This window comes from Curtobacterium sp. 1310 (assembly GCF_017834105.1).
Taxonomy (GTDB): Bacteria; Actinomycetota; Actinomycetes; order Actinomycetales; family Microbacteriaceae; genus Curtobacterium.
The window spans coordinates 288358-346028 of sequence record NZ_JAFICY010000001.1 but is presented as its reverse complement, the minus strand read 5'-3'; the positions used below and the strand labels follow the sequence as shown (position 1 = coordinate 346028).

Below are 57671 nucleotides of genomic sequence, written 5' to 3'. Positions count from 1 at the left end.
ACCCCGGACCGCAACGCGGGCTTCTCGACCGCCGACCCGGGCAAGCTGTACCTGCCGGTCGTGCAGTCGCTCGTCTACAACTACGCGCAGGTCAACGTCGAGGCGCAGCTCGCCCAGTCCCGCTCCCTGCTGCACTGGGTCCGCAACGTCATCCACGTCCGCAAGGCGCACCCGGTCTTCGGCCTGGGCTCGCTGCACGTGCAGGACACCACCAACGACTCGGTGCTCGCGTTCGTCCGGTCGTGGGAGGGGTCCGGGCAGCAGTTCGGCCCGTCCGCCGAGGACGTCCTCTGCGTGTTCTCCTTCGCCACCAACCCGACGTCGGTGACGATCTCGGCGCCGGAGTTCGCCGGACGGCCGCTGTACGACCTGTTCGGCGGCGGGTCGTTCCCCGCGTTCGACGAGGACGGCAACGTCACCCTCACCATGGGGACGCAGTCGTTCTACTGGCTGCACGTGGGCGCGCCGGTCGGCGTGTAGCGAGCGTCGGCCGGCGGCCTCCGTCCGCCGGGTGGTCGCTGTCGGCCTGGAGGCGCGGCTCACCCCGCGCTCGTCGCGTCGCCGTCGCGTGTCGTCGCGCTCCGCCAGGCGGGTCGCCTGGAGCGTGTCGTGGCGCCCCGGCAGGCGGGTCGCGTGGAGCGTGTCGGACCGTGCCGTTAGCCTCGTGCCGTGACGTACTCCCCAGCAGCGCTCGACACGCCCGCACCCGCCGCCCCGGCCGTGCAGGACCTGAGCGGTCGTCCCTGGTGGCACGCGCTCGGCGTGTTCGACCTCGAGACCACCGGCGTCGACGTCGAGACCGCCCGCATCGTCACGGCGCACGTCGGCCTGATCGACATGACCGGACGCTCCATCGCGGAGGGTGCCTGGATCGCCGATCCCGGGATCGCGATCCCCGAGGGCGCTGCCGCCGTGCACGGCTACACGACCGAGCGCGCCCAGGCCGAGGGGCGCCCGGCCGACGAGGTCGTCGCCGAGATCGTGGCAGCGGTCGAGGCCGTGTTCGCGCGCGGCATCCCGCTCGTGATCTACAACGCTCCGTACGACCTGACGGTGCTCGACCGCGAGGCCCGACGGCACGGCATCGCCTCCCCCGTCATCGGCAACGTCGTCGACCCGCTCGTGATGGACAAGGCGCTCGACACCTACCGCAAGGGCAAGCGCACGCTCGAGGCAGCGTCCGAGCTCTACGGCGTGACGTTGTCCGACGCCCACGACGCCGCCGCGGACGCGATCGCTGCCGGGCGTGTCGCGCAGGCCATCGCGGCGAAGTACCCGGAGGAGCTCGGTGTCTCCGCCGAGGAGCTGCACCGCAAGCAGGTCGGCTGGTGTGCCGAGCAGGCCACCTCGTTCCAGGACTACATGCGGAAGAAGCGCGACCCCTCGTTCACCGCCGACGGTCGCTGGCCGCACCGCAACGGCTCGTAGCGTCGCGGTCGCCGCGGCGCCGTCTCCGCGCCGCCACTGAGCCGCTGTCGCCGCGCCGCCACTGGGCCGCTGAGCCGGTGTTGCCGCGCCGGCGCTGAGCGGCCGCTGTCGCCGCGCGCCGCAGCTGGGCCGCCCTGCGAGCGGTGCCGCGCATCGGAGCTCCCGGCCAGCGCCGGGCGCCGGCGTCCGGCACCCGCTGCGGTCCCGCAGAACCGGGAGCACGTCGCGCCGTGGGATCACGTGGTGCGACGTGCTCTCCGTGGTACGCGAGCATCGCGCACCACGGCCCGCGCACCGCGGCCTGCGCACCACGGTCTGCGCACCTCGCAGCCCGTGCACCACGGTCTGCGCACCTCACAGCCCGCGCACCACGGCCCGCGCACCGCGCACCACGGCCCGCGCATCACGCACCACGGCCGGTACCCCGCGCACCACGGCCCGTGCACCGCGGACCGCGCACCGAGGCTGCGCCGCACGGTGCGCTGCCGGGCCGTCGGGCGGCGCGACGCTGGCACCTCGACCGGCGAGCGTTCCCGGCGGTCCCACACCGAGCCTCCTTGCCGTGACCGCGGCTCGCGCCCGCAGTACGTGCACAGTCGAACGCACCTCGAACCACGTGAACGCCTGGCGCGACGTGCTCCAGGTTGCGCGCGAGCACCACGCGCCACGGCGCGACAGCACGACGACGCCGTGCGCGCATGCTGGACGCCGCGCCCGCGCCCGCGCCCGCGCCGCGCTCGCGCCGCCCGTGCGCTGTTGCGCCCCGTTCCGGACCCTGCGCCCCGGTGTGCCGGGGCACAGCATCCGCAGCAGGGCGCGTCTCGCGTTCTCACCGACCACAGCGCGCCGTACCCGGACCCGGCGCCCCACCCCGGCACCACCACCCGGGCAACGCAGAACGGGCGGCCCTCCCGAAGGAGGGCCGCCCGTCCGAGCGCGAACGCGGACTTACTTGCTGAAGCCCTTGAAGCGCTGGTTGAACTTCTCGACGCGACCGGCCGAGTCGAGGATGCGCTGCTTGCCCGTGTAGAACGGGTGCGACGCCGACGAGATCTCGACGTCGATGACCGGGTAGGTCGCACCGTCGAGCTCGATGGTCTTGTCGCTGGTCGCGGTCGAACGCGTCAGGAACGTCTCACCGGAGGCCAGGTCGCGGAAGACGATGGCGTTGTACTCGGGGTGGGTGTCGGTCTTCATGGAGATTCCTCGGTTGGAGATTGTGGGAGATGCGCGGACGGCCGGTTCGAGCGGACTCGATCGGGACCCCCGCGCGGGAAGTCTGCGGCGTGCGCCAGCCGTCCACGTTACCAGACGACGGGCAGGATCGGGAGCGTCAGGCCGCGCGCGCCGTGTACCGACCGGCGTCCTTCGAGACGGTCAGCTCCACGCCGAAGGCCTGGGACAGCGTGGGAGCCGTCAGGACCTCGTCGATGGGGCCGGCGGCCTGGATCCCACCGTCGGCGAGCACGAGGGCGTGCGTGAAGCCCTCGGGGATCTCCTCCACGTGGTGGGTGACGATGACGATCGCCGGCGAGTCGCTGCTCTGCGCGTAGCCGCCGAGCGTGCGCACCAAGCTCTCGCGCGCACCGAGGTCGAGCGAGGCAGCCGGCTCGTCGAGGAACAGCACCTCGGGATCGGTCATCACGGCGCGCGCGATCTGCACGCGCTTCTGCTCGCCGTCGCTCAGCTCACCGAACGTGCGGTCGGTGAAGTCACCGAGGCCCCACTCGTCGAGCACCCGCTGGGCGCGGCGGACGTCGAGCTCCTCGTACTCCTCGTTCCAGCGACCGGTGACCGAGTACGCGGCGGTGAGCACGACGTCGACGACCTTCTCGGTGACCGGGATCCGGCGGGCGAGGGCGGTCGACGCGAAGCCGATGCGCGGACGCAGCTCGAACAGGTCCGCGCCGCCGAGCTCGGTGCCGAGCACCTCGACACTGCCCGACGTCGGGAACGTCTGGGCACCGGCCACCTGCAGCAGCGTGGTCTTGCCGGCGCCGTTGGCACCGAGCACCACCCAGCGTTCGTCGTCCTGCACCTCCCACGAGATCCCGTCGAGGATGGTGGCCCCGTTGCGGACCACGGAGACGTCTGACAAGCGCACGACCGAGGGCATGGCTCCAGCCTACGGCTTCCGGGCGAGCACCTCGTCGTAGACCTGCCGCGTGCGGTGCGCGATCGCGTCCCACGTGAACTCGCTCTCGACGCGGAGGCGTCCTGCGCGTCCCATGAGCTTGGCGAGCCCCTCGTCGGCCAGGACCTCGTCCAGCGTCCGGGCGAGGTCGGCCACGAAGCGGTCCGGGTCGTTCGGCGTGCCGGTGCCGTCCTGTGCCTGGTCGATCGGGACGATGCGCCCGGTCAGCCCGTCGGCGACGACCTCGGGGATGCCGCCCGTGCGCGTGCCGACCACGGGGATGCCACAGGCCATGGCCTCGAGGTTGACGATGCCGAGCGGCTCGTAGATCGACGGGCAGACGAACACGGTCCCCGACGACAGGACGTTCACGACCTCCTGGTGGGAGAGCATCCGGTCGATCCAGACCACACCGTCGCGCTCCGCGCGCAGGGACTCGACGAGTCCGGTCACCTCGGCCATGATCTCCGGCGTGTCCGGAGCGCCCGCGCACAGCACGATCTGCACGTCCGACGGCAGCGACGCCACCGCGCGGAGCAGGTACGGCAGGCCCTTCTGCCGGGTGATCCGGCCGACGAACACGACCGAGCGGCGCGACGGGTCGATGCCGAGCGCGCGCACGGCGTCCTCGTCGACGGTCGGCTTCCACTCGTCGATGTCGATGCCGTTGTAGACGACGTGGACCTTCGCCGGGTCGATGGACGGGTAGGAGCGCAGGATGTCCGCCCGCATGGCCTTCGAGACCGCGATCACGCCGTCGGCCTGCTCGAACGCCTCACGTTCCATCCAGCTCGACAGGCGGTAGCCGCCCCCGAGCTGCTCGGCCTTCCACGGGCGCAGTGGCTCGAGGCTGTGGGCCGTGACCACGTGCGGGATGCCGTGGGTGAGCTGCGCGATGCGCCCCGCGGCGTTGGCGTACCAGGTGTGGGAGTGCACCAGGTCGGCGCCCGCGACGTCGGCGGCGATGCGGACGTCGGTACCAAGCGCCTGGAGCGCGCCGTTCGCGTCCTCGAGGCCCTCGGGCGTGCGGTACGCCCACACGCCCTCCTCGTCACGGAACGCCCCGAAGGCGCGCACCCGGACGTCCGTGTCCGTCCCCGACCGCAGCGCAGCCGTGAGCTCGGCCACGTGGACACCCGCTCCGCCGTAGACCTCCGGCGGATACTCCCTGGTCAGTAGATCGACTCGCACGGACTCAACGTAACGGGTTCGCCGTCCGGACGCCTACTGTGAACCACATGGCACCAAAGAAGGTATTCGGCATCGTCCTCGCCGGCGGCGAGGGCAAGCGGCTCATGCCGCTCACGGCCGATCGCGCGAAGCCCGCCGTCCCGTTCGGCGGCAACTTCCGTCTCATCGACTTCGCGCTCTCCAACCTCGTGAACTCCGGGTTGCAGAAGATCGTCGTCCTGACCCAGTACAAGTCGCACAGCCTCGACCGTCACGTGGCCGAGACCTGGCGCATGGAGGGGCTCCTCGGGTCCTACGTCGCGTCGGTGCCGGCGCAGCAGCGACTCGGCAAGCGGTGGTTCGCCGGTTCGGCGGACGCGATCCTGCAGTCCCTCAACCTGCTCCGCGACGAGCGCCCGGACATCGTGGTCGTGGTCGGTGCGGACCACGTCTACCGGATGGACTTCCACCAGATGATCGAGGCGCACATCGCCTCCGGCCGCAGTGCCACGGTCGCGGCGATCCGGCAGCCGATCGGCCTCGCGGACCAGTTCGGCGTCATCCAGGTGGACCAGGACGACCCGACCAGGATCGACGCGTTCCTCGAGAAGCCGAAGGACGCCGTCGGCCTGGCCGACTCGCCGGACGAGATCCTCGCGTCGATGGGCAACTACGTGTTCAACGCCGACGCCCTCGTCGACGCGGTGCTCCGCGACGGCCAGATCGAGTCGAGCAAGCACGACATGGGCGGCGACATCGTCCCCGACTTCGTGGCCCGCGGCGACGCCGGCGTCTACGACCTGCAGCGCAACGACGTGCCCGGCTCGAACGACCGCGACCGGTACTACTGGCGCGACGTGGGGACGATCGACTCGTTCTTCGACGCCCACATGGACCTCATCGCGCCGGTCCCGGTCTTCAACCTGTACAACCAGGACTGGCCGATCTTCAACCAGCAGACGAACCTGCCGCCGGCGAAGTTCGTCCGCGACGCGAACGGCAACACCGGCTCGACGGTCGACTCGATCGTCGCGCTCGGGTGCCTGCTCTCCGGCGCCCAGGTGGAGCGCAGCGTCATCGGTCCGTGGTGCGGGATCGACTCGGGCGCGAAGGTCCTCGACTCCATCGTGTTCGAACGGGCGTCCATCGGCGCCGGGTCGGTCGTGAACCGCGCGATCCTCGACAAGGACGTGGTCATCGCGCCCGGTGCGCAGGTCGGCGTCGACCGCGAGACCGACGAGGCCCGCGGCTTCACCGTCACGGAGTCCGGCATCACGGTCGTCGGCAAGGGCGTCCGCGTCGAGGCCTAGTCCGGGACGGTCGCCGAGTCCGGGCTGCACCTACCGACGTCGGCAAGGGCGTCCGCGTCGAGGCCTGACCGCACCCACCACCCGGCCAGGAGGCGCGGCTGACGTCACAGACGTCGGCCGCGCCTCCAGCTGTCGGTACCGTTGGTCCGTGCCACGCTTCCTCGTCGTCCTCGATGCCGACTCCACGCTGCTCGAGGACGAGGTCATCGAACTGCTCGCCGACCACGCCGGGACCCGGCCACAGGTGCAGGCGGTGACGGAGCGCGCCATGCGCGGCGAGATCGACTTCGCCGAGAGCCTGCGGGAGCGGGTCGCGACCCTGGCGGGCCTCCAGGCCGACGTCTGCACGCGCGCACAGCAGGCGGTCCGCGTCACGCGCGGAGCCGAGGAGCTCGTCCGGGGCGTCCACGCCGCAGGCGGCACGGTCGGCGTCGTGTCCGGCGGCTTCCACGAGGTGCTCGACCCCTTCGCCGCGCGCCTCGGCCTCGACCACTGCCGGGCGAACCGTCTCGAGGTGGTCGACGGCGTGCTCTCCGGTCGGGTGCTCGGTGACGTCGTCGACGCCGAGGCGAAGGCCGAGACCCTGCGTGCGTGGGCCGGGGCGGACGACGTCCCGCTGTCGCGCACGGTCGCGGTCGGCGACGGCGCCAACGACCTGGTCATGATGGGTGTCGCCGCCCTGGGCGTGGCCTTCGACGCGAAGCCGCTGGTGCGCGAGCGGGCGGACGTGGCGGTCGTCGACCGCGACCTGTCCGCGGTGCTCGCGACGCTGGGCCTGCGGGGCTGAGCCGCACGCGCCACGGAGCCGGGTCTCGCCTCCGCGGACACGTTCGCGGACTCCACGTCGCGAACGTGTCCGCCCAGCCGAGTCTCGAGGACGGTCCGAGCGGGCCGCCGGTCGGTGTCCGGGGCTAGTGCCCCATCCCGAGACCGCCGTCGACCGGGATCACCGCACCCGAGACGTACCCGGCACCGTCGCTCGCCAGGAAGAGCGTGGCGTCGGCGACGTCGTCGACCGTGCCGTAGCGCGCCGCCGGGATCTGCTTCTTGAACTCGGCCTGCAGCTCCTCGGGCAGGGCTGCGGTCATGTCGGTCTGGATGAACCCCGGCGCGACGACGTTGGCCGTGATGCCGCGCGACCCGAGCTCGCGCGTGATCGAGCGGGCCATGCCGACCAGGGCAGCCTTGGACGAGGCGTAGTTGACCTGACCGACCTGTCCGTAGGCGCCCACGACGCTCGACATGAGCACGATGCGGCCGAACTTCGCCTTCATCATCCCCTTGGTCGCGCGCTTGACGACCCGGAACGTGCCGGTCAGGTTCGTGTCGACGACGCTCGTGAAGTCCTCCTCGGACATGCGGAGCAGGAGCTGGTCGTTCGTGATGCCCGCGTTGGCGACGAGGACCTCGATCGGCCCGAGCTCGGCCTCGACCTGCGTGAAGGCCGCGTCGACCGAGGCGGAGTCGGTGATGTCCGCGGCGACGGTGAGCGCCCCCTCGGGTCCGCCCTGGCCGCTGCGGGAGGTCACGGCGACCCGGTGCCCGGCGGCGACGAAACGCGCTGCGAGGGCGTGCCCGATGCCGCGGTTGCCGCCGGTGATGAGGACGGTACGGGGGGTGGTCATGATCGCTCCGTTCGAGTGGTGGTGACGCGGTGTCCGCCGACCTGACGGCCGAGCCGTGGGCCGCTGGACACGCCCGGACGAGCGTACCGGAGCCGTTCCCCGCAGCTGTCCCCCGCGCGGCGGGGCAACTGTCGGTGGTCCGGGCTTAGGCTTGACCCTGGCGAATGGAAGAACACCGTATGAAGTCGACGCAGCGCCGGTTCCACGCGACGCACACCCACACCGGGTCCACGCAGAGCATCACGTCCCTGCCGGACTCCCCCGAGCTGGACCGGGCGCACCGCCTGTCCAAGTACGTCTGGCAGATGGCCGTGCGCGTGGTGTGCTTCATCGGCGCCGTCCTCGTGTGGACGACCTGGCACACCTGGCTCGCGGTCATCCCGATCGTCCTCGCCGCGGTCATCCCGTGGGTCGCGGTCATCCTCGCAAACGCCGGCAACCACGCCGAGAGCGACATCGTCGCCCCGGCCGGAGCCATCGAGCTCTACGACGCCGTCGACCCCCGCCTCCGCGAGCAGCAGGAGGACGCCCGGGCCGAGGCCTACCGTGCCGAGCAGGAACGCCTCCGCGAGCAGGCCCAGCACGCGCAGGAGGAGTGGCAGCGGAACGGCGACCGCTCCCGTGTGTGGTCCGCGAAGTCCCGGATGCGCCGCTGATGGGGGCGACGTTCGACCTCTTCACGGAGCCCGGCGCGACACCGGTCTGCTCCCGGGCCGGCTGCACGAACACCGCCGAGTGGCGGATCAACTGGCGGAACCCGCGCATCCACGCCGTCGACCGCGTGAAGATCTGGGCGGCCTGCGAGGAGCACTGCGACTTCCTCGCCGACTACCTGCGCTCCCGCTCGTTCCCGGTCCGGGTGACCGGGATGCACGAGGACGTCGACAGCCTCGACGACGTCCGTGCGCGGGAGGACGCCCCGAAGAACGACGTCGGGGTGCGCTCCAGCGGCACCGGACGATGACGGACGAGTTCGACCCCAGCGCCCGCTACGGCCGGAAGCACGCGGCGAAGCTCCAGCGCGACGCCGCTCCCGGGTCCGTCCACGCGGACACCACCGACGGCCCGACGGTCGGCTGGCGGTTCGTCCGGAGCCGCCGCTGGCTCGGGTACTTCGCGATCGCCGTGGCCTTCGCGATCATCTGCACGCTCTTCGGGATGTGGCAGTGGGACCGGCGCAACGAGGCCGTCCAGCAGAACGAGCAGATCGCGCAGAACTACGACCACACGCCCGTGCCGCTCGACCAGGCGCTCCCCCGGGCCTCGTCGTGGACCGACGACCAACAGTGGCTCCGGGTCGAGGTCACCGGCCGGTACGACGTCGACGACCAGCTCCTCGTCCGCAACCGCGTGCACAACGGCCAGCCCGGGTTCGAGGTCCTCACGCCGCTCGTCACCGCCGACGGTCGCGCGTTCGTCGTCGACCGGGGGTGGGTGCCGACCGGCAACCGGCAGGACGCGCCGGACGGCGTCCCCGCTCCGCCGAACGGACAGGTGACGGTGATCGCGCGCCTGCAGCAGAGCGAGCCGCGCATCCCCGGCCGCACCGACCCCTCGCACACCGACCAGGTGCAGTCGGTGACGCTCGCCGACGTCGCGGGCAAGGTCGACGCCCCGATCTGGACGGGCGCGTACGGCCAGCTCGCCTCCGAGTCCCCCGCTCCTGCGGAGGCCCGGCCCCTCGGGTGGGACCGTCCGTCCGCGGACACCGGTCTGCACCTCAGCTACTTCATCCAGTGGTTCCTCTTCGCCGCCGGAGGCTTCGGCTTCCTGGCCTACGTGATGGTGCAGGAGTACCGGAACCTCAACCAGGACGACCCCGAGGAGCGCGAGCGCGCCCTCGAACGGCAGCGGCGGAAGGACGCCAAGCCGAGGTCCGACGACGAGGTCGAAGACGAGCTGCTCGGCGCGCACCGCTGACGGATCGCGACCCCGGGACGGACGGGAGGCGCGGTGCCGGCCGGCACCGTCCTCCCTCGCAGGCTCGGTCGGCGCGCCCCGCGCAACGCTCCGCGTTGCCGTCGAGCGGTGCGCGCCCGTCCGTCAGGGGGTCGCTACGCCAGCTCGATGAGCTCCGCGTAGTCCTTGTTCCAGTGGTCCTCGGTGCCGTCCGGCAGCAGCAGCACCCGCTCGGGGTTGAGCGCGTCGACCGCGCCGGCGTCGTGCGACACGAGCACCACGGCGCCCTCGAAGCCGGCCAGCGCGTTGAGGATCTCCTCGCGCGACGCCGGATCGAGGTTGTTCGTGGGCTCGTCGAGCAGCAGCACGTTCGCGCCCGACACGACGATCATCGCGAGCGACAGCCGGGTCTTCTCACCACCGGACAGGACGCCGGCCTTCTTGTAGCCGTCGTCACCGGTGAACAGGAACGAACCGAGCACACGACGGGCCTCGGTCTCGTTGAGGTCCGTCGACGCCGACACCATGTTCTCGATCACCGTGCGGTTCACGTCGATGTTCTCGTGCTCCTGCGCGTAGTACCCGATCCGCAGGCCGTGCCCGGGCAGGATCTCGCCCGTGTCCGGTCGGTCCGCACCCGCCAGGATCCGGAGCAGCGTCGTCTTGCCCGCACCGTTGAACCCGAGGATGACCACGCGCGACCCACGGTCGATCGCCAGGTCCACCCCGGCGAAGATCTCGAGCGAGCCGTACGACTTCGACAGCCCCTCGGCCATCAGCGGAGTGCGACCGCACGGTGCCGGCGTGGGGAAGCGGATCTTCGCGACGCGGTCGGCGACGCGCTCGTCCTCCAGTCCGGCGAGCAGCTTGTCCGCGCGCGCGACCATCTGGTGCGCAGCGGCAGCCTTCGATGCCTTCGCGCCGAAGCGGGCGGCCTGGTCCTTCAGGGTCGCGGCCTTCTTCTCGGCGCCGGCACGCTCCTTGCGGCGGCGCTCCTCGTCGGCCACGCGCTGCCGCTGGTAGAGCTTCCACCCCATGTTGTAAACGTCGATGGTCTGACGGTTCGCGTCGAGGTAGAAGACGCGGTTGACGACCTCGTCCACCAGCTCCACGTCGTGGGAGATGATGATGACGCCGCCGGGGTAGGTCTTCAGGTGCTCGCGGAGCCACACCACGGAGTCGGCGTCGAGGTGGTTCGTCGGCTCGTCGAGGATCATCGTCTCGGCGTCCGAGAACAGGATGCGGGCGAGTTCGATGCGCCGGCGCTGGCCACCCGACAGGGTCTTCAGCTGCTGGTCGAGAATGCGGTCCGGCAGCTTGAGGTTCGATGCGATCGACGCAGCTTCGGCCTCGGCAGCGTACCCGCCGAGCGCGTTGAACTGGTCGTCGAGCCGGCTGTACCGGCGCATCGCCTTCTCGGCCACGTCGGCGTCGTCGCTCGCCATGTCGAGCGTCGCCTGGCGGATGCCCTCGACGAGCTCGCCGAGACCACGGGCGTCGAGGATGCGCTTGCGCGCGGTGTCCTCGGGGTTGCCCGAGCGCGGGTCCTGCGGCAGGTAGCCGATCTCCCCCGAGCGCTCGATCTTGCCGTCGGTCGGCTGCGACTCGCCGGCGAGGGCCTTCGTCATCGTGGTCTTGCCGGCGCCGTTGCGCCCGACGAGCCCGATCTTGTCACCCTTCTCGACGCGGAAGGACACGTGCTCCATGAGGAGGCGAGCGCCTACGCGGATCTCGAGGTCGTGCACGGCAAGCACAGGAGGACGTCCAATCAGTTGGTGATGTGCACAACGACGTGTGCGGGAGGTGCACCGCTACGCTGACGGGACCGATGGTCCTCGAACGGGACCAGCAGTCCATTCTAGGAGAATCCATGACGAACGCCACCGGGTTCGCTCGCCGCGCAGTCCTCGCCGACCGTCTTCGCACCTCGGGGCTCGCCACCGACGCCGCCCTGGTCGCCGGCGGCGCGCTGTTCACCGCCGCGATGGCACAGCTCCAGGTGCCGATGTGGCCGGTCCCGATCACCGGGCAGACCCTGGCCGTCGTGCTCGTCGGCGCCACGCTCGGCGCCCGACGCGGCATGCTGTCGCTGCTCGTCTACGCCGTCGCGGGCCTCGCGGGCGCACCGTTCTTCGCCGAGTTCTCCGGTGGCCTCGCAGCCCTGGCCTCGCCGAGCTTCGGCTACGTCATCGGCTTCGTGCCGGCCGCCGGCCTGGTCGGCTGGCTCGCCCGCCGGAACTGGGACCGGAAGGTCGGGCGTGCCACGGTCGCGATGCTCCTGGCGACCGCCGTCCCCTTCGTCACGGGCCTGCCCTGGCTCGCGGTGGTGCTCGGTCAGCTCGGCGCGCCGAACGACACCCAGTCGGTGCTCGCCGCCGGCCTCTACCCGTTCATCGTCGGTGGAGTCGCCAAGGCCCTCATCGCCGCCGGTGTCCTGCCCCTGGCGTGGAAGCTGGTCGGCCGCCGCTGACGCACCCGCACGACGACGGGCCCCGCACCTGCTGGTGCGGGGCCCGTCGCTGTTCCGACCCGGGCTGCTGTCTCCCGCCGCGAGCGAGCACGACACGCCGCGCGACGATCGCCGGGCGGGCGATGGGCGTCGCGGGGACCGGTCGAGCGTGACGGATCGTGCGTACTCGGCATGGCGAGCGCGCCGTACCGACGACGGACGGGAGGCGCGGTGCCGGCTGGCACCGCGCCTCCCGTCCGTCGGTCGGATGCTGCTAGATCGAGAAACCGAGCGCGCGCATCATCTCGCGTCCGTCGTCGGTGATCCGCTCCGGACCCCACGGCGGCATCCACACCCAGTTGATGCGGAAGGCGTCGACGATGCCGTCGAGCGCGTTGGCGGTGTCGCCCTCGATGACGTCGGTCAGGGGGCAGCCCGCGCTCGTCAGCGTCATGCTGATCACGAGGGCGTTCGCCTCGTCGTCCATCGCGAGGTCGTAGATGAGGCCGAGGTCGACGATGTTGACGCCGAGCTCCGGGTCCTGGACCTCCTTGAGGCCCTCGACGACCTCGTCGAACTTCTCCGGGGAGAGTGCGGTGATCATCAGTTGCCCGCCGCTGCGGCCTGCACGTAGCGGTCGTAGCCCTCGTTCTCGAGGCGCTCGGCCAGCTCCGGACCACCCTGCTCGGCGACCTTGCCCGCGACGAACACGTGGACGAAGTCCGGCTTGATGTAGCGGAGGATGCGCGTGTAGTGCGTGATCAGCAGGACGCCGAGGCCGGTCGCTGCCTTCGCGCGGTTGACACCCTCGGACACGATCTTCAGCGCGTCGACGTCGAGGCCGGAGTCGGTCTCGTCGAGCACGGCGAACTTCGGCTTGAGGAGCTCGAGCTGCATGATCTCGTGGCGCTTCTTCTCGCCGCCGGAGAAGCCCTCGTTGACGTTGCGCTCGGCGAACGACGAGTCCATCTTGAGGTCGGCCATCGACTGGCGCAGGTCCTTGACCCACCCGCGGAGTGCGGGGGCCTCGCCGTCGATCGCGGTCTTCGCGGTACGGAGGAAGTTCGACACCGTGACGCCGGGGATCTCGACCGGGTACTGCATCGCGAGGAACATGCCGGCGCGGGCGCGCTCGTCGACGCTCATCGCGAGGACGTCCTCGCCGTCGAGCGTGATCGAGCCGCCGGTGACGTTGTAGCGCGGGTGACCGGCGATCGTGTAGGCCAGGGTGGACTTGCCGGAGCCGTTCGGCCCCATGATCGCGTGGATCTCGCCCTCGTTGATGGTGAGGTCGACGCCCTTCAGGATCTCCTTGGTGCCCTGGTCGGTGTCGATCGAGACCTGCAGGTCACGGATTTCGAGAGTGGACATTGCGTTCCTTCGGTTACAGCTGCTGTGCGGCGTCAGCCGCGCGGGAAGAGTGGTGGTGTCGCTCAGTCGACGGGGACCGGGTCGTGCACGTCGACGTAGACGTCGCCGTCGCGGACCTCGACCCGGAAGACCGGCACCGGCTCGTACGCCGGGAAGTTCTGCGGCTTGCCGGTGGCCAGCGAGAAGCGGGACCCGTGGGCCCAGCACTCGAGCGTGTCGCCCTCGACGAAGCCCTCGGCCAGGGAGATGTCCCCGTGCGTGCAGGTGTCACCGATCGCGTGCACGGCCCCGGCCGAGTCCTTCACGATCGCCACGGCGGTGCCGTCCACGACGACGCGCATCGGGCTGTCGACGGCGATCTCCGACTCAGCGCAGACCTTCTCGGCCATCAGGCGTCCGCCTGCTCGGCCTCGGGCTCCGCAGCGGCGACCGCGGTCCGGCCGTCGGCGAGCTCCTGCTCGACCGCGGCGATCAGGCGCTCCTCGAGCTCGGGCGCGCCGATCTTCTGGATGACCTCGACCAGGAAGCCGAGCACGACGAGGCGCCGGGCTTCCTCCTCGGGGATGCCACGGGCCTGCAGGTAGAAGAGCTGCTCGTCGTCGAAGCGACCGGTCGCACTGGCGTGCCCGGCCCCCTCGATGTTGCCCGTCTCGATCTCGAGGTTCGGGATGCTGTCCGCGCGCGTGCCGTCGGTGAGCACCAGGTTGCGGTTCTGCTCGTACGAGTCGGTGCCGTCGCCGGCGCGCCCGATCAGCACGTCGCCGATCCAGACCGTGTGCGCACCCTCGCCCTGCAGTGCGCCCTTGTAGTTGACGCGGCCACGGGTGTTCGGGGCGTCGTGGTTCACGTACACCTGCTGCTCGATGTACTGGCCGGCGTCGGCGAAGTACACGCCGTACATCTCGGTGTCCGCACCCTGCGCCCCGAGGTGCGTCGAGGGGTTCACGCGGACGACGTCGCCGCCGAGCGAGACCACGACGTGCTTGAGGAAGGCGTCGCGACCGACCTCGGCGAACTGCGTCGACACGTGCACCGCGTCGTCGTCCCAGTCCTGCAGGCTGACCACCGTGAGCCGTGCGCCGTCACGGACGACGATCTCGACGTTCTCGCTGAGGAGCGCCGACCCGCGGTTGTCGATGACGACGATGCCCTGGGCGTGCTGCTCGGCCGTGATGACCGTGTGCGCCGCGCGGGCCTGCGTGCCGAAGTCCGAGCGGGTGATCGAGATCGACTCGTGCGCCTCGGTCGCCTTGACGGTGACCTTCAGCACCGCGTCGCGGGCGGTCCAGGCCGCCGCGGCCGCGCGGTCCTCGGGCAGGCCGGCGGTGCCGACGACCGGGTCGTCGCTGCGACCCCACTCGACGTCGGCCCCCTCGGTCTGGCGGGCCAGGAACGGGTAGGCGGAGCCGTCGAGGCCACCCTCGAGCAACGGCTGGAGCTTCGCGAGCGGCGCGAACTTCCAGTTGACCTCGCGGCCGGTCACCGGCGGGAACGCGTCGAGGTCACCGGACTGCGGCCGCTCGGACCGGGTCTGGACCGGGACCTTCGCGTCCCAGCCGCCGTCGGAGTGCGCGCGGGCACCGTGCTGGTCGGTGCCCTGCGTGCTGCGTGCGGACGGAGCCTGCTGGCCCTGTGCGACGGCCGAGGGCTCGACCGGCTGGTCGATGCGCGGTGCGGGGGTGGCCCCGTCGGTGGGTGTCGGGTTGGTGCTGGTGTTCGACATCTAGCCGACGGATCCTTCCATGCTCATCTCGATGAGCTTGTTGAGTTCGAGCGCGTACTCCATCGGGAGCTCGCGGGCGATGGGCTCGATGAACCCGCGGACGATCATGGCCATGGCCTCGTCCTCCGGCATGCCGCGCGACATGAGGTAGAACAGCTGCTCCTCGCTCACGCGGGAGACCGTGGCCTCGTGGCCGAGCTGGACGTCGTCGACGCGGATGTCGATCGCCGGGTACGTGTCGCTGCGGCTCACCGTGTCGACGAGCAGCGCGTCACAGCGGACCGTGTTCGCGGCGTGGTGCGCGGCCGGGTCGACGCGGACCTCACCGCGGTAGCCGGCGCGGCCGCCGCCACGGGCGATCGACTTCGAGACGATCGACGACGTCGTGTACGGCGCCATGTGGATCATCTTCGCGCCGGCGTCCTGGTGCTGGCCCGGACCGGCGAACGCGACGGACAGGGTCTCGCCCTTGGCGTGCTCACCGGCGAGGTAGATCGACGGGTACTTCATCGTGACCTTCGACCCGATGTTGCCGTCGATCCACTCCATCGTCGCGCCCTCGTGCGCGATCGCGCGCTTGGTGACGAGGTTGTAGACGTTGCTCGACCAGTTCTGGATCGTCGTGTAGCGCACGCGGGCGTTCTTCTTCACGATGATCTCGACCACGGCGGAGTGCAGCGAGTCCGACTTGTAGATCGGCGCCGTGCAGCCCTCGATGTAGTGGACGTAGGAGTCCTCGTCCGCGATGATCAGCGTCCGCTCGAACTGGCCCATGTTCTCGGTGTTGATCCGGAAGTAGGCCTGCAGCGGGATCTCGACGTGCACGCCCTTCGGGACGTAGACGAACGAGCCGCCGGACCACACGGCGGTGTTCAGCGCGGCGAACTTGTTGTCGCCGGCCGGGATCACCGAGCCGAAGTACTCCTCGAAGAACTCCGGGTGCTCGCGGAGCGCCGTGTCGGTGTCCATGAAGATGACGCCCTGCTGCTCCAGGTCCTCGCGGATCTGGTGGTAGACGACCTCGGACTCGTACTGGGCGGCGACACCGGCGACGAGGCGCTGGCGCTCCGCCTCGGGGATGCCGAGGCGCTCGTAGGTGTTGCGGATGTCCTCCGGCAGCTCTTCCCAGGTCTGGGCCTGCTTCTCGGTGGACTTCACGAAGTACTTGATGTTGTCGAAGTCGATGTCCGACAGGTCGGCACCCCACGACGGCATGGGCTTGCGGTCGAACAGCGTCAGCGCCTTGAGGCGGAGCTTGTGCATCCACTCGGGCTCGTTCTTCCGGGCGGAGATGTCGCTGACCACCTCGTCCGACAGACCACGGCGCGCGGACGCGCCGGCCGTGTCGGAGTCGGACCAGCCGAACTCGTACTGGCCGAGCCCTTCGAGTTCTGGACGGTCGATGAGCACGTCGGACATGGTCTCCTCGTTTCCTTCTCGCGGCAGCGTCTGTCGGGACAACCCGTGACGTCCGGACGCCATTCCACCGCGGACCTCCGACAGGAGTCCCACGGCGTTGCTGCCTCGCAACGTCGATGGTCCCACGCAGTCGTCCGACCGATCGGCGATCACGGCCCATTCGGAGCCGGCGCCTGCCTAGACTTGACTGCTGCTGAACCCTCGAATCCTACAGGTTCACCGCACGGAACAACAGGAAGGCACCACCCTCGTGACTCGCGTCGGACCCACCGTCGAGCAGGGCGTCCGCCCCGGCACCCGCACGCCGCGGTGGTGGTCCCTCCCCCGCGCCGTCGACCCCCGCGTGATCTGGCTCGCCTGGGCGTCCTTCGTCGTCGAGGTGGTGCTGATCGGCACCGGCGGCCTCGTCCGCCTGACGGCGTCCGGGCTCGGCTGCCCGACGTGGCCGAAGTGCACCGCCGAGTCGCTCGTGTCGACCCCGGAGATGGGGATCCACGGCGTGATCGAGTTCGGGAACCGTCTGCTCACCTTCGTGCTGGTGGTGGTCGCGGTCGCGATGTTCCTCGCCGTCGTCCGCATGCGCCGCACGCGCCCCGAGCTCTTCTGGCTCGCCTTCGCCCAGGGCATCGCGATCCCCGTGCAGGCGGTGATCGGCGGCCTCAGCGTCCTCACGAACCTCAACCCGTTCGTCGTCGGGCTGCACTTCGTGGTGTCGACGACGCTCGTCACGGTGACGGCGACGCTCGTGTACCGCTCGATGAACGGTCCGCGCACCGCGGTGCGGCTCGTCCCGGGCTGGTACACCGGCCTGGTCCGCGGCACCGTCGTCGCGGTGGTCGTCACCGTCCTGGTCGGCATCCTGACCACGGGCTCCGGGCCGCACGCGGGTGCGAGCGAGGCGGTCGACGGGGGCCGTCTGCACCGCACCGGGTTCGACCCGCAGCTGATGGAGCACCTGCACGCGATCCCGGCCTACGCGCTGTTCGCGCTGACGCTGGCGCTCGTCGTCGGCGCGGTCGTCCTCCGGCTGTCGAGCCGCTGGGCCCTCGTCCTGCTCGTCGTCGAGTTCGTGCAGATCGCCGTCGGCCTGACCCAGGCGCGCACGGGCCTGCCGGTCGGCCTGGTGGGGACCCACATGGTGCTCGCCGGACTCCTCGTCGGTGCGGTCACCGTCGTCGTGCTCAGCACGCGCGGCAGCGCCGGTCGCCAGGCCGCGCGGGAGCGCATCACCGCCTGACGCGGTCGTCCGCCGCCCTCCGACGTCCCACGCGTCGCCTCCGTCCCGAGCGCCGACGCGTGGGACGTCGTCGTCCGCACGGCTCCGGCCCCGTGACCACGCACAGGACGCCGGCGTCGGCGCAGGACGCCTCCGACCACCCGGGACGCCTCCGGATCCGGCACCGTCTCGCGCAGGTGCGACCGTCTCGTGCGGACGCCGCCGTCCCGCACCTCGGCACCGGACCGGCCACGATGCGGACGGGAGGCGCAGCACCCCCCGCCCCGCGCCTCGGCACCGGACCGGCCACGGTGCGGACGGGAGGCGCAGCACCGCCCGCCCCGCGCCTCCCGTCCGACGCCCGGTCGCGGCCGCGCGTCTGCTGCGACATCCCCGTCGTCGTACGACAGCGGCATCGTCGCTGGGCGCACTCGCCTCGCGCAGCCCGCGTCACGCGCAGGCTCCCGCGACATCCCCGTCGTCGTACGACAGCGGCGTCGTCGCGTCAACCGACGCCACCCGGGTCGACCCGGGCACGCACCCCGCGCGCCCGTGTCCGAGCCGCGCCCACCCGACCCGCGAACGCCCGACCCGGGACCGCCCGCGCTGCGCCCCGACGCACGGAGCGCCGCCGGCAGACCGGCGGCGCTCCGTGCGCGGGCGACGAACCCTGGCTAGATCGTGAAGGTGAAGACCTGCGGCAGCAGCGGGTCGATGCCCACCGCGATGAACAGCAGCGTCAGGTACGTGATCGAGCTGTGGAACACCCGCATCGGCTGGACCTGCTCCACGTGCTGGATCGCCCGCGAGTACAGCCGGTGCGACTCGACGACGAACCAGATGCCCCCGGCCAGGGCGACGACCGTGTACAGCGGCCCCATGTGCGCGACCGGGATGAGCAGCAGCGAGCAGACGAGCGTCGCCCAGGCGTAGAGCACGACCTGCAGCCCGACGACCGTGCGGCCGCGCACGACCGCGAGCATCGGCACGTCGGCGGCGTCGTAGTCGTCGCGGTACTTCATCGACAGCGGCCAGTAGTGCGGCGGCGTCCAGAGGAAGATCACCATGAAGAGGATGATCGGCGCCCAGGTCAGCGACCCGGTGACACCGGCCCAGCCGATGAGCACCGGCATGCACCCGGCGGATCCGCCCCAGACGATGTTCTGCGGGGTGCGGCGCTTGAGCCAGAGCGTGTAGACGCAGACGTAGATCAGGATCGCGACGACGCTGAGCGCGGCGGCCAGCCAGTTCACCAGGAAGCCGAGGACGGCGGTCGACAGGACGGCGAGCGTCCACGAGAACACCAGTGCCTCCTTGTCGGAGAGCTCACCGGTGACCAGGGGGCGCTGGCTGGTGCGCTTCATCAGCCGGTCGATGTCGCGGTCGATGTAGCAGTTGAACGCCGAGGCCGACCCTGCCGACATCGCGCCGCCGAGCATCGTCCAGAACACGAGCCAGAGGTCCGGGACCCCGCGCTCCGCCAGGAACATCGTCGGAGCGGTCGTGACGAGGAGCAGCTCCATGACCCGGGGCTTCGTCAGCGAGACGTACGCGCGGACCTTGCGGGACAGCGTCGAGCGGGGTCGATCGGTGTCGGGCCGGGTCGCGGTGGCAGTCAACAGGGGAACCTCAGTCCGTTCGCGTCAGCTCGCACGCTCGGTGGGCGGCTCCGTCACCGTCGGGGCGTGCGTCGACCCGGAATGCACACGGGTCGACACCAGTTTAGGCCATCGAGGCGCCGCGAGGATGCCCCGCCTCGCCGACCGGGCCGGCTGCCCGACACGGCACCGTCGTCACCTGGACACCTTCTGAGTGCGTGGTCACTATGCTGGACACGCCCTCCCGCATCGTGTGCCCCGAAGACGTCGGCCGCGAAGAGCCGGTCGGCCGCCGCTCGACGGCGACACGACACACGGCCCCGGGACGGCGATCATGTCCGTGCGATGGCACGAGCCCTCGCACATGTCGCAACAACGAAGGGTCAACATCCAAGTGGCTGAATTCACCTGGGACGCCATCGACCGGAAGGCCGTCGACACGGCACGCGTCCTCGCCGCCGACGCGGTCGAGGCCGCCGGCAACGGTCACCCCGGCACCGCGATGAGCCTCGCGCCGGTCGCCCACCTGCTCTTCCAGAAGGTGATGCGTCGCGACCCCAGCGACTCCACCTGGATCGGTCGCGACCGCTTCATCCTCTCCGCCGGTCACGCCTCGATCCTGCAGTACGTGCAGTTCTACCTGCACGGCTACGGCCTCGAGCTCGAGGACCTGCAGCACCTGCGCAAGTGGGGCTCGAAGACCCCGGGTCACCCGGAGTACGGCCACACCGACGGTGTCGAGATCACCACCGGCCCGCTCGGCCAGGGCCTCGCCTCGGCGGTCGGCTTCGGCTACGCGCAGCGCTTCGAGCGCGGCCTGTTCGACCCGGAGACCGCCGACGGCGAGTCGCCCTTCGACCACTTCACCTACGTGATCGCCGGTGACGGTGACATGCAGGAGGGCGTCACCAACGAGGCCGCGAGCCTCGCGGGCCGTCAGCAGCTCGGTCGCCTGGTCGTCTTCTACGACTCGAACCAGATCTCGATCGAGGACGACACCGACATCGCGTTCTCCGAGGACGTCGCGGCCCGCTACGAGGCCCTCGGCTGGCACGTCCAGCACGTCGACTGGAAGAAGACCGGCGAGTACTCCGAGGACGTCGAGGAGCTCCACCGCGCCGTCGAGGCCGCCAAGGCCGAGACGACCAAGCCGTCGCTCATCGTCCTCAAGACGATCATCGGTTGGCCGTCGCCGACCAAGCAGAACTCCGGCAAGATCCACGGTTCGGCGCTCGGTGCCGACGAGCTCAAGGGCCTCAAGGAGGTCCTCGGCTTCGACGCGGACAAGACCTTCCACGTCGACCCGGAGGTGCTCGAGTACACCCGCGGTGCGATCACCAAGGGCCAGGCCGAGCACGCCGAGTGGACGAAGACCTTCGACGCGTGGGCTGCGGCCAACCCGGAGAAGAAGGCCATGCTCGACCGCATCAACGCGGGCGAGCTCCCCGAGGGCCTCGAGGAGGCGCTGCCGGTCTTCTCCACCGAGAAGGCCGTCTCGACCCGCGCCGCCTCCGGCAAGGTCATCAACGCCATCGCGCCGCTCATGCCCGAGTTCTGGGGCGGTTCGGCGGACCTCGCCGAGTCGAACCTGACCACGATCGAGGGCGCGAAGTCCTTCGGTCCGGCCGAGGCGTCGACGAAGACCTGGAGCACCGACCCGTACGGCCGCGTGCTGCACTTCGGCATCCGCGAGCACGCGATGGGCTCGATCCTGTCCGGCATCGTCCTGCACGGGAACACCCGCCCCTTCGGCGGCACGTTCCTCATCTTCAGCGACTACATGCGTCCGGCGGTCCGTCTCGCCGCGCTCATGAAGGCGCCGGCGATCTACGTCTGGACCCACGACTCCATCGCCCTGGGCGAGGACGGCCCGACGCACCAGCCGATCGAGCAGATCACCGCGCTCCGTGCGATCCCGGGTCTCGACGTCGTCCGTCCGGCCGACGCCAACGAGGTGTCGTACGCGTGGCTCGAGATGCTCAAGCACAAGGACCGTCCGGCCGGCATCGCGCTGAGCCGTCAGAACCTCCCCGTCTTCGAGCGTGGCGAGGGCGACGCCTCCGGCGAGACGCTCGCCTCGGCGAAGAACGTCGCGAAGGGCGCGTACGTCCTGGCCGAGGCGCCGAACGGCACCCCGGACGTGATCCTCATCGCGACCGGTTCCGAGGTCCAGATCGCGGTCGACGCGCGTGAGCAGCTCAAGGGCGAGGGCATCAACGCCCGCGTCGTGAGCGCCCCCTCGCTCGAGTGGTTCTTCGAGCAGTCGGAGTCCTACCGCGAGCAGGTCCTGCCGAAGGCCGTCACCGCGCGCGTCTCGGTCGAGGCCGGCATCGCGATGAGCTGGCGCGACATCGTCGGCGACAAGGGCCGCAGCGTGTCGATCGAGCACTTCGGTGCATCGGCCGACTACCAGCGCCTGTTCGCCGAGTTCGGTTTCACCACCGAGCACGTCGTCGCCGCCGCCAAGGAATCGATCGCAGCGTCCTGACCCACGAGGGGCCGGATCCGGTACGCCGGGTCCGGCCCCTCTGCCGGGAGGCACGCGGCGGCCCCGCCACCGCGCCTCCCGGCCCACAGACCACGACACACACGGCCCTGGTCGCCTCCGCGCACCGGGCCGGTCGACGAAAGAAGAAGAGAAACCATGGCTGAGAACACCCCCACCGCCGCCCTCTCCGAGGTCGGCGTCAGCATCTGGCTCGACGACCTGTCGCGCGAGCTGCTCGAGACCGGCAAGCTGACCGAGCTGATCGAGCAGAAGAACGTCGTCGGCGTCACCACGAACCCGACGATCTTCGCGTCGGCCCTCGCCAAGGGCGAGCGCTACGACTCGCAGGTCAAGGAGCTCGCGGCGAAGGGCACCGACGTCACCGAGGCGATCTTCGAGATCACCACGCAGGACGTCGCGAACGCGTCCGACGTCTTCAAGCCGATCTACGACGAGACCAAGGGCTTCGACGGCCGTGTCTCGATCGAGGTCGAGCCGGGCCTCGCCCACGACACCCAGAAGACCATCGAGCAGGCCAAGTTCCTGTTCGAGAAGGTCGGTCGCGAGAACGTCCTCATCAAGATCCCCGCGACGCTCGAGGGCCTCGAGGCCATCACCGAGGTCATCGGTGCCGGCATCTCGGTCAACGTCACCCTGATCTTCTCGCTCGAGCGCTACCGCGCCGTCATCGACGCCTACCTCGGTGGCCTCGAGAAGGCCAAGGCCGCGGGCCACGACCTCTCGAAGATCCACTCGGTCGCCTCGTTCTTCGTGTCACGTGTCGACTCCGAGATCGACAAGCGCCTCGACGCCGCGGGCACCGACGAGGCGAAGGCCCTCAAGTCGAAGGCCGGCATCGCCAACGCGCAGCTCGCGTACCAGGTCTGGACCGAGCAGTTCGCCACCGAGCGTGCCCTCGGCCTGCTCGAGTCCGGTGCCAACACGCAGCGCCCGCTGTGGGCCTCGACCGGTGTCAAGGACCCGTCGCTGCCCGACACGCTCTACGTGACCGAGCTCGCCGCGCCGAACACGGTCAACACCATGCCGGGCAAGACGCTCGACGCGACGTTCGACCACGGCGAGATCCACGGTGACGCCATCGCCGGCTCGTTCGACGACGCGCAGCAGGTCATGGACCAGATCGCTGCCGCCGGTGTCGACTACGACGACGTCGTCGCGCTGCTCGAGAAGGAGGGCGTCGACAAGTTCAACGTCTCCTGGGGCGAGCTCGTCGACACGGTGAAGACCGCGCTCGAGAACAGCAAGTAAGCACGACCGGAGCCTGCGTCCGGAGGACGGGACCGCCGTCCCCCGGACGCAGGCACCCCCGGTCAGGACCCGACCGCCGGAGCCGCGACGCGCCTCCCGGCCGGACCTGACCACCACGACGGCGGAGTCGCCGCTGCCCCCGCAGCGCAGCGCTCCGCCGTCTCCGTTCGACCCACAAGGAGTCCACACTCATGTCACCGGTGGCGATCACCCCGGAGCACAACCCGCTCCGGTTGCCGACCGACCGACGTCTGAACCGGATCGCGGGGCCCAGCACCCTCATCATCTTCGGCGTGACGGGCGACCTGTCCCGCAAGAAGCTGATGCCCGCGGTCTACGACCTGGCGAACCGAGGGCTCCTGCCCCCGGGCTTCGCACTCGTCGGGTTCGCCCGGCGCGACTGGGAGGACCAGGACTTCTCCCAGCTCGTGCACGACGCGGTCCGGGACCACTCCCGCACCCCCTTCGACGAGGCCGTCTGGAAGCAGCTCGAGCAGGGCATCCGCTTCGTGCAGGGCTCGTTCGACGACCCCGAGGCCTTCCTCGAGCTGAAGCGCACCGTCGACGAGCTCGACGCGGAGCGCGGCACGCTCGGCAACCACGCCTTCTACCTCTCCATCCCGCCGAAGATGTTCCCGGTGGTGACCGAGCAGCTCAAGGTCTCCGGACTGACCGAGAAGCGCGAGGGCTCCTGGAGCCGCGTGGTCGTCGAGAAGCCGTTCGGCTCCGACCTCCGCACCGCGCGCGAGCTGAACGCGATCGTCGAGAGCGTCTTCGCGCCCGACGACGTGTTCCGTATCGACCACTACCTCGGCAAGGAGACCGTCCAGAACCTGCTGACGCTCCGGTTCGCGAACCAGATGTACGAACCCATCTGGAACTCGAACTACGTCGACCACGTGCAGATCACGATGGCCGAGGACATCGGCGTCGCCGGTCGGGCCGCGTACTACGACGGCATCGGCGCAGCGCGCGACGTCATCCAGAACCACCTGCTGCAGCTCCTCGCGCTCACCGCGATGGAGGAACCCGTCTCGTTCAAGGCCGCTGACCTGCGCGCCGAGAAGGAGAAGGTGCTCTCCGCCGTGCGCCTGCCCGAGGACCTCGCCACGGCGACGGCACGCGGCCAGTACGACGGTGGCTGGCAGGGCGGCGAGAAGGTCCTGGGCTTCCTCGAGGAAGCGGGGATGGACCCCGAGTCCACGACCGAGACCTACGCGGCGATCAAGCTCGACATCGCGACCCGCCGCTGGCAGGGCGTCCCGTTCTACCTGCGGGCAGGCAAGCGCCTCGGCCGTCGCGTGACCGAGATCGCGATCGTCTTCAAGCGCGTCCCCGAGGACGTCTACGGCAACACGCAGGCACCCCTCGGGCAGAACGCGCTCGTCATCCGTGTCCAGCCGGACGAGGGCGTCACGCTCCGCTTCGGCTCGAAGGTCCCGGGCGTCGGCACGCAGGTGCGCGACGTGACGATGGACTTCGGCTACGGACACGCGTTCACCGAGGCCTCGCCGGAGGCGTACGAGCGACTCATCCTCGACGTGCTCCTCGGCGACCCTCCCCTGTTCCCCCGTCACCAAGAGGTGGAACTGTCGTGGAAGATCCTCGACCCGATCGAGGAGTTCTGGGCCACGCAGGGCCAGCCCGAGCAGTACCGTCCCGGCACGTGGGGTCCGGCGTCCGCCGATGCCCTGCTCGCCCGCGACGGCCGGACCTGGAGGCGTCCATGAAGATCGACCTGCCGAACACCACGGTCTCGAAGATCCAGAAGAAGCTCGTCCACATCCGCGAGGAGGGTGGCGCCGTCGCCCTCGGCCGCGTGCTGACGCTCATCATCTCGACCGCCCTCGGGCACGAGGAAGAGGCGATCTCGGCCGCGAACCAGGCGTCGCGCGAGCACCCGATGCGGGTGATCATCGTGTCGAAGAACGACGGCGACACGAAGTCCCCCGGTCGGCTCGACGCCCAGATCCGCGTCGGCAGCGATGCGGGCGCGAGCGAGGTCATCGTCCTCCGTGCGTACGGCGAGACCGCGACGGACGAGGAGAGCCTGGTCACCGGTCTCCTCCTGTCCGACGCCCCCGTCGTCGCATGGTGGCCGCAGGCCGCTCCGGAGCAGCCGGCAGCGTCCGCGCTGGGCCGGATCGCGCAGCGTCGCATCACCGATGCCGCCGCGCAGAAGGACCCGAACAGCGCGATCGAGGCGCTCGGGAAGTCCTACGTGCCGGGTGACACCGACTTCGCGTGGACCCGTCTGACGCTCTGGCGGAACCAGCTCGCCGCGGCGCTCGACCAGCCGCCGTACGAGCCCGTCACCGGTGTCGAGGTGTCCGGTGCGAGCGACAGCCCGTCCACGATCCTGCTCGCCGCGTGGCTCCAGCTGCAGCTGCAGGTGCCGGTGTCCGTCGTCACCTCGCCGCGGGCCACCGGGTCGAGCGGCATCCACGGGGTCAAGCTCGAGCGTGCCTCGGGCACGATCGACCTCGAGCGCTCGCTCGTCGACGTCGCGACCCTGTCGATGCCCGGGCAGCCGACGCACGACCTGTCGCTGCCCCGACGGAACCTGCGCGACTGCCTCGCAGAGGAACTCCGTAGACTCGACGCGGACGTCCTCTTCGGAGACGTCGTCAAGCACGGGGTGCCCCAGCTGCGCGAGTCCATCGCCGGCTGAGCACCGCACACGGCCGGGGTCCGGGCGGCGGTCGACACGACCGCCGCCCGCCCCGGTCGGACCGAAGGCGGTCGCACCGGTCGGCCGCCACGAACACGGGAGACACGTGACCAACGAACGACGGGTGCTGGTGCACCCGGACAAGCAGTCCCTCGGCGCGTCGGTCGCCGCTCGCTTCCTCACGAAGATCATCGACGTGCTGGACGAGCAGGAGCGCGCGGACATCGCGATCAGCGGCGGCTCGGTGTCGACCCTGGTCCTCGCGGCGATCGGGCAGTCGCCTGCGCGTGAGAGCGTGGACTGGTCGAAGGTGCACGTGTGGTGGGTCGACGAGCGCTGGGTCGCCGAGGGCGATGCGGACCGCAACGTCACCGGCACGCAGACGGACTTCTTCGAGCACGTGGACATCCCGCAGGCGAACATCCACCCGATGGCACCGTCCGACGCCGGGCTGTCCATCGACGAGGCCGCCGCACAGTACGAGCGCGAGCTCCAGGAGGCAGCACCCGTGGGTGCGGTCGCGCCGCGCTTCGACATCACGCTGCTCGGGGTCGGCCCCGACGGCCACACGGCGTCGCTCTTCCCCGAGTTCCCGCAGCTCGCGGTGACCGACCGTGCCGTGCTGACGGTCGACGACTCCCCCAAGCCGCCGGCGCAGCGCCTGACGCTGTCCTTCCCGGTGATCAACGCCTCGCAGCGCGTGTGGGTCATCCTGTCCGGCGCCGAGAAGGCGTCGGTGCTCGGCCTCGCACTGGCCGGTGCCGCGGTGGACGAGGTCCCCGTCGGCGGCGTGCAGGGCCGCAAGCGCACCGTGTTCTTCGTGGACCAGGACGCCGCGCGCGAGGTCCCCGAGAACCTCATCGCGTCGACCTACTAGACGCGACCCCCAGACGGACGGGAGGCGCGGTGCCGGCTGGCACCGCGCCTCCCGTCCGTCGTCGGTGCCGGCCCGCGCAACTGCCGTGCGGACGTCGCCTGCCCGCTTCCGGTCGCACGACTTGCCGCTCACCTCCGACCCCGACGGCATGTCGTGCGACCCGAACGACCGCGCGCGGCACGTCCTGCGACCGGAACAGCCAGGACCGGAGGACCGAGGGGCACCGACTACACGTCCCGCGGACGACGAAGGCCCCCGCACCGGATCGGTGCGGGGGCCTTCTGACGTCGGGTGCTACTTCGCGGTACCGCGGCGCTGCCGGAGCTGCTGCAGCGCGTCCTCGAGGAGCTGCGCTGCCTCTTCCTCGGTGCGGCGCTCCTTCACGTACGCGAGGTGCGTCTTGTAGGGCTCGGTCTTCGCGACGACGGGAGGGTTCTCCTTGTCGCGGCCGGCCGGCAGACCCGTCGACGGCGAGTCCACCGTCTCCGGGATCTCGTCGTCCGGCAGGGTCGCCGAGAAGTACCGCACGACCTCGTTGCCGAGGGCGTCCCAGTACGAGACGGCCACGCGCTCGGCCTGGACGCCGCGGTCCTGCTCCCCCATCGGACCCGCGCCGACGCGGGACCCTCGGATTGCACTGCCTCCGGTTGCCATGGCTCAGCTCCCTGCCGTGAACTTGTTGATGAGACCGAGCACGATGATCGAGACGATCCAGACCAGACCGAGGATCACCGTGATGCGGTTGAGGTTGCGCTCGGCGACGCCGGACGCCCCGAGGTTGCTCGTCACGCCGCCGCCGAACATGTCGGAGAGACCGCCACCGCGGCCCTTGTGCAGGAGGATGAGGAGCGTGAGCAGGAGGCTCGTGATCGCGAGCAGGACCTGCAGCACGACGGAGAGTATCGCCACGACGTACCTTTCGTGTGAAGTCAGCCCTGCAAGTGTAGCGGGCCGCGTGAGCAGCCCCGACACCGGCACGGGCGTGGCTCAGGCCGGCCACGCGGACGTGGCCGGCCTGAGCAGGATGGATCAGAGTCCGACGTGCTGCCGGAAGCGCGCGATCGCCGCGAACTCCTGCACGTCGAGCGAGGCCCCACCGACGAGCGCGCCGTCGATGTCGGGCTCGCGCAGGAAGCCGGCGATGTTGCCCGACTTCACAGAACCGCCGTAGAGCACGCGCGTGCTGGCGGCGAGGTCGTCGCCCCAGGCCTCGGCGATCCCGCGACGCAGCGCGGCGCAGTCCTCCTGGGCCTGTTCCGCAGTCGCGGCCTGACCGGAACCGATCGCCCAGACCGGTTCGTACGCGACGACGATCTCGGACGGCTTCACGGCCTCGAGGACGACCTTGAGCTGTTCGACCGGGACGACACCGGCGCCGCGCTGCTCGCGCTCCTCGCCGGTCTCACCGACACAGACCACCGGCACGAGGCCGTGCTTGACTGCAGCGGCGGTCTTCGCGGCGACGACCTCGTCGGTCTCGCCGTGCAGCGTGCGCCGCTCGGAGTGTCCGACGATGACGTACTGCGCGTCGAGCGCTGCGAGGAACGCCCCGGACACGTCACCGGTGTGGGCACCGGAGTCGTACTGGGACAGGTCCTGTGCGCCGAACCGGATCTCGAGCTTGTCGGCCGAGATGAGCGTCTGCACGCTGCGGAGGTCCGTGAAGGGCGGGAACACCGCGACCTCGACGTCGTCGTGGTCGTGACGGGCGTCCTTCAGGGTCCACGCGAGCTTCTGCACGGTGGCGATGGCCTGGAGGTGGTCCAGGTTCATCTTCCAGTTACCGGCGATGAACGGACGGCGGTTCATGCTGCGTCCTTCCCGGAGTCACCGGCGATGAACGGCGTGCGGGTCATCGGGACCACCCCAGTGCTTCGAGACCGGGCAGTGACTTGCCCTCGAGGAACTCGAGGCTCGCACCACCACCGGTCGAGATGTGCCCGAACCGGTCGTCCGAGAACCCGAGCGACCGGACGGCCGCCGCGGAGTCGCCACCGCCGACGACACCGAGGCCGTCGACCTCGGTCAACGCCTGCGCGACGGTCTTCGTGCCTGCTGCGAACGCCGGGAACTCGAACACGCCCATCGGGCCGTTCCAGAACACGGTCTTCGAGCCGGACACCGCCGACGCGAAGCGCGCCGCGGTCTCCGGGCCGATGTCGAGGCCGATGCCGTCCGTGCCGAACGACGAGGACTCGATCGCGTCGGCCGCGACGGTCTCGTGGTCGGCGTCCGCAGCGAACCCGGAGGCCACCACGACGTCGGTCGGCAGGTCGATCGTCACGCCGAGCTCGTCCGCCTTGGCGAGGTACGCCCGGACGGTGTCGAGCTGATCCTGCTCGAGGAGCGACTTCGCGACCCCGTGACCCTGGGCCGCGAGGAACGTGAAGAGCATGCCGCCGCCGATGCACAGCGTGTCGACCTGCGGGAGCAGGTGCTCGATGACACCGAGCTTGTCGCTGACCTTCGATCCGCCGAGCACGACCGTGTACGGCCGCTGCGGGTCCTTGGTCAACCGCTCGAGCACCGTCAGCTCGGACTCGATGAGCGAGCCGGCCGCGCTGGGCAGCGCTGCCGCGAGCTCGTACACGGAGGCCTGCTTGCGGTGCACGACGCCGAAGCCGTCCGACACGAACGCGTCACCGAGGGCGGCGATCCGCTCGGCGAACGCCGTGCGCGCCGACGCGTCCTTCGAGGTCTCCTCCGGGTTGAAGCGGAGGTTCTCGAGCAGCAGGACGTCGCCGTCCCCGAGGGCCTCGGCGGCCGCGGTCGCCTCGTCGCCGACGGTCTCGCCGACGAAGGTGACCTCCTTGCCGAGCAGTTCGGAGAGCCGCTGCGCCACGGGGGCGAGCGAGTACTCCTGCGCAGGCGTGCCGTCGGGACGACCGAGGTGCGAGATCACGATGACCCGCGCACCGGCGTTGACGAGCGTGTTGAGCGTGCCCAGCGACGCGCGCACGCGGCCGTCGTCGGTGATCGTGCCGTCCTTGAGCGGGACGTTCAGGTCACACCGGACGACGACGCGCTTGCCGGCGAGGTCGCCGAGGTCCTCGAGGGTGCGGAGGCTCATGCCGAGAGTCGCTCGCCCACGTACTCGGTCAGGTCGACGAGGCGGTTCGAGTAGCCCCACTCGTTGTCGTACCACGAGGTGATCTTGACGAGCTTGCCGATGACCTTGGTCAGGCCGGAGTCGTAGATCGACGAGTGCGGGTCCGTCGTGATGTCGGTCGACACCAGCGGGTCCTCGCTGTAGAGCAGGATGCCCTTGAGCGGGCCCTCGGCGGCCTCCTTGTAGGCGGCGTTGATCTCGTCGACGGTGACCTCGGACGACGTCTCGAGGGTGAGGTCGGTGATCGAACCGGTCGGCACCGGCACGCGGAGGGCGTAGCCGTCGAGCTTGCCGGCGAGCTCGGGCATGACGAGGCCGATGGCCTTCGCCGCACCGGTCGAGGTCGGGACGATGTTGAGCGCCGCGGCGCGGGCACGACGCGGGTCCTTGTGCGGGCCGTCCTGCAGGTTCTGGTCGGCGGTGTACGCGTGCACCGTCGTCATGAGGCCACGCTCGATGCCGAACTTGTCGTGGAAGACCTTGGCGAGCGGCGCGAGGCTGTTCGTGGTGCACGACGCGTTCGAGATGATGTTGTGGTTCTCGGGGTCGTACTGGTCCTCGTTGACGCCGAGGACGATGGTGACGTCGTCGCCGGTCGCCGGGGCCGAGATGATGACCTTCTTGGCGCCCGCGTCGATGTGCTTCTGCGCGTCGGCTGCCTTGGTGAAGAAGCCGGTCGACTCGATGACGATGTCGACGCCCAGCTCGCCCCAGGGGAGGTTCGCGGGGTCGCGCTCCGCGAGGACCTTGATCGGCTTGCCGTCGACGACGATGCTGTCGCCGTCGAGCTCGACGGAGACGCCGAGACGACCCGTGATGGAGTCGAACTTCAGCAGGTTCGCGAGGGCCGCGTTGTCGGTGAGGTCGTTCACCGCCACGATCTCGAGGTCGGAGCCCTTGGCGAGGGCGGCCCGGAAGAAGTTACGGCCGATGCGGCCGAAGCCGTTGATGCCGATCTTGACGGTCAATGGATCTCCTGGTGGGTGTGGAGCGCCCCGGGGGCGCTGCTTTTCGGAGTCGTGCGGCCCTGCGGACCCACGTGTGGTGGACGATACGCCCCGTAACGTCGCCGTAACGACCCTAGCAGTCGGACACTGCGCGCCCGCGCCGGATGACGGTCCGTCCGGACGGTCCCGCCGACAGTGGTGGACGCTCCCCCAGACGGACGGGAGGCGCGGTGCCAGCCGGCACCGCGCCTCCCGTCCGTCGTGGGGCCGGTCGGGGCTACGCCCCCTCGAGCTCCTCCGGCACGCTGGCCTCGGTCCCCGGCACGCCGGTGTCGACGGCCTTCTTGTCGGCCATCGCGAGCAGGCGGCGGATCCGGCCGGCGATCGCGTCCTTGGTCATCGGCGGCTCGGCGTGCTGACCGAGCTCGTCGAGCGAGGCGTCACGGTGCTGCAGCCGGAGCGACCCGGCGTACTTGAGGTGGTCCGGGACGTCGTCACCGAGGATCTCGAGCGCGCGCTCGACGCGGGCGCACGCGGCGACGGCGGCCTGCGCCGAGCGGCGGAGGTTGGCGTCGTCGAAGTTCACCAGACGGTTGGCGGTGGCGCGGACCTCGCGGCGCTGGCGCATCTCCTCCCACTCGGCGGTGGTGCGGGCGGCGCCCATGACGGTGAGCATCTGGCCGATCGCCTCGCCGTCGCGGATGACGACGCGGTGGACGCCGCGGACCTCGCGGCCCTTCGCGGCGATCCCGAGGCGCGAGGCGGCACCGACCAGTGCCATCGCCGCCTCGTTGCCCGGGCAGGTGACCTCGAGCGCGGCGGCGCGACCGGGGTCGGTCAGCGTGCCGGAGGCGAGGAACGCACCGCGCCAGATGGCGGCGAGGTCCTCGCGGTTGCCGGTCGTCAGACGGTTGGGCAGGCCACGCACCGGGCGACGGCGCGCGTCCATGAGCCCGGTCTGGCGGGCGAGCGTCTCCCCCGCCTCGAGCACGCGGACCAGGTAGCGGGTGCCGCGGCGGGAGGACGCGGACGACCCCACCGACGCCTCGCTCCGCACGCCGTACAGCTCCGCCAGGTCCTTGCGCACGCGGTGGACGATGATCCGGGTGTCGAGCTCGACCTCGACCGCGATCCTGCCCGAGATGACGTGCAGGCCGCCCGCGAACCGCAGGATGGTCGCGAGTTCGGCGGCGCGGACCGTGTTGCGGTTCACGACGACCCTGGCCAGTTCGTCCTTGACCTCGGCAGTCAACGGCACAGCATCATTCCTAACGTTTTCTCTGGTGGGGTCCGCGGGTCCGGCGCACGTGGGTGTGGAGCGGCCGGAGGAACGGTCACTCCCGGCCGAGATCTCGGTTCTTCACACGCACGGCGACGTCGGACATCCCGCGGAGGAGGTTCGCCAACTCGGCGACGACGGCGACCGAGCGGTGCTTGCCGCCGGTACAGCCGATGGCGATCGTAGCGTGTCTTTTGTTCTCGCGTTGGTATCCCGCCAGCACGGGCTCGAGCACGGCAGCGTACCGCTCGACGAACGAGCGGGCGCCCGGCTGCGACAGGACGTACTCCGAGACGGGGGCGTCGAGGCCGGTGTGCGGGCGGAGTTCCGGCACCCAGTAGGGGTTCGGGATGAACCGCACGTCCGCGACCATGTCGGCGTCGGCGGGCAGCCCGTACTTGAACCCGAAGCTCATGAGCGTGACCTGGACCCCGACGAAGTGGTCGTCGGCGAAGCGCTCCGTGACGGCGTTGGCGAGCTGGTGGATGTTCAGGTCCGAGGTGTCGATGACGACGTCGGAGGCCTCGCGCAGCCCGGACAGCCGCGAACGCTCGAGGCCGATGCCGTCGAGCAGCGTCCCGTCGCCCTGCAACGGGTGCGGCCGGCGGACCTGCTCGAAGCGGCGCACGAGCACGGCGTCCGTCGCCTCGAGGAAGAGCACCCGGACCCGGGCGGAGGTGCTGGCACGGACCTGCTCGACCGCCTGCTCCGGGTCGGTGAAGAACCGTCCGCCGCGGACGTCGACGACGGTCGCGATCTTCGGGATCTTCTCCCCGGCACGGTCCGCGAGCTCGGTGAGCGGGCCGAGCATCTGCGTCGGGAGGTTGTCGACCACGTACCAGCCGAGGTCCTCGAGTGCCTTGCCGACCGTGGAACGGCCGGCGCCGGACATGCCGGTGACGATGAGGATGTCGTGCTGCTGCGACGCGGACGTCGGGGTTGTTCGGTCGTCGCTCGTGTCGCTCATGTGTGGGAGGGCTCCGTCGTGGCGGCCCGGGCCACGGCCCGGGGAGGTCTCGGCTTCGGGTCTCGGCTGCGCGTCCAGGCTACCGTCCCGCGCTCGGAGCGGGGCCGGTCACCGTGGACGCGACGGGCCGTCGGCAGAGACGTCCGGGACGCGGACGGGGCCGACCGGCCGGGAGGCGCGGCTCGGCTCCTCCGCGGCGGCTGCGGGCGCGTCCGGGTCCGTCGTCCGCTCCGGACCGGGGGTGCTGGCTGCGCGCCCGGCAGGGTCGGCGTCGCTCGCCTCCGGCACGCTTCCTCCGGGCGAGCCCGCGTCCGGGGCGCTCGCACCGGACGGGCCCGCCTCGGGGGCGCTCGCTCCGGGCGGGCTCCCCTCCGGCGCGCTGCGGGGCGTCTGCGCGAGCTTCGTGACGACCGCCGCCGCGGTGGCCGGCCCGACGCCGTTCACCTCGGCGATCTGCTCCGCCGTCGCCTCACGCAGGCGCGCGACCGACCCGAAGTGCTTCAGCAGGGCGTTCACCCGGGTCGGGCCGAGCCCGGGGATCTCCGACAGCTGCGACCGGACGTCGCGCTTCCGGCGGGTCCGCTGGTGCGTGATCGCGAACCGGTGCGCCTCGTCACGGATCCGCTGGATCAGGAAGAGCGCCTCGGAGTTGCGCGGCATGATCACCGGGAAGTCGTCGTCGGGCAACCACAGTTCCTCGAGGCGCTTCGCGATGCCCACCAGGGCGATGTCGTGCACGCCGGCCTCGTCCATCGCCCGCTTGGCCGCCTGGACCTGGGGCTGGCCGCCGTCGACGATGAGCAGCTGCGGACGGTACGCGAACCGCTTCGTCGGCTTCGTGCCCTCGACGACGTCCTCGCTCGTGGCGTCCGGGACGTCCGGCACCGCGGCGTCCTCGTCGAGGCGCGCCAGCCGTCGCGACAGCACCTGGTACATGCTGTCGGTGTCGTCGGTCGTCTCGGCGATCGTGTAGCGGCGGTACTGGTCCTTGCGCGGGAGCCCGTCCTCGAACACCACCATCGACGCCACCACGTTCGTGCCCTGCAGGTGGGAGATGTCGTAGCACTCCATCCGCAGGGGGGCCTCGGTCATGCCCAGGGCGTCCTGGATGTCGGCGAGGGCAGCCGACCGGGTCGTGTAGTCCGCGCTGCGCTTCGTCTTGTAGAGCATGAGCGCCTGCGCGGCGTTCTGGGCGGCCGTGCGCGCGAGGCCCGCCCGGTCGCCCCGCTGGGCCGTGCTGAGCTTCGTGCCGCGCCCGCCGCGCCGCTCGCTGAGCCACTGCTGCAGGGCCTCGGCGTCCTCGGGGAGTTCCGGCACGACGACCTCGCGCGGGACGTCGTCGCTCGTCGCGTACTGGCCCTGGACGATCTGTTCGACCAGGTCACCGGTGCTGATGTCGAGCTCCTTGTCGACCACCCACCCCCGGACACCGCGGATGCGCCCGCCGCGCACGGAGAACAGCTGCACGGCGGCGGCGAGCTCGTCCTCGGCCACACCGAACAGGTCGAGGTCGACCGAGTCACGGAGGACCACCGCCGACTTCTCGAGCACCGCTTCGAGGGCACCGACCTGGTCGCGGTACCGCGCCGCCTGCTCGTAGTCCATGGCGTCGGCGGCCGCGGCCATGCGCTGCCGCAGGGTCGTGATCACCCTGCGGTCGTAGCTGCCCATGAACCGGACGAACTCCTCGACGATCGCCCGGTGCTCGGCGATCGTGACCTTCTGCGAGCAGGGCCCACCGCACTTGCCGATCTGGCCCGGGAAGCACGGCTTGCCCGTCTGCATCGCCTTCTTGTAGGACGAGTCCGAGCAGGTGCGGATCGGGAACACCTTGATCATCAGGTCGATGGTGTCGTGCACCGCCCAGATCTTCGGGTAGGGCCCGAAGTACTTCGCGCCCTTGATCTTCCGGTTCCGCGTCACCATCACCCGCGGCGACTCCTCGCCCAGGGTGATCGCCATGTACGGGTACGACTTGTCGTCCCGGAACTTGACGTTGAACGGCGGGTCGAACTCCTTGATCCAGGTGTACTCGAGCTGCAGTGCCTCGATCTCGGAGCCGACGGTGGTCCACTCGACGCTCCGGGCCGTGAGCACCATGCGTCGGGTGCGCTCGTGGAGGGTCGGCAGCGGTGCGAAGTAGTTGCTCAGGCGGGCGCGGAGGTTCTTCGCCTTGCCGACGTAGAGCACCCGACCGGCCTCGTCACGCCACCGGTAGACGCCTGGGTCGGTCGGGATCTCCCCCGCCTTCGGCCGCCAGGAGACGGTGTCCGCCACCTACCGAGCACCCGCCTTCTGCTTGCTCTGCTGCCCGCCCTGGTGCTTCTGGGTGGCCTGACGCGCACCGACCGCCTGCTCCTTGCCGACACGGGCGTCCTGCGCATCGAAGATCTCGCGCAGGAACACACCGGTGTGGCTCTCGGGGACGTCGGCCACGTGTTCCGGGGTGCCGACGGCCAGGACCGTACCGCCACCGGCGCCGCCCTCAGGTCCCATGTCGACCAGCCAGTCGGCGGACTTGATCACGTCGAGGTTGTGCTCGATCGTGATCACGGTGTTGCCCTTGTCGACCAGGCTCTGCAGCACGAGCAGCAGCTTCCGGACGTCCTCGAAGTGCAGGCCGGTCGTCGGCTCGTCGAGCACGTAGACCGTGCGGCCGTTCGAGCGGCGCTGGAGTTCCGTCGCGAGCTTGACGCGCTGGGCCTCGCCACCGGAGAGGGTCGTCGCGCTCTGCCCGAGGCGCACGTAGCCGAGGCCCACGTCGACGAGCGTCGCCATGTAGCGGTGGATCGCCGAGATCGGCTCGAAGAACTCGGCCGCCTCGCTGATCGGCATGTCGAGGACCTCGGAGATGTCCTTGCCCTTGTAGTGCACCTGCAGCGTCTCGCGGTTGTACCGCGCACCGCCGCAGACCTCGCACGCCACGTAGACGTCGGGCAGGAAGTTCATCTCGATCTTGATCGTGCCGTCACCCGAGCAGTTCTCGCAGCGGCCGCCCTTGACGTTGAAGCTGAAGCGACCGGGCTGGTAGCCGCGCGCCTTCGCCTCGGGCGTCTCGGCGAAGAGCTGCCGGATGCGGTCGAACACGCCGGTGTAGGTCGCCGGGTTGGACCGCGGGGTGCGGCCGATCGGCGCCTGGTCGACGTGCACGACCTTGTCGAGCTGGTCGAGGCCCTTCACGCGGGTGTGCTTGCCGGCGATGTGCCGTGCGCCGTTGAGCTGGTTCGCGAGCACCTTGTACAGGATGTCGTTGACCAGGGTCGACTTGCCGGAGCCGCTGACGCCGGTCACCGCGGTGAAGACACCGAGCGGGAAGTCGACGTCGACCTGCTTGAGGTTGTTCGCCCGGGCGCCCTGCACGCTGATGACGCGCTTCGGGTTGATCTTCCGTCGCTCGGCGGGCACCTCGATCGCGCGCCGACCTGCCAGGTAGTCACCGGTCACCGACTCGCGGTTCGCGATGATGCCCTCGTAGGAGCCGGAGTGAACGACCTTGCCGCCGTTCACGCCCGCGCCCGGTCCGATGTCGACGACCCAGTCCGCCGTGCGGATGGTGTCCTCGTCGTGCTCGACGACGATGAGGGTGTTGCCGAGGTCCTTGAGCTTGACGAGCGTGTCGATGAGCCGACGGTTGTCGCGCTGGTGCAGGCCGATGCTCGGCTCGTCGAGCACGTAGAGCACACCCGTCAGGCCCGATCCGATCTGCGTCGCGAGCCGGATGCGCTGTGCCTCGCCGCCGGAGAGCCCGCCGGCTCCGCGTGCGAGGGTCAGGTAGTTCAGGCCGACCTCGAGCAGGAACTCGAGCCGCGCGCGGATCTCGCGGAGGACCGCGGCCGCGATGTGCGCCTCACGCTCGGTGAGCGTCAGCTCCTCCATGAAGCCGTACGCCTGGTCGAGCGACATGTCGGTCACGTCGGCGATGCTGCGACCGTCGACCGTCACGGCGAGGACCTCGGGCTTCAGGCGCGTGCCGTCGCAGACCGGGCAGGGGACCTCGCGCAGGTAGCCCTGGAAGCGCTGCCGCTGCGAGTCCGACTCGGCCTCGGCGAACTTGCGCTCGATGTAGGGCATGACGCCCTCGAACCCGCTCGTGTACCGCATCTCGCGGCCGAAACGGTTCTTCCACGACACGGAGACCTGGAAGTCCTTGCCGGTCAGGATCGCGGCCTGCACCGACGGGTCGAGCTGGTTCCACGGGGTGTCGAGGCCGAACCCGAGGTCCTTGCCGAGACCCGCGAGGAGCTTCTCGAAGTACGAGTACAGCCCGCTCGTGCCCGTCCAGGGCAGCAGGACGCCGTCTCGCAGCGAGGCCTCGGGGTCGCCGAGCACCAGGTCGGGGTCGACCGACATGCGAGTACCGAGGCCCGAGCACTCGGGGCAGGCACCGAACGGTGCGTTGAACGAGAAGGTCCGCGGCTCGATCTCGGTGAGCGCGAGCGGGTGGTTGTTCGGGCAGGACAGGTTCTCGGAGTAGGTCCGGACCGCGCCGGGCCCCTCGTGGTCGACGAGGTCGATCGCCACGGTGCCGTTCGTCAACCGCAGGGCGGTCTCGAGCGAGTCGGTGAGGCGGCCGAGGATGTCGTCGCTCGCCACGAGACGGTCGACGATCACCGAGATGTCGTGCTTGACCTGCTTCTTGAGCTTGGGCGGGTCGCTCAGCTGGATGCGCTCACCGTCGACGATCGCACGGGCGTACCCCGAGGCCGCGAGCTCCTGGAAGAGGTCGACGAACTCGCCCTTCTTCTTGGAGACGACCGGCGCGAGGACCTGGAAGCGCGTGCCGGTCTCGAACTCCATGAGCTGGTCCGCGATCTGCTGCACGCTCTGCTTGCTGATCACCTCGCCGCAGACGGGGCAGTGCGGGACACCGATGCGCGCCCAGAGCAGACGCATGTAGTCGTAGACCTCGGTGATGGTGCCCACGGTCGACCGCGGGTTCCGGTTCGTCGACTTCTGGTCGATCGAGACCGCCGGCGACAGGCCCTCGATGAAGTCGACGTCGGGCCGGTCCACCTGGCCGAGGAACTGCCGGGCGTAGGCCGACAGCGACTCCACGTAGCGCCGTTGGCCCTCGGCGAAGATCGTGTCGAACGCGAGCGAGGACTTGCCCGACCCGGACAGCCCGGTGAACACGACGAGCGAGTCCCGAGGGATCTCGAGGTCGACGTCGCGGAGGTTGTGCACGCGAGCGCCCCGGACGCTGAGCGTCGAGGTGCTGTGCGGCGCCGTCCCGCCGGGGATGTGGAGGTCTGCAGGCTCGCCGAAGGCGTTCCGGCCCGGGGTCGCGGTTCCGCGGTCAGAGGTGATGGTCATCGCAGACGATTCTACGAAGCAGGACCGACATCCGTCCGGGCGTGGCGGTCTAGCCGAGTGCGTCGAGAGCGAACGCGACGCCGGTCGCCTGTTCGCTCGCCGTCCAGAGGCGCGCAGCGACGGTGCGGTCGTGGGCACGCGGGCGCGCCGGGACGAGGGCCGGACGACCGGCGAACTGGAGCGGGCCGGCCGGCCCCCAGTACTCCCCCGAGCGGACGTCCTCACCGACGGCGGCGTGCACGAGCGGCCGCGCCCCGGCGTCCTTGCCCTGCGCCACCCAGCCCGAGCCCGCCCGCATCCAGGCCGGTTCGGACCGCGTCGGTGCGACGTCCGGTCGGGGCGGGGCGGCGGCGTCGAGCGCCAGCCCGGGGTGCGCGACGACGCTGCGCACCCGCGAGCCGGCGTCACCCAACCGCTGCGCGAGCTCGAAGCCGAACAGCATCACCGCGAGCTTGCTCCTGGCGTACTGGCGGTGGCCCTCGTAGCGGCCGACCGCGAGCGGATCCGTCCGGTCGAGCGTCGTGAGGCGGTGCGCGATGGAGCCGAGGTGCACCACACGCCCGGCGTCCTGGTCGAGGGCCGGCAGCGCCAGCGCCGTCCAGGCGAAGTGTCCGAGGTGGTTCGTGCCGACCTGCAGTTCGAAGCCCTGCGCGGTGCGCTGCGGGCGAGCCGATCCGACCACGCCGGCGTTGTTGAGCAGGGCGTGCACGGGGCCGAGCTCCCGGAGCCGCACGGCCGCGGCACGCACGCTGTCGAGGTCGGCCAAGTCGAGGTGCAGGTGCAGGAGCGCTGCGTCGTCGACGTGCGTCCGGATGCTCCGCTCGGCAGCGGCGGCACGCTCGGGGTTCCGCGTGGCGAGCACGACCCGGTGGCCCTGTGCCGCGAGCTGCTCGGCTGCGTGGTAGCCCAGGCCGGCGCTGGCACCCGTGACGACGACCGTCCGCCGCGCGGTCCCGGAGGTGTCAGCGGACATGCCCGGCGGACTCCATCTGTCGCAGCGCCTTCTTCAGGTCCTGCACCTCGTCGCGGAGCCGTGCCGCCAGCTCGAACTTCAGCTCGGCCGCGGCCTGCAGCATCTGGTCGTTGAGGTCGGCGATCGTCGCCTCGAGCTGGGTCGCGCCCTCTCCCGCGATGCCCTCGCGACGCAGGTTCGGCGTGGGCGACCGGCGGCCGTCGGAACCCGGGCGACCCTCGAGCAGCGCCTTGGTGTCGTCGCTCTCGCGCTGCAGCACCTCGGTGATGTCGGCGATCTTCTTGCGGAGGGGCTGCGGGTCGATGCCGTGCTCGAGGTTGTAGGCGACCTGCTTCTCGCGGCGCCGATCGGTCTCGTCGATCGCCTGGCGCATGGAGTCGGTGATCTTGTCGGCGTACATGAGCACCTGGCCCGACACGTTGCGGGCGGCACGGCCGATCGTCTGGATGAGCGACGTCGACGACCGCAGGAACCCCTCCTTGTCGGCGTCGAGGATCGCCACGAGGGACACCTCGGGCAGGTCGAGGCCCTCGCGCAGCAGGTTGATGCCGACGAGCACGTCGTACACGCCCTGGCGCAGCTCCGTCAGCAGTTCGACACGCTTCAGGGTGTCGACGTCGGAGTGCAGGTACCGCACGCGGACGCCGGCGTTGCCGAGGAAGTCCGTGAGTTCCTCGGCCATCCGCTTGGTCAGGGTCGTGACGAGCACGCGCTCGTCACGCTCGACGCGCAGCTTGATCTCCTCGAGCAGGTCGTCGATCTGGCCGTCGCTCGGCTTCACGACGATCTCGGGGTCGACCAGACCCGTCGGACGGATGATCTGCTCGACGACGCTGTCGGTGACGCCGAGTTCGTACTTGCCCGGGGTCGCCGACAGGTAGACCTTCTGCCCGACGCGCTCGAGGAACTCCTCCCACGTCAACGGTCGGTTGTCGAGCGCGCTCGGCAGGCGGAACCCGTGCTCCACGAGCGTGCGCTTGCGGGAGGCGTCACCCTCGTACATCGCGCCGATCTGCGGCACGGTCACGTGCGACTCGTCGATCACGATGAGGAAGTCGTCCGGGAAGTAGTCGATGAGGCAGTGCGGCGCCTCGCCCGCATCGCGCCCGTCCATGTGGCGCGAGTAGTTCTCGATGCCGGAGCAGAAGCCGATCTGCTCCATCATCTCGATGTCGAAGGTCGTGCGCATGCGGAGCCGCTGGGCCTCGAGCAGCTTGCCCTGGCCCTCGAGCTCGGCGAGTCGGTCGGCCAGCTCGTCCTTGATCCGCTCGATCGCCCGGTGCATGACGTCGGTGTCGGCGACGTAGTGCGACGCCGGGAAGATCGAGACGCCGGGCAGGTCCGCGATGACGTTGCCGGTCAGCGGGTGCAGCGAGGTGAGCGCCTCGATCTCGTCACCGAACATCTCGATGCGGATCGCGTGCTCTTCGTACATCGGGATGATCTCGATGGTGTCGCCGCGGACGCGGAAGGTGCCGCGGGCGAAGTCGACGTCGTTGCGCTGGTACTGCATGCCGACGAACTTGCGCACGAGCTGGTCGCGGGAGATCGTCTGACCGACGTGGAGCGCGATCGACGCGTTCATGTACTGCTCGGGCGTGCCGAGGCCGTAGATGCAGGACACGGTCGACACCACCACGACGTCGCGCCGGCTGAGCAGCGAGTTCGTCGTCGAGTGCCGGAGCCGCTCGACCTCCGCGTTGACCGACGAGTCCTTCTCGATGAAGGTGTCCGTCTGCGGGACGTACGCCTCGGGCTGGTAGTAGTCGTAGTACGAGACGAAGTACTCGACCGCGTTGTTCGGCAGGAGCCCGCGGAACTCGTTCGCCAGCTGCGCGGCCAGGGTCTTGTTGTGCGCGAGCACGAGCGTCGGCCGCTGGACCTGCTCGATCAGCCAGGCGGTGGTCGCCGACTTGCCGGTACCGGTCGCGCCGAGCAGCACGACGTCGGTCTCACCCGCGTTGATCCGACCGGCGAGCTCGGCGATCGCCGCCGGCTGGTCACCGCTCGGCGAGTACTCGCTGATCACCTCGAAGGGACGGATCGCCCGGGTGGGCTGGATCGACACTGCCATGGGGACAACGGTAGTCGCGCCCCCTGACACCCGACGGCCCTGATCGCCCACAGCTGAGCGGGTACCAGGGCCTGCGGGGCCCGTTCAGGACGCGATGCGGTCCCACACCGCGTCGGCGGACCGCAGGGTGTCCTCGAGCGATCCGGTCGCGTCGACGACGTGGTCGGCGAGGGCGAGCCGCTCGGCGTCCGACGCCTGGGCCGCCACACGTCGCTCGGCCTCGTCACGCGGCATGCCCCGGTGCTCGACGAGTCGTCCGACCCGCTGCGCCGCAGGGGCGTCCACGACGACGACCGCGTCGAACCGGATCGGCCGACTCCCCCGGGCCTCGGCGAGGAGCGGGACGTCGTAGACGACGACGGCTTCCGGATCAGCGGCCTCGGCAGCGTCGAACGCTCCCCGTGCGAGCCGCCACACCTCCGGGTGGGTGATCCCCTCGAGGTCCTTCCGCGCCGAGGCGTCGGAGAAGACGATGCTGCCCAGGGCGGCCCGGTCGAGCGCGCCGTCGGGGGCGAGCACGCCCGTCCCGAACCGTTCCACGACACGGGCGAGCCCGGGGCTGCCCGGAGCGACCGCCTGCCGCGCGAGCCGGTCGGCGTCGACGACGACCGCGCCGTGCTCCGCCCAGCGACGGGAGACGGTGGACTTGCCCGCGGCGATGCCGCCTGTCAGACCGATGATGCGCACCGGTCCAGGCTACCGAGGACGTCGTGGAACGCCGGAAGCCCGGCACCCCCTCAGGGGTACCGGGCTTCCGGGACGTGCGACCCGCTCGATCAGTTGTTCGAGCTGAGCTTCTCGCGGAGCGCCGCGAGCGAGGCGTCGTCGGCCAGGGTGCCCTGACCGTTCGACTCGCTCGAGAAGGTCGACGAGGACGAGGACGAGCTCGAGGCCGAGGCGGGGAGGTCGAAGCCACCCTTCTCCTCGTCCGCGATGGTCTTCGCGACCTGCGCCTTGTGGGCCTCCCAGCGCGACTGGGCGGCCGCGTACTGGCCCTCCCACTCGGTGCGCTGGGTGTCGTAGCCCTCGAGCCACTCGTTGGTCTCCGGGTCGAAGCCCTCGGGGTACTTGTAGTTGCCCTGGTCGTCGTACTCGGTCGGCATGCCGTAGAGCGCCGGGTCGAACTCGGTGCCCTCCGGGTCCACGCCCTCGTTCGCCTGCTTGAGGCTGAGCGAGATGCGACGACGGTCGAGGTCGATGTCGATGATCTTGACGAAGACCTCGTCACCGACGGAGACGACCTGCTCGGCGAGCTCGACGTGCTTGTTCGAGAGCTCCGAGATGTGGACGAGACCCTCGATGCCGTCGGCGACGCGGACGAAGGCACCGAACGGCACGAGCTTCGTGACCTTGCCCGGTGCGATCTGACCGATCGCGTGGGTGCGGGCGAAGACCTGCCACGGGTCCTCCTGCGTGGCCTTGAGCGAGAGCGACACGCGCTCGCGGTCCAGGTCCACCTCGAGGATCTCGACGGTGACTTCCTGACCGACCTCGACGACCTCGCTGGCGTGCTCGATGTGCTTCCAGGAGAGCTCGGAGACGTGGACGAGACCGTCGACGCCGCCCAGGTCGACGAACGCACCGAAGTTGACGATCGACGACACGATGCCCTTGCGGACCTGGCCCTTGTGGAGGTTGTTGAGGAAGGTGGTGCGCGACTCGGACTGCGTCTGCTCGAGCAGGGCGCGGCGCGAGAGGACCACGTTGTTGCGGTTCTTGTCGAGCTCCAGGATCTTCGCCTCGAGCTCCTGGCCCAGGTACGGGGTCAGGTCGCGGACGCGACGCAGCTCGATGAGCGAGGCCGGGAGGAAGCCACGGAGGCCGATGTCGACGATGAGACCGCCCTTGACGACCTCGATGACCGTGCCGGTCACGACGCCGTCGGACTCCTTGATCTTCTCGACGTCGCCCCACGCACGCTCGTACTGCGCACGCTTCTTCGACAGGATGAGGCGGCCTTCCTTGTCCTCCTTCTGGAGGACCAGGGCCTCGACCTCGTCGCCGACCTCGACGACCTCGTTGGGGTCGACGTCGTGCTTGATCGAGAGCTCGCGCGAGGGGATGACACCCTCGGTCTTGTAGCCGACGTCGAGGAGGACCTCGTCGCGGTCGATCTTCACGACGGTTCCGGAGATCAGATCGCCGTCGTTGAAGAACTTGAGGGTCTTCTCGACCTCGGCCAGGAAGTCATCAGCCGAGCCGATGTCGTTGATGGCGACCTGCTTGGGAGCCTTGGTCGTGGTGGTTGTCATGTAGAGATTGCTCCGAACGGACATGAGTCGGGCCGTGACGGCGAGGGAGCGACCCCCTGGTCCGCACCGAACGTCGGTGCGAGCCGTCATGGCAGTGGTTGGTTGGCGCGGATTGCGCCGATTGAGTCTAGCCGCAGGGCCGCGGGCCCCACAACCGGGCGTGTCGCGTGTCGCGGGGTGACCGGAGGACGGACGGGAGGCACGCGGCGACCCCGCCACGCGCCTCCCGTCCGTCGACCCGTCACGCCGTCAGTCGAGCAGCGCGCTCCGGAGCGTGTCCAGGCCGACCCCGCCGAGTGCGAGCGCCCGGTGGTGGAAGGCCTTCAGGTCGAACGCAGCGCCCTCGCGTGCGGCGAGCTCGTCGCGGATCGACTCCCAGACGCGCTGCCCGACCTTGTAGGACGGCGCCTGCCCCGGCCACCCGAAGTACCGGGCGACCTCGAACTGCACGAACTCCGGCGCCATGTTGACGTTCCGGCCCATGAAGTCGAGCGCGTACTCCCACGTCCAGCCACCGCCGTCGGGGTTGGTCTTCTGCAGGTGCACACCGATGTCGAGCACCACGCGGGCCGCCCGCATCCGCTGGCCGTCGAGCATGCCGAGGCGGTCCCCGTCGTCGTCGAGGAACCCGAGCTGCTCCATGAGCCGCTCGGCGTAGAGGGCCCAGCCCTCGACGTGCCCGGACGGTCCGGCCAGCTGCCGACGCCACGTGTTGAGCTCCCCGCGGTTGTAGACCGCCTGGCTGATCTGCAGGTGGTGACCGGGCACGCCCTCGTGGTAGACCGTCGTCTTCTCACGCCACGTGCCGAACTCCGTGACGCCCTGCGGCACCGACCACCACATCCTGCCCGCACGCGAGAAGTCGTCGGAGGGGCCGGTGTAGTAGATCCCGCCCTCCTGCGTCGGGGCGATCCGGCACTCCAGGCGCTTGATCGGGTCGGCGATGTCGAAGTACTCCCCGTCCATCGCGCGGATCGACGCGTCACTGGTCTCCTGCATCCACCGCTGCAGGGCGTCGGTGCCGTGCAGGATGCGGGCGGGATCGGCGTCGAGGACCTCGATCGCGCGCGCCACCGAGGCGCCGGACTCGATGCGGTCCGCGATGCGCTCCTGCTCGTCGCGCATCCGGGCGAGCTCCTCGATGCCCCACTCGTACGTCTCGTCGAGGTCGACGACGGCACCCAGGAAGCGTCGGGAGTGCAGCTCGTAGTCCTCGCGACCGACCGCGTCGACCGGGGTCGCCAGGGGCAGCAGCTCGTGCTCGAGGAAGCCGCCGAACGACCGGTACGCGGCCGCCGCGACCTCGGCGCCGCGCACCAGCTCGCCGCGGAGCGACTCGGGCAGCGGTGCGCCGCCCTCGAGCGCGGCGCCGTCGACGAGCTGGCGGAAGAACCCGTCCTCGGCACCGTTGCGCGCGGCCTGCTCGGCGATGAGTGCGACCTGGCGCGCGGCGGGCGTGACCTGCTCGCGCGTGCCCTGCAGCAGGGTCTCGCGGTAGCCCTCCAGGGCGTCCGGCAGCGCGTGCAGGCGCCCCGCGACGTCCTGCCAGTCGTCGGTGGTCGCGGTCGGCATCAGGTCGAGGACGTCGCGGAACTCCTGCGCGGGGCTCGCGATCACGTTGAGGTCCCGCAGGTGCAGCTTCCGCTCGTGCGACTCCACGACCAGGTCGAGCTCCGCTCCGAGGTCGGTCTTCGTCACCCGGTCGACGTCGTCCGTCGACTCGGCGGCGTCGAGGGCCCGGCGCGCGGAACGTGCGGCGTCGGCGAGGGCGTCGGCGCCGGCGGGCGAGGTGTCGCCGTAGCCGTCGGTGCGCCCGGGGACCCCGATGTACGTGGCGACGGTCGGGTCGAGGTCGACGAGGGTGGACATCCAGTCCTCGGCGACGCGGTCGACGGCGGACGGCTGGCGGACGGGTCGGTCTTCGCTCATGCCCCGACCCTACCGAGCGGCCCGGCAGGCGGAGCTGCGGACGGCGGGACGGGGGCGTCGACACGAGACGCCCTCCGGTGAGCGAGACGCCGCCGGATCTGGCGGCGTCTCGACGCAACCGCGGCGTCTCGACGCGACCGCGGCGCGCGAGCTGTCTGGACGACGGACGGGAGGCACGGTGCCAGCCGGCACCGCGCCTCCCGTCCGTGACGTGGCCGCGTCGCGACCGACCGGCGTCAGTGCGCCGCGGACTCCCAGTTCGGGCCGACGCCGACCGACACGTCGAGCGGGACGCTCAGCTCGGCAGCCGCGCCCATCCGGGTGCGCAGGATCTCCTCGACGCGCTCCTGCTCGCCGGGAGCGACCTCGAGGATGAGCTCGTCGTGCACCTGGAGCAGCAGGTGCGACTCGAGCGCCCCCTCGCGGAGGTCCTCGTCGACGCCGAGCATCGCGATCTTCATGATGTCGGCGGCAGACCCCTGGATCGGCGCGTTCAGCGCCGCGCGCTCGGCGTTCTCGCGGAGCACGCGGTTCGGGCTCTTCAGGTCCGGGAACGGACGCCGGCGACCGAAGATCGTCTCGGTGTAGCCGTCCTCGCGGGCCTGCTCGACGACGCCCCGGAGGTAGTCGCGCACCGCACCGAAGCGGGCGAAGTACTCGTTCATGAGCGTGCGCGCCTCGGACTGCTCGATGCGGAGCTGCTTCGACAGGCCGAACGGGCTGAGGCCGTAGGCCAGGCCGTACGACATCGCCTTCACCTTCGTGCGCATCTCGGGGGTGACGTCCGCCGGCTCGACCGAGAACACCCGGGCACCGACGAAGCGGTGCAGGTCCTCGCCCTCGTTGAACGCCTGGATGAGCCCCGGGTCGCCGGACAGGTGCGCCATGATGCGCATCTCGATCTGCGAGTAGTCGGCGGTCACGAGCGTCGTGTACGGCTCGGCGACCGCGAAGGCCGACCGGATGCGGCGACCCACGGCGGTCTTGACCGGGATGTTCTGCAGGTTGGGGTCCGTCGACGAGACCCGGCCGGTGCTCGTGCCGGTCTGCTCGTAGCGGGTGTGGATGCGTCCGTCGACGACCGCGGCGTCGAGCGTGTCGACGATCTGCCGGAGCTTCGTGGCGTCGCGGTGCTGCAGCAGCAGTCCGAGGAACGGGTGCGGGTGCTGCTCCTGCAGGTCGGCCAGGCTCGCCGCGTCGGTCGAGAAGCCGGTCTTCGTCTTGCGGGTCTTCGGCATCGCGAGCTCGGTGAACAGGACCTCTTGCAGCTGCTTCGGCGAGCCGAGGTTCACCTCGTGGCCGATCTCGGCGAAGGCCTGCTGCGCGAGCTCGGCGGCGCGCTCCCCCAGATCGTGCGACAGCCCGGTCAGGACCGGGCGGTCGATACCGACACCGATGGTCTCCATGCCCGCCAGCACCGGGACGAGCGGCAGCTCGATCGTGTCGAGCACCCGCAGCGAGGACTCGTCGACGCGGGAGCGCAGCGCGGTGTCGACCCGCAGGACGTACCAGGCGTGCACGCCGACGTTGACCGGTTCGGTCTCGGGGACGAGCTGGTTCGGGTCGGCGGTCGGCAGCTCCTCGCCGAGTTCCTGGTACACGAGGTCGGCGAGGGGCTGCCCCTGCTTGCCCGGCTGCGCGAGCCACCCGGTGATGCGGGCGTCCCCGGCGATGCCCCGCACCGTGATGCCGACCGTGCCGAGCGCCTTGATGGCGGCCTTAACGTCGTGGAAGTGCTTCGGGGCGTCGGAGGCGAACCACGCGGCGAGCTGCTCGTAGTCCTTCGCGCCGCTGCCGCCGGGCACCAGGACGGCGTCGTCGTGGGTCGCGATGCCGATCGCGCTGAGCCGGCCGTCGATGACCTCGACCGCGACGCCGAACCCGTTCTCGGCGTCGTTCGCACCCTTGCGCTCGAGCCAGTACCCGAGCTCTTCGTCGATGACCGTGGTGACCTTCGGCGGGGTCGGCGCGCCGCTGTCGACCGAGCCGGGAGCATCGCTCGCCTCGCTCGGCTCACCGGTACCGGCGACCTTGAAGACCCGGTCGAGCAGCGTGCGGAACTGCAGCTTGGCGAAGAGGTCGCGGACGGCCTGCTCGTCCAGCGGGCGGAGGGCGACGTCGGCCGGTCCGACGGGCAGCTCGACGTCGTTCACGAGCCGGTTCAGCCTGCGGTTCCGGATCGCCCGGTCCTTCTGCTCGCGGAGGTTGTTCCCGACGACGCCCTTGATCTCGTCGGCGTGCTCGAGGACACCGTCGAGGGAGCCGTACGCGGTCACCCACTTGACCGCGGTCTTCTCGCCGACCTTGTCGATGCCGATCAGGTTGTCGCTGGTCTCCCCCACGAGCGCCGCGATGTCCGGGTACTGGTGCGGCTCGATGCCGTACCGCTCGTACACCTTGTCGCGGTCGTAGCGCGTGAGCTCGGAGACGCCGCGGACCGACGGGTACAGCAGCGTGACGTCGTCGTTGACGAGCTGGATCGAGTCGCGGTCACCCGAGACCACGTACACCTGGTACCCCTGCTCGGCACCCTGACGCGCGAAGGTGGCGAGGATGTCGTCGGCCTCGTAGTCCTCCTTCGTCACCGTCGTGATGCCCATCGCCTCGAGCGCCTGCTGCAGGAGCGGGATCTGGCCCTTGAACTCGGGCGGGGTCTCCGAGCGGGTGCCCTTGTAGTCCTCGTACTCGCGGGTGCGGAAGGAGAAGCGGGAGATGTCGAACGCGACCGCCAGGTGGGTCGGCTTCTCGCGCTGCAGGAGCATGAGCAGCATCGAGATGAAGCCGTGGATGGCGTTCGTGTGCTGCCCCTCGCGGTTCACGAAGCTGTCGACCGGCAGTGCGTAGAAGGCCCGGAAGGCGAGCGAGTGGCCGTCGATGACCATGAGGGTAGGCTTTGCGGAGTCCGACACCCGGACAGCCTACCGACGCCATCCGACACGGGAGTCCGCGAGCGTGACCGACGACGTGACCCACGAACCGACCGCCTCCGGAGCCGTCGACGAGCGACTCTCCGACCGCGGCACGGGCGAGCTCGCCACGAAGATGGGCATGGAGATCACCGAGCTGAGCGCGGAGCGTGCCGTCGGGTCGATCCCGGTCGAGGGCAACCGCCAGCCGGTCGGGCTGCTGCACGGCGGAGCGTACGTCGTGCTCGCCGAGAGCCTCGGGTCGATGGCTGCGAACGTGCACGCCGGGCCCGGCCGCTACGCGGTCGGCATCGAGCTCAGTGCGTCGCACTCCCGCAGTGCGACGAGCGGCCGGGTCACGGGGACCTGCACGGCGATCCACCTCGGCGGCACGCTCACCACCCACGAGATCGTGCTCACCGACGACGAGGGCCGGCGCTGCTCCACCGTGCGGATCACGAACATGATCCGCGAGCGGCGCTAGCGGTTCAGTCCTCGGGCGGTCGCTGCAGCAGCAGGCGGGCATCGCCGAACCCGAGCCGACGGTAGAGCGTCTCGCCGGCGAGGCTCGAGTGCACCACCACGCGCTCCGCGCCGGCCTCGTCCGCCACGTCGAGCAGCGCCGCGACGAGGTCCTTCGCCACGCCCGCTCCGCGGAGGTCCGGGTGCACGTAGACGCTCTGCAGTTCGGCAGCGACTCGGCCCCGAGGGCGGTGCGGCACCGGCGGACGGGCGTTCAGTGCGAGCCACGCCATCCCCAGCACGACCCCGTCGCGCTCCGCGACCACGCACCGGTGCGAGTCGGCGTGCTCGGCGGCGAATGCGGTCATCGCCTCGCGGTACTCGTCCGGGGTCGCCGTCGGCCCGCGCCCGTCCTCGTCCACGCTCCAGCGCCAGCGCAGGTCGGCCACCGTCGGCATGTCCTCCGGCCGGGAGGCACGGATCACCACGTCGTCCATGCCCCCACCCTGCCACGTGGCGCGGTTGCGGCGGGGCCGACCCGTGCCTCCCGTCCGGCGCTCTGCCGCGGCCCTGCCGCTGCACGCGGTCTCCGACACGGAACGGGCCCTGCCGCTGCACGCGGTCTCCGACACGGAACGCGTCGTTCGACAGGTGCGGTGTCGCACGATGCGCGCGCACCCGGTGCAGGCGCATCCTCCGACGTTGCACGTGACGATCGACCGGCGCGATGTCAGCCCGTACCCGTGCACCGACGTCCGCGGGATCCGGAACGCGGAGAGCGCCGCCGGACGGTGTCCGGCGGCGCTCTCCGCGTGAGCGAGCGGGTGCTCGTTACTTCTTGGCGCTGAGCTGCTCGATGATCGCCTTCGCGACGTCGTGCATCGTCAGACGACGGTCCATCGATGCCTTCTGGATCCAGCGGAACGCCTCGGGCTCGGTGAGGCCCATCTTCTCGTTGAGCAGGCCCTTGGCGCGGTCGACGAGCTTGCGGGTCTCGAACCGCTCGACGAGGTCGGCGACCTCGGCCTCGAGCGTGATGATCTGCTGGTGACGCGAGAGGGCGATCTCGATCGCGGGGAGCAGGTCGTTCGGGGTGAAGGGCTTCACGACGTAGGCCAGGGCACCGGCTTCGGTCGCGCGCTCGACGAGGTCCTTCTGGCTGAACGCCGTGAGGAGGACCACCGGAGCGATGTGGTTCTTGGAGAGCTTCTCGGCAGCGGAGATGCCGTCGAGCTGGGGCATCTTGACGTCCATGACGACGAGGTCCGGGCGCAGGTCGGTCGCGAGCTGGACGGCGGTCTCACCGTCGCCGGCTTCCCCGACCACGTCGAACCCGTTGTCGCGGAGGATCTCGACGATGTCGAGACGGATGAGCGACTCGTCCTCGGCGACGACGACGCGACGCGGTGCTGCGGGGGTTGCTTCTGTGTCACTCACGACCGAGAGCCTACTAGACGGAGCGCGTGGCTTCCGTCAGCTGTGGATGCGCGGTTCGACGAACTTCTGTACGAGTGGCGGGACGCTCGGTGCGCCCAGCCCCGCACGCCGTGAGCGACCTTGTACGAGTGGCGGGACGCTCGGTGCGCCCAGCCCCGCACGCCGTGAGCGACCTTGTACGAGTGGCGGGACTCGAACCCGCACGCCGTGAGGCAGAGCATTTTGAGTGCCCCGTGTCTACCGTTCCACCACACTCGCGAGGGCTCCAGGCTAGCAGGGCCCGGCCCCGCCCCCGGTCCTCACACCGGGGCGAGCGGTTGCAGCGCTCCCTCGGGCAGCTCGACCCGGACGGCGTCGCCCGCGCGGACGATGCCCCCCGCCACGACGACGCCCATCACGCCGCCCTTGCGCTCCACGGTGCCGTCCTCCGCTCGGCCGAGGACCGCGCGCAGCAGCCCCGGGTCGAAGTCGTTGATCTGCTGGCACGGGTTCCGGAGCCCGGTCACGCGCACACAGGCCGCGTCACCGAGGTGGAGCAGGGCCCCGGTCGGCAGTCCGAGCAGGTCGACGCCGCGGGTCGTGACGTTCTCCCCCATGTCCCCCGGCACGACGGTGTGCCCGGAGGCGGCGACCTCGTCGAACACCTCGGCGTGGAGCAGGTGGACCTGCCGCAGGTTCGGCTGTGACGGGTCCCTGGCGACGCGGGAGCGGTGCTGCACGGTCGTCCCGGCGTGCGCGTCGCCGTCGACGCCCCACCCCGCGACGAGGGTGATCTCCTCGACGACGGGCTTGCTGAAGCGGTGTCCGGCGTCGCGGCTCACCGCGACGATCCGTCCGTTCTCCTGATGAGCGCTCACGTCCCCATCGTGGCAGACACCGGGGCCGGAGCGACACCCCGGTCCGCGCCCGACCCGGGGTCGACGGCGCGGGTCGCGCGGGGCAGGCGGAGCACGAACCGCGCGCCGCCGAGCGTCCCGTCGTCGTCGTGGACGAGCGTGCCTCCGTGGGCGACCGCGATGCCGCGGGCGATCGGCAGGCCGAGTCCGGCACCACCCGACCGGACGTCCCGCGACTCCCCCAGTCGGACGAGCCGGTCGAACACGCGCTCCCGGTCGTCGACGGGGATGCCGGGCCCGTCGTCCTCGACCACGAGCGTCGCCTCGTCGGCGTCCGTGCCGAGGGTCAGCCGCACCGTCCCCGTCCCGCCCGTGGCCCGCGCCGCGTTGTCGACGAGGTTGCCGAGCACCTGCGCGAGTCGGTCGGCGTCGACCTCGACCGGGACGGGCTCGGTCGGGAGTCCGGGGTGCATGGTGATCCCCGGCAGCCGGAGCTCGAGCCGGTCGACCTCGGCGCGCAGCCACGGGACGAGGTCGGTCGGCCGCCGGTCGAGCGCGATCCCCCGGTCGAGTCGCGCCATCGTGAGCATGTCGTCGACGAGGCGCGCCGCGCGGTCGGCCTGGCGGACGACGTGCACCGCGAGCACCTCGGTCGTCGCCGGGTCGTCGCCACCGCTCCGGACCAGCGTGTCCGCCGCTGCGCGGACGCCGGCGACGGGCGTGCGGAGCTCGTGTGCGGCGTCCGACAGGAAGCCCCGGACCCGTTCCTCAGCGGCCACGGCCTGCGCTTCGGCGCCCTCGACGGCGTCGAGCATCTCGTCGAACGCGGCGGCGACGCGGCCGATCTCGGTGTCCGTCCTGGCAGGGCGCAACCGCCGACCACGGTCACCGTCGGCGATCGATCGGGCCGTCGCGGTGACCTCGTCGAGCGGACGCAGCGCGCGCCGCACGACCAGGACCACTCCGACGACGGCGACACCCAGGAACACCGCGGACGCACCGCCCATCACCCAGCCGAGCTGCGTCAGGGTCTCCTGCACGTCGCGGGTGCCGGCGGTCAGCGTGATGCGTGTGCCGTCGTCGAGGACGGACCGGAGTGTGAGCACGCCGTCGTCCTCACTGGCACGCGACGACACCACCGTCACACCGGAGGACGCCGATGCACCGGACGACGCCGACGCACCCGACGACGCCGTCGCACCGGACGACGCCGGTGCACCGGCGTCGGCAGCCCCGGTCGAGCCGCTGGAGGACGACCGGTCGCGAGGCGCCGGACCCGGGAGCTGCCCGGGGTCGGGCGGTCCGGAGCGCAGCTGGTCGGGTGTCGGCCCGGCCTCGACCGCGGCGCCGTCGGGCTGCACGATCCGCACCGAGAGGCCCTGCGCCGACAAGCGGTCGGCGAGGTCGTCCGCGTCGAGCACCCCCACGAGTGCGGCAGCGGCGGCAGCCCGGTCCCGCAGTCGGTCCTCGACCTGTGCACGCAGTCGCGCGCCGAGCACCGCCTCGACCGCGACGACGAGCCCGGCCAGCAGCACCGCGAGCAGCACGAGCACCGCGACCACGGTCCGCAGTCGCAGCGAGGACGTGCGCAGCCGTCGGTCGACCGCGGTCACGCCGCGCCCCGGTCGACGGAGAGCCGGTACCCGAGCCCGCGGACCGTGTGCACGAGCCGGGGACCGTGCACCTCCATCTTGCGGCGGAGTGCGCTGAGGTGGACCTCGACCAGGTTCGGCGCGATGTCCTCGTAGCCCCACACCTGCGTCGTGATCTGCCCCTTGGAGACGGTCCGGCCACGGCTCTCGGCGAGGAACCGCAGCAGCCGGAACTCGGTGGCCGTCAGGTCGAGCAGGACGCCGGCGCGTCGCACGGTCGCGCCCTCCGGGTCGAGCACGAGGTCGCCGACCTCGATCACCGACGGGACCCGACCGCGGCGGCGGAGCACGGCCGTGACGCGTGCCACGAGCTCGGCCATCGCGAACGGCTTCACCACGTAGTCGTCGGCCCCCTCGGCGAAGCCGCGCAGCCGGTCGTCGAGCTCGTCGCGGGCGGTCATCATCACGACGGCGGCGTCCGACCGCGTCCGGATCCGTGCCGCGAGCAGGATGCCGCTCGGTCCGGGCAGCATCCAGTCCAGCAGGACGAGGTCGGGAGCGGCGCGGTCGAGGTCCTCGGCGATCGCCCGGCCGTCGGTGGCCTCGGTCACGACGAACCCCTCGGCGCGCAGGGTCGCGGCCACGGCGGTGCGGAGGGAGTCGTCGTCCTCGACCACCAGGACACGTGCGGGTGCGTTCACGGCGGACACGGTAGGTGGGCACTGCCCGCAAGCAGCATGGAGGACGCTGGACGAAGCCTGTGCTTCAGTCCTGCTTCAGGTTCGAGCTCGACCGTCGTCCTCGTCGCCGGACCGCCCCGGTCCGCCGACACCGACACGGAAGGCACACCATGCAGGACGAACGACACGACCAGCCCGTCACCGCGCCCGACCGCCGTCGGCGCACCCTGCGTCGCGTGGGGATCGGTTCCGCGGCCGCCGCGGCGCTGCTCCTCGGCGGGCTCGGCGTCACCGCTGCCGTCGCGGACGGCTCCGGCGCACCGAGTGCCACGAGCGCACCGACGGGAGCGCCGAGCGGCGCACCGAGTGGTGCACCCTCCGGTGCTCCCACTCCGGGCACGAAGGGTGCCCCCGGTCCCGGCGCGAAGGGCGCGGAGGGCGCCGCTCCGGCTCCGGGCTGCGTGGCAGCTCCGCCCGCGGCCGGCGACGCCCCGAAGCCGAAGGACGGCGCCGTCCCCGCCCCGCCGGAGGGCGCGGACGCCCCGAAGCCGCCCACGGGCTCCGACGCGCCGAAGCCGGAGGAGAGCGACGCACCCACGCCGCCGAAGGGCACGGACGCCCCGGAGCCGCCGCAGCCGGACCGGGACGGCGGCACGGACGGCTCCGCCACCCCGGCACCGACCTCCGGGTCCTGAGCGGGACGACCCGGTGCGGGAGGCGCGCGTCGTCGGCCGGACGGTCGACGCGTGGCGTGCCTCCCGGCCGGGCCGGGTCGCCCGTCACGATCCGTCGAGCGCCTCGATCGCAGCCACCAGGGCCGACCGACGCGGCGACCGCGGCGGCAGGACCGCGAGCAGCGCGCGCAGCACCTGCGCGTCGGCGGCGCCGTCCGCCGTCCGCGCCCACGCCTGGAGCGCCTCGACGCCACCGTCGGCGACGAGCGCCTCACGGAACCGCGTCCTGACCCGGTCGCGCAGGTCGTCGACGCCCGGCGAGACGGAACCGGGCAGGACCGGGCCGACGTACCGGTCGACGGCCTGGAGGCGCGCCCCGCGGTCGAGCGCGGACAGGACGGAGTCGACGTCCGTCCGCAGCCCCTGGAGTCGGTACGGTCGCGAGGTCACCGTCGCACCGGGGGCGTGCGCCGCGAGCACGCGACGCAGGCGCACCACCTCGGCACGGAGCGTGGTGACGGCACCGCGGTCGCCGTACACGGCGACCGCCAGGTCCGCCGCCGCGAGGCCGCCGGGCGTCGATGCGAGCACCGCGAGGATCTCCGAGTGCCGTTCCGACAGCCGGACCGTGCGCCCGTCGGAGGTCAGTGTCGCGGTGTCCGAGCCGAGGAGGGCCAGTCCGACGGCCGGACACGGCGCACCGCGGCCGCGTCCACGGGGCACGTCCCCGGTCGGTCCGGGGGTGCGGATGCCCTGCACCGCCCGGAGTGCCAGTTCCGCCTCGGCCACCGCGGCCGTGGCGACGAGGAGCGGCAGGGTGTGGCGTTCGACCGCGCGCGCATCGCCGGTGATGTCGAGCGCCCCGACGACGGCGCCGGTCGGGTCGTGGAGCGGCACCGCCGTGCACGAGAAGGCCTTGACGGCGGTCGCCCAGTGCTCGTCCGCGTGGATCTGCACCGCCCGGTCGAGCCGCAGGGCCGTACCGGGCGCGCTCGTGCCGGCGCGCTCCTCCGCCCAGTCCGCACCCGGCAGGAAGCCCATGTCCTCGGCTGCGCTGCGGGCGGGACGCGCGCCGTCGACCCAGACGAGACGCCCGGCGGCGTCGGTGACGGCGACGACGCACCCCGCGGACCGCACGTCGTCGAGCAGCAGCCGCCGCACCACGGGCAGTGCCGTCCCGAGCGGCCCGTGGCGGCGGAGCGCGTCGAGCTCGTCGGGCCCCAGCGCCAGCGACGGCCGGTCGTCCGGGTCGACCCGGGCACAACGACGCCAGGACGCGGCGACGAGCGGACGCAGCCCCGCGGGTGCGCGCATCGGGCCTCCTCGTGACGAGACGTCCGCCGCGTCGTCGCGGTCGACGGGGCCAGCCTACGTCCGGTGGTCCGCGGGGACCAGACCGAGGTCGTCGAGCTCGTCGTCGGTGAGCATGCGCGACCGCGTGAGGAACCGCTTGCCCTCCGGCACCTCGAGCGAGAAGCCCGCGCCCCGACCGTCGACCACGTCGATCGTCAGGTGCGTGTACTTCCAGTACTCGAACTGCGCGCGTGACATCCAGACCTCGACGGGTCCGGTGCCGTCGACGTCGAGCGCACCGAGGAGCACGTCGGCCGGCCCCGTCCGGAACATCCCGACCGGGTAGCACATCGGGCTCGACCCGTCGCAGCAGCCGCCGGACTGGTGGAACATGAGCGGCCCGTGCCGAGCGGCGAGGGAGCGCAGGAGCTCCCCCGCAGCCGGCGTCACCGCGACGCGCGCCGCGGCCGGGCGGTCCGGGTCGGGCATCAGAAGAAGCCCATCGGACCGTCGGCGTACGACACGAGCAGGTTCTTCGTCTGCTGGTAGTGCTCGAGCATCATCTTGTGGTTCTCGCGGCCGATGCCGGACTGCTTGTACCCGCCGAACGCCGCTCCGGCCGGGTACTGGTGGTAGGTGTTCGACCACACGCGACCGGCCTGGATGTCGCGCCCGGCGCGGTAGAGCGTCGTCGCCTCGCGGCTCCAGACCCCGGCACCCAGTCCGTAGAGGGAGTCGTTGGCGATCCGGATGGCGTCGTCGTAGCCGTCGAAGCTGGTGAGCGCGAGCACGGGGCCGAAGATCTCCTCCTGGAAGATGCGCATGGCGTTGTCGCCCTCGAAGACGGTGGGCTGCACGTAGTAGCCGCCGGACAGGTCACCGCCGAGGTCCGCCCGCTCGCCGCCCGTCAGCAGCTTCGCCCCCTCCTGCTTCCCGATGTCGATGTAGCTCAGGATCTTCTCGAGCTGGTCGTTCGACGCCTGCGCGCCGATCATCGTCGCCGGGTCCAGCGGGTGTCCCTGCTTGACCGCGCGCACCCGGTCGAGCCCGTCCGCGACGAACCCGTCGTAGATCTCGCGCGCCACCAACGCCCGGGACGGGCACGTGCAGACCTCGCCCTGGTTGAGGTTGAAGAACGCGAACCCCTCGAGGGCCTTGTCGTAGAAGGAGTCCCGCTCCTGCGCGACGTCGGCGAAGAACACGTTCGGGCTCTTCCCGCCGAGCTCGAGCGTCACCGGGATCAGGTTCTGCGAGGCGTACTGCATGATGAGCCGGCCGGTGGTGGTCTCCCCCGTGAAGGCGACCTTGCGGATGTCCGGGTGCTGGGCGAGCGGCGCGCCGACCTCGATGCCGAACCCGTTCACGACGTTGAGGACCCCGGCGGGCACGAGGTCGCGGATCAGTTCCACCAGCACGTGGATCGATGCCGGCGTCTGCTCCGCGGGCTTGAGCACGACGCAGTTGCCGGCGGCGAGGGCCGGCGCGAGCTTCCACACCGCCATGAGGATCGGGAAGTTCCACGGGATGATCTGCCCGACGACGCCGAGCGGTTCGTGGAAGTGGTAGGCGACGGTGTCGTGGTCGATCTCCCCCGTCGAGCCCTCCTGCGCGCGGATCGCCCCGGCGAAGTAGCGGAAGTGGTCGACGGCGAGCGGGATGTCCGCGCCGAGGGTCTCGCGGATCGGCTTGCCGTTCTCCCAGGTCTCGGCGACCGCGAGCTCCTCGAGGTGCGCCTCCATCCGGTCGGCGATCCGGTTGAGGATGCCGGCGCGCTCGGCGACGCTCGTGCGCGACCAGGCGGGGAAGGCCCTCCAGGCGGCCTCCACCGCCCGGTCGACGTCGGTCGAGTCCCCCCGGGCGACCTCGGTGAAGACCCTGCCCGTCACCGGCGTGGGGTTCTCGAAGTACCGGCCGCCGGCGGGCGGGACGTACTCGCCGCCGATGAAGTGGTCGTACCGGGAACGGTAGGAGACGAGCGCCCCGTCCTCGCCGGGTGCGGCGTAGGTCGATGGCGATGCTGCGATGGTCATGGTGGACACCTTTCGACGACGCTGTCGGTGGCGCTGGTCCAGCACCTGCGGCGACGGTACGACGCCGGGGGTTGCAAGCGGTTGCGCCGGGTGGCGACCCCGGGCGGCGGCGACCGCCCCGGGCGTCCGTGACCTCCCCAGAGCGCCCGCGGCCTCCCCCGGACACCGGCGACCGCCCCCGGGTACCGTCGGTGTCCTCGCGGACCGAGCGGAAGGGGCACCCGTGGACTCTCGCGCCGTGCGGTCCTTCCGTGCGTTCGTCGTCGCCACG

51 protein-coding genes and 1 tRNA gene (2 of these 52 only partly in view) are annotated in these 57671 nt (G+C 71.0%); 17 read left to right on the top strand and 35 right to left on the bottom strand.

All coding sequences use genetic code 11. The annotated features are described in order from the left end of the window. Both treS and JOD95_RS01550 read left to right on the top strand, forming a co-directional pair. Positions 1-480: the end of a maltose alpha-D-glucosyltransferase gene (gene treS / locus JOD95_RS01555; RefSeq protein ID WP_066654389.1), read on the top strand. Its footprint begins 1233 nt before the window's first position; only the last 480 of its 1713 coding nucleotides appear in the window; the start codon falls outside the window, past its left edge; its stop codon occupies positions 478-480. A gap of 249 nt (positions 481-729) precedes the next feature. Then, the gene (locus JOD95_RS01550; protein ID WP_245171248.1) at positions 730-1428 is read left to right on the top strand and encodes a 3'-5' exonuclease; all 699 of its coding nucleotides are present in this window, start codon (positions 730-732) and stop codon (positions 1426-1428) included. Positions 1429-2376: 948 nt separating this feature from the next. On the opposite strand, the gene JOD95_RS01545 is transcribed toward JOD95_RS01550, so the two are convergent. From JOD95_RS01545 to glgA, 3 genes are all read right to left on the bottom strand, one after another. After that, the gene (locus JOD95_RS01545; protein WP_022905175.1) at positions 2377-2625 is read right to left on the bottom strand and encodes a type B 50S ribosomal protein L31; all 249 of its coding nucleotides are present in this window, start codon (positions 2623-2625) and stop codon (positions 2377-2379) included. 136 nt (positions 2626-2761) lie between these two features. Next, positions 2762-3544 (bottom strand): ABC transporter ATP-binding protein, encoded by a 783-nt coding sequence (locus JOD95_RS01540; protein ID WP_066654391.1) that lies wholly within the window; start codon positions 3542-3544, stop codon positions 2762-2764. 9 nt (positions 3545-3553) lie between these two features. Then, on the bottom strand, positions 3554-4753 hold the full coding sequence (glgA, locus tag JOD95_RS01535) for a glycogen synthase (RefSeq protein WP_066654393.1): 1200 nt from the start codon (positions 4751-4753) through the stop codon (positions 3554-3556). Between the two features lie 47 nt (positions 4754-4800). On the opposite strand from glgA, the gene glgC reads away from it, so the two are divergent. Both glgC and serB read left to right on the top strand, forming a co-directional pair. Then, positions 4801-6042 (top strand): glucose-1-phosphate adenylyltransferase, encoded by a 1242-nt coding sequence (glgC, locus tag JOD95_RS01530; protein ID WP_209682509.1) that lies wholly within the window; start codon positions 4801-4803, stop codon positions 6040-6042. Positions 6043-6190: 148 nt separating this feature from the next. Continuing rightward, a complete protein-coding gene (gene serB, locus JOD95_RS01525; RefSeq protein WP_209682507.1) occupies positions 6191-6829 on the top strand; it encodes a phosphoserine phosphatase SerB in 639 nt (212 codons plus the stop codon). A 124-nt stretch (positions 6830-6953) separates the two neighbouring features. Here serB and fabG read toward each other — a convergent pair whose 3' ends face one another. After that, on the bottom strand, positions 6954-7667 hold the full coding sequence (fabG, locus tag JOD95_RS01520) for a 3-oxoacyl-ACP reductase FabG (RefSeq protein ID WP_066654398.1): 714 nt from the start codon (positions 7665-7667) through the stop codon (positions 6954-6956). Between the two features lie 179 nt (positions 7668-7846). Here fabG and JOD95_RS01515 point away from each other — a divergent pair, with 179 nt between their 5' ends. The 3 genes from JOD95_RS01515 to JOD95_RS01505 are packed head-to-tail and all read left to right on the top strand — an operon-like array spanning position 7847 to position 9587. Then, positions 7847-8323 (top strand): DUF3099 domain-containing protein, encoded by a 477-nt coding sequence (locus JOD95_RS01515; protein ID WP_209682504.1) that lies wholly within the window; start codon positions 7847-7849, stop codon positions 8321-8323. Beyond that, positions 8323-8631 carry a hypothetical protein gene (locus JOD95_RS01510; RefSeq protein WP_081985298.1) on the top strand — a complete coding sequence of 103 codons (309 nt, stop codon included), beginning with the start codon at positions 8323-8325 and terminating at the stop codon, positions 8629-8631. The genes JOD95_RS01515 and JOD95_RS01510 overlap by 1 nt, the downstream gene beginning before the upstream one ends. Next, on the top strand, positions 8628-9587 hold the full coding sequence (locus JOD95_RS01505) for an SURF1 family protein (RefSeq protein WP_209682502.1): 960 nt from the start codon (positions 8628-8630) through the stop codon (positions 9585-9587). The genes JOD95_RS01510 and JOD95_RS01505 overlap by 4 nt, the downstream gene beginning before the upstream one ends. A 134-nt stretch (positions 9588-9721) precedes the next feature. Here JOD95_RS01505 and JOD95_RS01500 read toward each other — a convergent pair whose 3' ends face one another. Beyond that, on the bottom strand, positions 9722-11320 hold the full coding sequence (locus JOD95_RS01500; protein WP_066654400.1) for an ABC-F family ATP-binding cassette domain-containing protein: 1599 nt from the start codon (positions 11318-11320) through the stop codon (positions 9722-9724). A gap of 74 nt (positions 11321-11394) precedes the next feature. On the opposite strand from JOD95_RS01500, the gene JOD95_RS01495 reads away from it, so the two are divergent. After that, the gene (locus JOD95_RS01495; RefSeq protein ID WP_307810341.1) at positions 11395-12036 is read left to right on the top strand and encodes a biotin transporter BioY; all 642 of its coding nucleotides are present in this window, start codon (positions 11395-11397) and stop codon (positions 12034-12036) included. Positions 12037-12289: 253 nt separating this feature from the next. On the opposite strand, the gene JOD95_RS01490 is transcribed toward JOD95_RS01495, so the two are convergent. The 5 genes from JOD95_RS01490 to sufB all read right to left on the bottom strand — a co-directional run bounded on the left by JOD95_RS01490 (position 12290) and on the right by sufB (position 16528). Beyond that, positions 12290-12619 carry a metal-sulfur cluster assembly factor gene (locus tag JOD95_RS01490; protein ID WP_022902786.1) on the bottom strand — a complete coding sequence of 110 codons (330 nt, stop codon included), beginning with the start codon at positions 12617-12619 and terminating at the stop codon, positions 12290-12292. Beyond that, positions 12619-13386 (bottom strand): Fe-S cluster assembly ATPase SufC, encoded by a 768-nt coding sequence (gene sufC / locus JOD95_RS01485; RefSeq protein ID WP_066654406.1) that lies wholly within the window; start codon positions 13384-13386, stop codon positions 12619-12621. The genes JOD95_RS01490 and sufC overlap by 1 nt, the downstream gene beginning before the upstream one ends. A 62-nt stretch (positions 13387-13448) precedes the next feature. After that, complete coding sequence (locus JOD95_RS01480; protein ID WP_081984870.1) at positions 13449-13775, bottom strand: non-heme iron oxygenase ferredoxin subunit; 327 nt, start codon at positions 13773-13775, stop codon at positions 13449-13451. Further along, on the bottom strand, positions 13775-15109 hold the full coding sequence (gene sufD, locus JOD95_RS01475) for a Fe-S cluster assembly protein SufD (protein ID WP_081984872.1): 1335 nt from the start codon (positions 15107-15109) through the stop codon (positions 13775-13777). Before sufD ends, JOD95_RS01480 begins: the two co-directional genes overlap by 1 nt. Next, positions 15110-16528, bottom strand: a complete 1419-nt coding sequence (sufB, locus tag JOD95_RS01470; protein WP_066654410.1) for a Fe-S cluster assembly protein SufB — start codon at positions 16526-16528, stop codon at positions 15110-15112. It lies immediately after the preceding gene. Between the two features lie 250 nt (positions 16529-16778). Between sufB and JOD95_RS01465 the strand changes: the two genes are divergently transcribed. Next, the gene (locus JOD95_RS01465; RefSeq protein ID WP_081984874.1) at positions 16779-17765 is read left to right on the top strand and encodes a heme A synthase; all 987 of its coding nucleotides are present in this window, start codon (positions 16779-16781) and stop codon (positions 17763-17765) included. A 653-nt stretch (positions 17766-18418) separates the two neighbouring features. Here JOD95_RS01465 and JOD95_RS01460 read toward each other — a convergent pair. Then, positions 18419-19363 (bottom strand): heme o synthase, encoded by a 945-nt coding sequence (locus JOD95_RS01460; RefSeq protein WP_066654411.1) that lies wholly within the window; start codon positions 19361-19363, stop codon positions 18419-18421. 373 nt (positions 19364-19736) lie between these two features. Here JOD95_RS01460 and tkt point away from each other — a divergent pair, with 373 nt between their 5' ends. The 5 genes from tkt to pgl all read left to right on the top strand — a co-directional run bounded on the left by tkt (position 19737) and on the right by pgl (position 26647). Next, the gene (gene tkt / locus JOD95_RS01455; protein WP_209682499.1) at positions 19737-21830 is read left to right on the top strand and encodes a transketolase; all 2094 of its coding nucleotides are present in this window, start codon (positions 19737-19739) and stop codon (positions 21828-21830) included. Positions 21831-21986: 156 nt separating this feature from the next. Next, complete coding sequence (gene tal, locus JOD95_RS01450) at positions 21987-23099, top strand: transaldolase (protein WP_066654417.1); 1113 nt, start codon at positions 21987-21989, stop codon at positions 23097-23099. A gap of 191 nt (positions 23100-23290) precedes the next feature. Next, positions 23291-24829 carry a glucose-6-phosphate dehydrogenase gene (zwf, locus tag JOD95_RS01445; protein ID WP_066654419.1) on the top strand — a complete coding sequence of 513 codons (1539 nt, stop codon included), beginning with the start codon at positions 23291-23293 and terminating at the stop codon, positions 24827-24829. Beyond that, positions 24826-25770, top strand: coding sequence for a glucose-6-phosphate dehydrogenase assembly protein OpcA (locus JOD95_RS01440; RefSeq protein ID WP_066654421.1), 945 nt, complete (start codon positions 24826-24828; stop codon positions 25768-25770). The genes zwf and JOD95_RS01440 overlap by 4 nt, the downstream gene beginning before the upstream one ends. 106 nt (positions 25771-25876) lie before the next feature. Then, positions 25877-26647: a 6-phosphogluconolactonase gene (pgl, locus tag JOD95_RS01435; RefSeq protein ID WP_209682497.1), complete on the top strand. Its 771-nt coding sequence runs from the start codon at positions 25877-25879 to the stop codon at positions 26645-26647. 294 nt (positions 26648-26941) lie between these two features. On the opposite strand, the gene JOD95_RS01430 is transcribed toward pgl, so the two are convergent. The 15 genes from JOD95_RS01430 to polA form a co-directional block, all read right to left on the bottom strand. Continuing rightward, complete coding sequence (locus tag JOD95_RS01430; RefSeq protein ID WP_066654425.1) at positions 26942-27301, bottom strand: RNA polymerase-binding protein RbpA; 360 nt, start codon at positions 27299-27301, stop codon at positions 26942-26944. Positions 27302-27304: 3 nt separating this feature from the next. Next, positions 27305-27556 carry a preprotein translocase subunit SecG gene (gene secG, locus JOD95_RS01425; protein WP_058727797.1) on the bottom strand — a complete coding sequence of 84 codons (252 nt, stop codon included), beginning with the start codon at positions 27554-27556 and terminating at the stop codon, positions 27305-27307. Between the two features lie 120 nt (positions 27557-27676). Beyond that, a complete protein-coding gene (gene tpiA, locus JOD95_RS01420; protein ID WP_066654426.1) occupies positions 27677-28456 on the bottom strand; it encodes a triose-phosphate isomerase in 780 nt (259 codons plus the stop codon). A 43-nt stretch (positions 28457-28499) separates the two neighbouring features. Beyond that, positions 28500-29717 (bottom strand): phosphoglycerate kinase, encoded by a 1218-nt coding sequence (gene pgk, locus JOD95_RS01415; RefSeq protein WP_066654427.1) that lies wholly within the window; start codon positions 29715-29717, stop codon positions 28500-28502. Next, positions 29714-30724 (bottom strand): type I glyceraldehyde-3-phosphate dehydrogenase, encoded by a 1011-nt coding sequence (gene gap, locus JOD95_RS01410; protein ID WP_058749583.1) that lies wholly within the window; start codon positions 30722-30724, stop codon positions 29714-29716. Before gap ends, pgk begins: the two co-directional genes overlap by 4 nt. Before the next feature lie 256 nt (positions 30725-30980). After that, the gene (gene whiA / locus JOD95_RS01405) at positions 30981-31961 is read right to left on the bottom strand and encodes a DNA-binding protein WhiA (protein ID WP_209682494.1); all 981 of its coding nucleotides are present in this window, start codon (positions 31959-31961) and stop codon (positions 30981-30983) included. A 76-nt stretch (positions 31962-32037) separates the two neighbouring features. Then, a complete protein-coding gene (gene rapZ, locus JOD95_RS01400; RefSeq protein ID WP_066654437.1) occupies positions 32038-32949 on the bottom strand; it encodes an RNase adapter RapZ in 912 nt (303 codons plus the stop codon). A 108-nt stretch (positions 32950-33057) separates the two neighbouring features. Then, the gene (gene uvrC, locus JOD95_RS01395) at positions 33058-35226 is read right to left on the bottom strand and encodes an excinuclease ABC subunit UvrC (RefSeq protein WP_209682492.1); all 2169 of its coding nucleotides are present in this window, start codon (positions 35224-35226) and stop codon (positions 33058-33060) included. Next, positions 35227-38262 (bottom strand): excinuclease ABC subunit UvrA, encoded by a 3036-nt coding sequence (gene uvrA / locus JOD95_RS01390; RefSeq protein WP_245171061.1) that lies wholly within the window; start codon positions 38260-38262, stop codon positions 35227-35229. A gap of 49 nt (positions 38263-38311) precedes the next feature. Continuing rightward, complete coding sequence (locus tag JOD95_RS01385) at positions 38312-39235, bottom strand: SDR family NAD(P)-dependent oxidoreductase (protein ID WP_209682489.1); 924 nt, start codon at positions 39233-39235, stop codon at positions 38312-38314. After that, entirely contained in the window at positions 39225-41297 is a 2073-nt protein-coding gene (uvrB, locus tag JOD95_RS01380) for an excinuclease ABC subunit UvrB (RefSeq protein ID WP_066658265.1), read from the bottom strand. Before uvrB ends, JOD95_RS01385 begins: the two co-directional genes overlap by 11 nt. Positions 41298-41393: 96 nt before the next feature. Further along, positions 41394-41996 carry a dephospho-CoA kinase gene (gene coaE, locus JOD95_RS01375; RefSeq protein WP_066654460.1) on the bottom strand — a complete coding sequence of 201 codons (603 nt, stop codon included), beginning with the start codon at positions 41994-41996 and terminating at the stop codon, positions 41394-41396. A gap of 89 nt (positions 41997-42085) precedes the next feature. Beyond that, the gene (gene rpsA, locus JOD95_RS01370) at positions 42086-43561 is read right to left on the bottom strand and encodes a 30S ribosomal protein S1 (RefSeq protein WP_066654468.1); all 1476 of its coding nucleotides are present in this window, start codon (positions 43559-43561) and stop codon (positions 42086-42088) included. A 249-nt stretch (positions 43562-43810) separates the two neighbouring features. Next, positions 43811-45490, bottom strand: a complete 1680-nt coding sequence (locus JOD95_RS01365) for a DUF885 domain-containing protein (protein ID WP_209682486.1) — start codon at positions 45488-45490, stop codon at positions 43811-43813. 236 nt (positions 45491-45726) lie between these two features. Further along, a complete protein-coding gene (gene polA, locus JOD95_RS01360) occupies positions 45727-48399 on the bottom strand; it encodes a DNA polymerase I (RefSeq protein ID WP_209682483.1) in 2673 nt (890 codons plus the stop codon). 55 nt (positions 48400-48454) lie between these two features. Here polA and JOD95_RS01355 point away from each other — a divergent pair, with 55 nt between their 5' ends. Beyond that, complete coding sequence (locus JOD95_RS01355; RefSeq protein WP_066658268.1) at positions 48455-48880, top strand: PaaI family thioesterase; 426 nt, start codon at positions 48455-48457, stop codon at positions 48878-48880. 4 nt (positions 48881-48884) lie between these two features. On the opposite strand, the gene JOD95_RS01350 is transcribed toward JOD95_RS01355, so the two are convergent. The 6 genes from JOD95_RS01350 to JOD95_RS01325 form a co-directional block, all read right to left on the bottom strand. After that, complete coding sequence (locus JOD95_RS01350; protein ID WP_209682480.1) at positions 48885-49355, bottom strand: GNAT family N-acetyltransferase; 471 nt, start codon at positions 49353-49355, stop codon at positions 48885-48887. 334 nt (positions 49356-49689) lie between these two features. After that, the gene (locus tag JOD95_RS01345; protein ID WP_022903868.1) at positions 49690-50295 is read right to left on the bottom strand and encodes an ANTAR domain-containing response regulator; all 606 of its coding nucleotides are present in this window, start codon (positions 50293-50295) and stop codon (positions 49690-49692) included. Between the two features lie 177 nt (positions 50296-50472). Further along, a tRNA-Leu gene (locus JOD95_RS01340) sits at positions 50473-50553 on the bottom strand. 41 nt (positions 50554-50594) lie between these two features. Beyond that, on the bottom strand, positions 50595-51152 hold the full coding sequence (locus JOD95_RS01335; protein ID WP_209682477.1) for an MOSC domain-containing protein: 558 nt from the start codon (positions 51150-51152) through the stop codon (positions 50595-50597). Beyond that, the gene (locus JOD95_RS01330; RefSeq protein ID WP_209682474.1) at positions 51149-52744 is read right to left on the bottom strand and encodes a HAMP domain-containing sensor histidine kinase; all 1596 of its coding nucleotides are present in this window, start codon (positions 52742-52744) and stop codon (positions 51149-51151) included. Before JOD95_RS01330 ends, JOD95_RS01335 begins: the two co-directional genes overlap by 4 nt. Further along, complete coding sequence (locus JOD95_RS01325) at positions 52741-53424, bottom strand: response regulator transcription factor (RefSeq protein ID WP_235426333.1); 684 nt, start codon at positions 53422-53424, stop codon at positions 52741-52743. The genes JOD95_RS01330 and JOD95_RS01325 overlap by 4 nt, the downstream gene beginning before the upstream one ends. Positions 53425-53573: 149 nt before the next feature. On the opposite strand from JOD95_RS01325, the gene JOD95_RS01320 reads away from it, so the two are divergent. Beyond that, a complete protein-coding gene (locus JOD95_RS01320) occupies positions 53574-54098 on the top strand; it encodes a hypothetical protein (protein ID WP_066654482.1) in 525 nt (174 codons plus the stop codon). 84 nt (positions 54099-54182) lie between these two features. Here the strand turns inward: JOD95_RS01320 and JOD95_RS01315 are convergent, their stop codons facing one another. From JOD95_RS01315 to JOD95_RS01305, 3 genes are read right to left on the bottom strand one after another with little or no spacing between them, the layout of a single operon-like run. Beyond that, a complete protein-coding gene (locus JOD95_RS01315) occupies positions 54183-55391 on the bottom strand; it encodes a GAF domain-containing protein (protein WP_066654484.1) in 1209 nt (402 codons plus the stop codon). Between the two features lie 54 nt (positions 55392-55445). Then, on the bottom strand, positions 55446-55859 hold the full coding sequence (locus tag JOD95_RS01310; protein WP_066654485.1) for a DUF779 domain-containing protein: 414 nt from the start codon (positions 55857-55859) through the stop codon (positions 55446-55448). After that, entirely contained in the window at positions 55859-57400 is a 1542-nt protein-coding gene (locus JOD95_RS01305) for an aldehyde dehydrogenase family protein (RefSeq protein WP_066654488.1), read from the bottom strand. Before JOD95_RS01305 ends, JOD95_RS01310 begins: the two co-directional genes overlap by 1 nt. 223 nt (positions 57401-57623) lie before the next feature. On the opposite strand from JOD95_RS01305, the gene JOD95_RS01300 reads away from it, so the two are divergent. Next, positions 57624-57671, top strand: the 5' portion of a protein-coding gene (locus tag JOD95_RS01300; protein WP_209682471.1) for an HdeD family acid-resistance protein. Its footprint extends 525 nt past the window's final position; only the first 48 of its 573 coding nucleotides appear in the window; the start codon lies at positions 57624-57626; the stop codon falls past the right edge of the window.

What these genes read in the sequence shown, in the direction of transcription:
- JOD95_RS01545 (WP_022905175.1), bottom strand. Translation starts at nt 2,625, where the DNA reads ATGAAGACCGACACCCACCCCGAGTACAACGCCATCGTCTTCCGCGAC.
- JOD95_RS01540 (WP_066654391.1), bottom strand. Translation starts at nt 3,544, where the DNA reads ATGCCCTCGGTCGTGCGCTTGTCAGACGTCTCCGTGGTCCGCAACGGG.
- glgC (WP_209682509.1), top strand. Translation starts at nt 4,801, where the DNA reads ATGGCACCAAAGAAGGTATTCGGCATCGTCCTCGCCGGCGGCGAGGGC.
- fabG (WP_066654398.1), bottom strand. Translation starts at nt 7,667, where the DNA reads ATGACCACCCCCCGTACCGTCCTCATCACCGGCGGCAACCGCGGCATC.
- JOD95_RS01515 (WP_209682504.1), top strand. Translation starts at nt 7,847, where the DNA reads ATGAAGTCGACGCAGCGCCGGTTCCACGCGACGCACACCCACACCGGG.
- JOD95_RS01510 (WP_081985298.1), top strand. Translation starts at nt 8,323, where the DNA reads ATGGGGGCGACGTTCGACCTCTTCACGGAGCCCGGCGCGACACCGGTC.
- JOD95_RS01505 (WP_209682502.1), top strand. Translation starts at nt 8,628, where the DNA reads ATGACGGACGAGTTCGACCCCAGCGCCCGCTACGGCCGGAAGCACGCG.
- JOD95_RS01495 (WP_307810341.1), top strand. Translation starts at nt 11,395, where the DNA reads ATGGTCCTCGAACGGGACCAGCAGTCCATTCTAGGAGAATCCATGACG.
- JOD95_RS01490 (WP_022902786.1), bottom strand. Translation starts at nt 12,619, where the DNA reads ATGATCACCGCACTCTCCCCGGAGAAGTTCGACGAGGTCGTCGAGGGC.
- sufC (WP_066654406.1), bottom strand. Translation starts at nt 13,386, where the DNA reads ATGTCCACTCTCGAAATCCGTGACCTGCAGGTCTCGATCGACACCGAC.
- JOD95_RS01480 (WP_081984870.1), bottom strand. Translation starts at nt 13,775, where the DNA reads ATGGCCGAGAAGGTCTGCGCTGAGTCGGAGATCGCCGTCGACAGCCCG.
- sufD (WP_081984872.1), bottom strand. Translation starts at nt 15,109, where the DNA reads ATGTCGAACACCAGCACCAACCCGACACCCACCGACGGGGCCACCCCC.
- sufB (WP_066654410.1), bottom strand. Translation starts at nt 16,528, where the DNA reads ATGTCCGACGTGCTCATCGACCGTCCAGAACTCGAAGGGCTCGGCCAG.
- tal (WP_066654417.1), top strand. Translation starts at nt 21,987, where the DNA reads ATGGCTGAGAACACCCCCACCGCCGCCCTCTCCGAGGTCGGCGTCAGC.
- zwf (WP_066654419.1), top strand. Translation starts at nt 23,291, where the DNA reads ATGTCACCGGTGGCGATCACCCCGGAGCACAACCCGCTCCGGTTGCCG.
- JOD95_RS01440 (WP_066654421.1), top strand. Translation starts at nt 24,826, where the DNA reads ATGAAGATCGACCTGCCGAACACCACGGTCTCGAAGATCCAGAAGAAG.
- JOD95_RS01430 (WP_066654425.1), bottom strand. Translation starts at nt 27,301, where the DNA reads ATGGCAACCGGAGGCAGTGCAATCCGAGGGTCCCGCGTCGGCGCGGGT.
- tpiA (WP_066654426.1), bottom strand. Translation starts at nt 28,456, where the DNA reads ATGAACCGCCGTCCGTTCATCGCCGGTAACTGGAAGATGAACCTGGAC.
- pgk (WP_066654427.1), bottom strand. Translation starts at nt 29,717, where the DNA reads ATGAGCCTCCGCACCCTCGAGGACCTCGGCGACCTCGCCGGCAAGCGC.
- rapZ (WP_066654437.1), bottom strand. Translation starts at nt 32,949, where the DNA reads ATGAGCGACACGAGCGACGACCGAACAACCCCGACGTCCGCGTCGCAG.
- uvrA (WP_245171061.1), bottom strand. Translation starts at nt 38,262, where the DNA reads ATGACCATCACCTCTGACCGCGGAACCGCGACCCCGGGCCGGAACGCC.
- JOD95_RS01385 (WP_209682489.1), bottom strand. Translation starts at nt 39,235, where the DNA reads ATGTCCGCTGACACCTCCGGGACCGCGCGGCGGACGGTCGTCGTCACG.
- rpsA (WP_066654468.1), bottom strand. Translation starts at nt 43,561, where the DNA reads ATGACAACCACCACGACCAAGGCTCCCAAGCAGGTCGCCATCAACGAC.
- JOD95_RS01365 (WP_209682486.1), bottom strand. Translation starts at nt 45,490, where the DNA reads ATGAGCGAAGACCGACCCGTCCGCCAGCCGTCCGCCGTCGACCGCGTC.
- JOD95_RS01350 (WP_209682480.1), bottom strand. Translation starts at nt 49,355, where the DNA reads ATGGACGACGTGGTGATCCGTGCCTCCCGGCCGGAGGACATGCCGACG.
- JOD95_RS01320 (WP_066654482.1), top strand. Translation starts at nt 53,574, where the DNA reads ATGCAGGACGAACGACACGACCAGCCCGTCACCGCGCCCGACCGCCGT.
- JOD95_RS01315 (WP_066654484.1), bottom strand. Translation starts at nt 55,391, where the DNA reads ATGCGCGCACCCGCGGGGCTGCGTCCGCTCGTCGCCGCGTCCTGGCGT.
- JOD95_RS01310 (WP_066654485.1), bottom strand. Translation starts at nt 55,859, where the DNA reads ATGCCCGACCCGGACCGCCCGGCCGCGGCGCGCGTCGCGGTGACGCCG.
- JOD95_RS01305 (WP_066654488.1), bottom strand. Translation starts at nt 57,400, where the DNA reads ATGACCATCGCAGCATCGCCATCGACCTACGCCGCACCCGGCGAGGAC.